54 protein-coding genes (1 of these 54 only partly in view) are annotated in these 47660 nt (G+C 62.7%); 25 read left to right on the top strand and 29 right to left on the bottom strand.

Translation table 11 applies throughout. The features are described 5' to 3' along the window. Positions 1-53 precede the first annotated feature (53 nt). Both arsN2 and CRO48_RS02360 read right to left on the bottom strand, forming a co-directional pair. Entirely contained in the window at positions 54-533 is a 480-nt protein-coding gene (gene arsN2, locus CRO48_RS02365) for an arsenic resistance N-acetyltransferase ArsN2 (RefSeq protein ID WP_097136018.1), read from the bottom strand. Further along, on the bottom strand, positions 530-883 hold the full coding sequence (locus tag CRO48_RS02360; protein ID WP_097136017.1) for an ArsR/SmtB family transcription factor: 354 nt from the start codon (positions 881-883) through the stop codon (positions 530-532). Before CRO48_RS02360 ends, arsN2 begins: the two co-directional genes overlap by 4 nt. Before the next feature lie 290 nt (positions 884-1173). On the opposite strand from CRO48_RS02360, the gene CRO48_RS02355 reads away from it, so the two are divergent. After that, complete coding sequence (locus CRO48_RS02355) at positions 1174-1395, top strand: heavy-metal-associated domain-containing protein (RefSeq protein ID WP_097136016.1); 222 nt, start codon at positions 1174-1176, stop codon at positions 1393-1395. A gap of 114 nt (positions 1396-1509) precedes the next feature. Here the strand turns inward: CRO48_RS02355 and CRO48_RS32785 are convergent, their stop codons facing one another. Next, complete coding sequence (locus tag CRO48_RS32785) at positions 1510-2238, bottom strand: cytochrome c (RefSeq protein WP_245423391.1); 729 nt, start codon at positions 2236-2238, stop codon at positions 1510-1512. Between the two features lie 362 nt (positions 2239-2600). Between CRO48_RS32785 and CRO48_RS02345 the strand changes: the two genes are divergently transcribed. From CRO48_RS02345 to CRO48_RS02325, 5 genes are all read left to right on the top strand, one after another. Next, positions 2601-4073, top strand: coding sequence for a multicopper oxidase family protein (locus CRO48_RS02345; protein WP_097136015.1), 1473 nt, complete (start codon positions 2601-2603; stop codon positions 4071-4073). 13 nt (positions 4074-4086) lie between these two features. Continuing rightward, positions 4087-6324 carry a copper-transporting P-type ATPase gene (locus tag CRO48_RS02340; RefSeq protein ID WP_097136014.1) on the top strand — a complete coding sequence of 746 codons (2238 nt, stop codon included), beginning with the start codon at positions 4087-4089 and terminating at the stop codon, positions 6322-6324. After that, positions 6321-6518, top strand: a complete 198-nt coding sequence (locus CRO48_RS02335) for a DUF2933 domain-containing protein (RefSeq protein ID WP_097136012.1) — start codon at positions 6321-6323, stop codon at positions 6516-6518. The genes CRO48_RS02340 and CRO48_RS02335 overlap by 4 nt, the downstream gene beginning before the upstream one ends. Then, entirely contained in the window at positions 6515-7012 is a 498-nt protein-coding gene (locus CRO48_RS02330) for an SRPBCC family protein (protein WP_097136010.1), read from the top strand. Before CRO48_RS02335 ends, CRO48_RS02330 begins: the two co-directional genes overlap by 4 nt. 109 nt (positions 7013-7121) lie before the next feature. Further along, entirely contained in the window at positions 7122-7460 is a 339-nt protein-coding gene (locus CRO48_RS02325; RefSeq protein WP_407071882.1) for an EF-hand domain-containing protein, read from the top strand. Positions 7461-7540: 80 nt separating this feature from the next. On the opposite strand, the gene CRO48_RS02320 is transcribed toward CRO48_RS02325, so the two are convergent. The 3 genes from CRO48_RS02320 to CRO48_RS02310 all read right to left on the bottom strand — a co-directional run bounded on the left by CRO48_RS02320 (position 7541) and on the right by CRO48_RS02310 (position 9723). Then, positions 7541-7876, bottom strand: coding sequence for a four-helix bundle copper-binding protein (locus tag CRO48_RS02320; protein ID WP_097136006.1), 336 nt, complete (start codon positions 7874-7876; stop codon positions 7541-7543). Positions 7877-7904: 28 nt separating this feature from the next. After that, positions 7905-8324 (bottom strand): CopM family metallochaperone, encoded by a 420-nt coding sequence (copM, locus tag CRO48_RS02315; RefSeq protein WP_097136004.1) that lies wholly within the window; start codon positions 8322-8324, stop codon positions 7905-7907. A gap of 559 nt (positions 8325-8883) precedes the next feature. After that, positions 8884-9723 carry a multicopper oxidase domain-containing protein gene (locus tag CRO48_RS02310; RefSeq protein WP_245423389.1) on the bottom strand — a complete coding sequence of 280 codons (840 nt, stop codon included), beginning with the start codon at positions 9721-9723 and terminating at the stop codon, positions 8884-8886. Between the two features lie 500 nt (positions 9724-10223). Here CRO48_RS02310 and dmeF point away from each other — a divergent pair, with 500 nt between their 5' ends. Both dmeF and CRO48_RS02300 read left to right on the top strand, forming a co-directional pair. After that, positions 10224-11138, top strand: coding sequence for a CDF family Co(II)/Ni(II) efflux transporter DmeF (dmeF, locus tag CRO48_RS02305; protein WP_176526624.1), 915 nt, complete (start codon positions 10224-10226; stop codon positions 11136-11138). Positions 11139-11164: 26 nt separating this feature from the next. Next, the gene (locus CRO48_RS02300) at positions 11165-11440 is read left to right on the top strand and encodes a metal/formaldehyde-sensitive transcriptional repressor (RefSeq protein WP_097136000.1); all 276 of its coding nucleotides are present in this window, start codon (positions 11165-11167) and stop codon (positions 11438-11440) included. A gap of 64 nt (positions 11441-11504) precedes the next feature. On the opposite strand, the gene CRO48_RS02295 is transcribed toward CRO48_RS02300, so the two are convergent. Then, a complete protein-coding gene (locus CRO48_RS02295; protein ID WP_097135998.1) occupies positions 11505-12293 on the bottom strand; it encodes a glutaredoxin family protein in 789 nt (262 codons plus the stop codon). A 53-nt stretch (positions 12294-12346) separates the two neighbouring features. Here CRO48_RS02295 and CRO48_RS02290 point away from each other — a divergent pair, with 53 nt between their 5' ends. Both CRO48_RS02290 and CRO48_RS02285 read left to right on the top strand, forming a co-directional pair. Then, positions 12347-12751, top strand: coding sequence for a MerR family transcriptional regulator (locus CRO48_RS02290; protein WP_176526623.1), 405 nt, complete (start codon positions 12347-12349; stop codon positions 12749-12751). Between the two features lie 62 nt (positions 12752-12813). Beyond that, a complete protein-coding gene (locus CRO48_RS02285; RefSeq protein WP_097135997.1) occupies positions 12814-13281 on the top strand; it encodes a c-type cytochrome in 468 nt (155 codons plus the stop codon). Between the two features lie 41 nt (positions 13282-13322). Here the strand turns inward: CRO48_RS02285 and CRO48_RS02280 are convergent, their stop codons facing one another. Then, entirely contained in the window at positions 13323-13775 is a 453-nt protein-coding gene (locus tag CRO48_RS02280) for a YqaA family protein (protein ID WP_097135994.1), read from the bottom strand. Positions 13776-14007: 232 nt separating this feature from the next. Between CRO48_RS02280 and CRO48_RS02275 the strand changes: the two genes are divergently transcribed. The 7 genes from CRO48_RS02275 (at position 14008) to CRO48_RS02245 (ending at position 19788) form a co-directional block, all read left to right on the top strand. Continuing rightward, positions 14008-14385 carry a hypothetical protein gene (locus CRO48_RS02275; RefSeq protein WP_097135992.1) on the top strand — a complete coding sequence of 126 codons (378 nt, stop codon included), beginning with the start codon at positions 14008-14010 and terminating at the stop codon, positions 14383-14385. Between the two features lie 93 nt (positions 14386-14478). After that, complete coding sequence (locus CRO48_RS32780; RefSeq protein ID WP_097135990.1) at positions 14479-14706, top strand: hypothetical protein; 228 nt, start codon at positions 14479-14481, stop codon at positions 14704-14706. Next, positions 14703-16166 carry a TolC family protein gene (locus CRO48_RS02265; protein WP_097135988.1) on the top strand — a complete coding sequence of 488 codons (1464 nt, stop codon included), beginning with the start codon at positions 14703-14705 and terminating at the stop codon, positions 16164-16166. Before CRO48_RS32780 ends, CRO48_RS02265 begins: the two co-directional genes overlap by 4 nt. Positions 16167-16182: 16 nt before the next feature. Then, entirely contained in the window at positions 16183-17532 is a 1350-nt protein-coding gene (locus CRO48_RS02260) for a multicopper oxidase family protein (protein ID WP_097135986.1), read from the top strand. A gap of 39 nt (positions 17533-17571) precedes the next feature. Continuing rightward, positions 17572-18048: a cupredoxin domain-containing protein gene (locus tag CRO48_RS02255; protein ID WP_097135984.1), complete on the top strand. Its 477-nt coding sequence runs from the start codon at positions 17572-17574 to the stop codon at positions 18046-18048. Between the two features lie 22 nt (positions 18049-18070). Continuing rightward, positions 18071-18355, top strand: a complete 285-nt coding sequence (locus CRO48_RS02250) for a copper-binding protein (protein WP_097135982.1) — start codon at positions 18071-18073, stop codon at positions 18353-18355. 86 nt (positions 18356-18441) lie between these two features. Then, on the top strand, positions 18442-19788 hold the full coding sequence (locus CRO48_RS02245; RefSeq protein WP_097135980.1) for an adenylate/guanylate cyclase domain-containing protein: 1347 nt from the start codon (positions 18442-18444) through the stop codon (positions 19786-19788). On the opposite strand, the gene CRO48_RS02240 is transcribed toward CRO48_RS02245, so the two are convergent. The 3 genes from CRO48_RS02240 to CRO48_RS02230 all read right to left on the bottom strand — a co-directional run bounded on the left by CRO48_RS02240 (position 19704) and on the right by CRO48_RS02230 (position 23418). Continuing rightward, positions 19704-20072: a hypothetical protein gene (locus CRO48_RS02240; protein WP_097135978.1), complete on the bottom strand. Its 369-nt coding sequence runs from the start codon at positions 20070-20072 to the stop codon at positions 19704-19706. The genes CRO48_RS02245 and CRO48_RS02240 overlap by 85 nt on opposite strands. Before the next feature lie 630 nt (positions 20073-20702). Then, a complete protein-coding gene (locus CRO48_RS02235) occupies positions 20703-22637 on the bottom strand; it encodes an AAA family ATPase (RefSeq protein WP_245423388.1) in 1935 nt (644 codons plus the stop codon). A 1-nt stretch (position 22638) separates the two neighbouring features. After that, a complete protein-coding gene (locus tag CRO48_RS02230) occupies positions 22639-23418 on the bottom strand; it encodes a metallophosphoesterase (RefSeq protein ID WP_097135976.1) in 780 nt (259 codons plus the stop codon). A 745-nt stretch (positions 23419-24163) separates the two neighbouring features. Here CRO48_RS02230 and CRO48_RS32775 point away from each other — a divergent pair. Beyond that, positions 24164-24466 carry a helix-turn-helix domain-containing protein gene (locus tag CRO48_RS32775; RefSeq protein ID WP_245423387.1) on the top strand — a complete coding sequence of 101 codons (303 nt, stop codon included), beginning with the start codon at positions 24164-24166 and terminating at the stop codon, positions 24464-24466. 296 nt (positions 24467-24762) lie between these two features. Here CRO48_RS32775 and CRO48_RS02215 read toward each other — a convergent pair whose 3' ends face one another. The 16 genes from CRO48_RS02215 to CRO48_RS02140 form a co-directional block, all read right to left on the bottom strand. After that, positions 24763-25659 (bottom strand): DUF2163 domain-containing protein, encoded by an 897-nt coding sequence (locus CRO48_RS02215; protein WP_097135970.1) that lies wholly within the window; start codon positions 25657-25659, stop codon positions 24763-24765. Further along, complete coding sequence (locus CRO48_RS02210; protein WP_097135968.1) at positions 25656-26294, bottom strand: TIGR02217 family protein; 639 nt, start codon at positions 26292-26294, stop codon at positions 25656-25658. Before CRO48_RS02210 ends, CRO48_RS02215 begins: the two co-directional genes overlap by 4 nt. A gap of 19 nt (positions 26295-26313) precedes the next feature. Beyond that, the gene (locus CRO48_RS02205; protein ID WP_097135967.1) at positions 26314-26862 is read right to left on the bottom strand and encodes a phage tail tape measure family protein; all 549 of its coding nucleotides are present in this window, start codon (positions 26860-26862) and stop codon (positions 26314-26316) included. 121 nt (positions 26863-26983) lie between these two features. Continuing rightward, positions 26984-27232: a rcc01693 family protein gene (locus CRO48_RS02200; RefSeq protein ID WP_102025995.1), complete on the bottom strand. Its 249-nt coding sequence runs from the start codon at positions 27230-27232 to the stop codon at positions 26984-26986. Continuing rightward, complete coding sequence (locus tag CRO48_RS02195; protein ID WP_097135963.1) at positions 27229-27645, bottom strand: gene transfer agent family protein; 417 nt, start codon at positions 27643-27645, stop codon at positions 27229-27231. Before CRO48_RS02195 ends, CRO48_RS02200 begins: the two co-directional genes overlap by 4 nt. Continuing rightward, on the bottom strand, positions 27645-28052 hold the full coding sequence (locus CRO48_RS02190) for a phage major tail protein, TP901-1 family (protein ID WP_097135961.1): 408 nt from the start codon (positions 28050-28052) through the stop codon (positions 27645-27647). The genes CRO48_RS02195 and CRO48_RS02190 overlap by 1 nt, the downstream gene beginning before the upstream one ends. A 75-nt stretch (positions 28053-28127) precedes the next feature. After that, positions 28128-28526 carry a DUF3168 domain-containing protein gene (locus CRO48_RS02185; protein ID WP_097135959.1) on the bottom strand — a complete coding sequence of 133 codons (399 nt, stop codon included), beginning with the start codon at positions 28524-28526 and terminating at the stop codon, positions 28128-28130. After that, complete coding sequence (locus CRO48_RS02180; protein WP_097135958.1) at positions 28523-28858, bottom strand: phage head closure protein; 336 nt, start codon at positions 28856-28858, stop codon at positions 28523-28525. The genes CRO48_RS02185 and CRO48_RS02180 overlap by 4 nt, the downstream gene beginning before the upstream one ends. Beyond that, positions 28858-29427, bottom strand: a complete 570-nt coding sequence (locus tag CRO48_RS02175; RefSeq protein ID WP_097135956.1) for a head-tail connector protein — start codon at positions 29425-29427, stop codon at positions 28858-28860. Before CRO48_RS02175 ends, CRO48_RS02180 begins: the two co-directional genes overlap by 1 nt. Positions 29428-29629: 202 nt before the next feature. Then, positions 29630-30892: a phage major capsid protein gene (locus CRO48_RS02170; RefSeq protein WP_245423395.1), complete on the bottom strand. Its 1263-nt coding sequence runs from the start codon at positions 30890-30892 to the stop codon at positions 29630-29632. A gap of 123 nt (positions 30893-31015) precedes the next feature. Next, a complete protein-coding gene (locus CRO48_RS02165) occupies positions 31016-31573 on the bottom strand; it encodes an HK97 family phage prohead protease (protein ID WP_097135952.1) in 558 nt (185 codons plus the stop codon). 206 nt (positions 31574-31779) lie between these two features. After that, on the bottom strand, positions 31780-32088 hold the full coding sequence (locus CRO48_RS02160; protein ID WP_097135951.1) for a DUF6107 family protein: 309 nt from the start codon (positions 32086-32088) through the stop codon (positions 31780-31782). A gap of 243 nt (positions 32089-32331) precedes the next feature. After that, positions 32332-33510 (bottom strand): phage portal protein, encoded by a 1179-nt coding sequence (locus CRO48_RS02155; RefSeq protein ID WP_097135950.1) that lies wholly within the window; start codon positions 33508-33510, stop codon positions 32332-32334. 73 nt (positions 33511-33583) lie between these two features. Then, complete coding sequence (locus CRO48_RS02150) at positions 33584-34234, bottom strand: hypothetical protein (RefSeq protein ID WP_245423386.1); 651 nt, start codon at positions 34232-34234, stop codon at positions 33584-33586. A gap of 277 nt (positions 34235-34511) precedes the next feature. Then, a complete protein-coding gene (locus CRO48_RS02145) occupies positions 34512-35900 on the bottom strand; it encodes a DNA-packaging protein (RefSeq protein WP_097136079.1) in 1389 nt (462 codons plus the stop codon). A 454-nt stretch (positions 35901-36354) separates the two neighbouring features. Continuing rightward, positions 36355-36921, bottom strand: a complete 567-nt coding sequence (locus CRO48_RS02140; RefSeq protein WP_141402001.1) for a hypothetical protein — start codon at positions 36919-36921, stop codon at positions 36355-36357. Positions 36922-37349: 428 nt separating this feature from the next. Here CRO48_RS02140 and CRO48_RS02135 point away from each other — a divergent pair, with 428 nt between their 5' ends. From CRO48_RS02135 to CRO48_RS02110, 6 genes are all read left to right on the top strand, one after another. Continuing rightward, entirely contained in the window at positions 37350-37715 is a 366-nt protein-coding gene (locus tag CRO48_RS02135) for an MmcQ/YjbR family DNA-binding protein (protein ID WP_097135946.1), read from the top strand. 177 nt (positions 37716-37892) lie between these two features. Beyond that, positions 37893-39209 carry a UDP-glucose dehydrogenase family protein gene (locus CRO48_RS02130; protein WP_097135944.1) on the top strand — a complete coding sequence of 439 codons (1317 nt, stop codon included), beginning with the start codon at positions 37893-37895 and terminating at the stop codon, positions 39207-39209. A gap of 2 nt (positions 39210-39211) precedes the next feature. Next, positions 39212-40255, top strand: coding sequence for an NAD-dependent epimerase/dehydratase family protein (locus CRO48_RS02125; protein ID WP_097135943.1), 1044 nt, complete (start codon positions 39212-39214; stop codon positions 40253-40255). A gap of 281 nt (positions 40256-40536) precedes the next feature. Further along, positions 40537-42273 (top strand): adenylate/guanylate cyclase domain-containing protein, encoded by a 1737-nt coding sequence (locus CRO48_RS02120; RefSeq protein ID WP_245423385.1) that lies wholly within the window; start codon positions 40537-40539, stop codon positions 42271-42273. Between the two features lie 247 nt (positions 42274-42520). After that, positions 42521-43972, top strand: coding sequence for a diguanylate cyclase domain-containing protein (locus CRO48_RS02115; RefSeq protein WP_097135941.1), 1452 nt, complete (start codon positions 42521-42523; stop codon positions 43970-43972). 101 nt (positions 43973-44073) lie between these two features. Beyond that, a complete protein-coding gene (locus CRO48_RS02110; RefSeq protein ID WP_097135939.1) occupies positions 44074-44529 on the top strand; it encodes a hypothetical protein in 456 nt (151 codons plus the stop codon). Between the two features lie 178 nt (positions 44530-44707). Here CRO48_RS02110 and CRO48_RS02105 read toward each other — a convergent pair whose 3' ends face one another. Together CRO48_RS02105 and CRO48_RS02100 are read right to left on the bottom strand one after the other, a co-directional pair. Continuing rightward, positions 44708-45190 carry a class I SAM-dependent methyltransferase gene (locus CRO48_RS02105; protein WP_097135937.1) on the bottom strand — a complete coding sequence of 161 codons (483 nt, stop codon included), beginning with the start codon at positions 45188-45190 and terminating at the stop codon, positions 44708-44710. A gap of 67 nt (positions 45191-45257) precedes the next feature. Next, positions 45258-46568: a nucleotide sugar dehydrogenase gene (locus tag CRO48_RS02100; RefSeq protein WP_097135935.1), complete on the bottom strand. Its 1311-nt coding sequence runs from the start codon at positions 46566-46568 to the stop codon at positions 45258-45260. Between the two features lie 319 nt (positions 46569-46887). Between CRO48_RS02100 and CRO48_RS02095 the strand changes: the two genes are divergently transcribed. Further along, a protein-coding gene (locus CRO48_RS02095; protein WP_097135933.1) for an adenylate/guanylate cyclase domain-containing protein crosses the window boundary here: on the top strand, positions 46888-47660 show its 5' portion. The gene runs 592 nt beyond the window's last position; only the first 773 of its 1365 coding nucleotides appear in the window; its start codon is at positions 46888-46890; the stop codon falls past the right edge of the window.

Raw genomic sequence — 47660 nt, 5'->3', positions numbered from 1 at the left:
TCTCATCTTCGCTTCCTTTGAATGAGCTACGATGAGCCGAAAATCCTCTCTTCTCAATTAAACCAATTCTGTCTCATGGGCGCTGATGTCGGACAGGTCGGAGGTCTGTCGAGTTTCATGATCGTTGCCGATGCCGGGCAGATGCCCGACAGTTGACGGGTTGCCAGAACGGCGGGCGGCACATCGGCCCGCTCGATCACAACAAAGCCAACGCTTTCGAAGAACGGTGCGGCGGAGGTTGTCGCCAGGAAGACTGCCGAGTTCACATTGACGGTCTTCAGGGTTTCCCTGGTCAGCGATTTTCCAAGCGCCTTGCCACGATGCTCGGGCAAGATGACTATCGACCTGAGAAGCACGTCGCCGCCGCACGCCTCGATGCCAGCATAGCCAACCGTGCCGCGATCTGAGGAAACCGCCCTGAAAAACGAGCGCCCAGTGTCTTCGAGGTCTTCGGTTGGAAGACCGGAAACCGACAGCGCCAGTTTCTGTTCGGGATCGCTCCCCGTGACTGGCTCCAGCCTGAGGTCGCTCATGACAGCTTCACCTCGGGAGCACAGCAGGGTGTGAGTTCTGCGATGAGCGGCGCGCAGAGTTCCGCCGAGCCGCCGCAGCAGTCTTTCAGCAGGAAAAGGGTCAGGTCTCGAAGCCCCTGGAGGTCAGCCCGATAGATGATCGTACGGCTCTGCCGTTCGCTTGTCACGAGGCCTGCGCGCGACAGCGTCGCAAGGTGCGCCGACAGGGTGTTCTGCGGCACGTCGAGGAGACGGGCGAGTTCTCCGGCGGGCACGCCATCGGGCTCGTGCCTGACGAGAAGGCGAAACGTCTCGAGCCTGGTCGTCTGGGCGAGTGCGCCAAGCGCCGCTATTGCCGTATTGTTATCCATGTATCCAGAATAACGGATATTATATCGCTGTCAATGCCCGTCTCCGCCACACTTCATCGAGGCATGGAGCGCCAGGTTAGCGTCGAGACCTTGGAAGCCGTATCGGCGAAAACGACAATGATCGCAGGCCGATCATGGTCGAATTACTTCGGAGTACGCGTGGGACATTGCGATCGTCCCAGCAATATTGCGACCCACATAGGCAGCCAAAAAAATCTGCCCTACGCTATTGACCTTCCCATTGTTGGAAGCCCCATCTTAACGCAGAAGAAATCAGTCGGAGACCTCCAATGATCCATCTCAATGTTCCAGATATGACCTGCGGCCACTGTGCGGGCGCGGTCGAAAAAGCAGTAAAGTCAGTCGATCCCGAGGCCAAGATCGCAGTCAATCTCGAGACAAAGACGGCATCCATTGAATCCACGACCGGAGCAGAAGCCTTCATCGCCGCCATTGAAGACGCCGGCTATGGGGCCGCTTTCAAAAAATCGTGCTGCGGCCACGTCGCTTGAATAGGAAGTATTAACACGCGCCGCAGGCTGCGGCGCGTGTTCTCAGCGAGTTTCAGATAGGAGGTCCAGAGGTTACACTAACAGCGGTCTTGTTCAAGGACGCTGTCTTGGGCCTCAATCTCTAAGTCGATATCGGGCATGACATGAGGTGCATGTCTCGAGCATCATATGGAACGTGTGTTCGGCCGACATCGCGGCTCCGTTGGATGGATTCCGGAAGCGCTTCGCGAGTGGCCCGCCACTTACCTGTTCGCCTATCCGCATTCGCATCTCTTCCGGCATGGAGCCCGGACTGTCGGAGGCTGCGACGGCCACTGCCTCGGCATATTTTTGGAGGTCGTTTGATAGTTGCGCGAACCGTTCCCGTTCGGCTGCGATCAGCTCGTTTGCCTCCGAACCCTTAACGGCTGTTACCGTCGCGAAGTCGGCGACGAGTCTCGTACCTGAGTGACGCTTGATCGCCTCCGCAGCATCCCTGAAGGCCGTGGGCGAATAGGTGTCTGGTGACTTGAACATGGTCGCCATTGTTTTCGCGGCCGCCGCCATGGCTTTCATGTCTTGCTGACGCTGCGCCACCACGTCCGGGATTGACTGTCCAGTGGCCTGAAACGCGAATAGGATGATCGCGGCAAAGGCTGAAATGAAGACTCCCGACCGCACTTTACTGCTCCATATCCTGATAAGCGTCGTGGGTTTATATTGATGAAGATCAAGGCGTACATGAGGAAAGCGGCTATCGTGCTGTAAACGGCGACATTGAGCTGAGAAAATGGCAGTTCGCAACGGGATCGCTACATTGTTGAAGTTCTTCTTGGCTGCAGTTTTTGCGAGCCTGCTCCTCAATGCCCATGCGCAGGCAATGCCATTGGATTGCCATACCGCGGAAGTTTCCGTTTCGACCGCTCACGGACCGCTGACTACCTCTGACGTAGACCACCATGACAGGGCGCTGAAGGACAGGCTTTGTTGCGCCCAGTCGTGTGCTGTTTGTGTCGCGAGCGTACCGGCTCCCGCTTCGGTAGCGTGGAGTGATTATACTGACACCTCGTATTTTCCCAACGTTCTCGCCAGCATGACGGGCCAGGGCTCAGCCGCCGTTTTCGAGCCGCCTCGATCCACCCTGTTTTGATGAACCCGGCCCGACTTCTGTTTCGGGCCGACATTTAAGCAGGTCGGAGTTCCGACCCGGATCGAGAGATACCAATATGTACCGCCGACAATTCATGAAGACGCTGGCCATTGGCGCAGCGTCCGCGTCAGTAATTAAAAATGCTTGGGTAAGCAACGCCTTGGCAGCGACCAACGGAACAACCGATCTGTCCATCTCGAAGCGCGTCCTCGAGGTGAACGGCAAAGCCGCAACCGTATTTGGACTTGGTACGGCGGATGGAAAGCCGGGAGTGGTCCTCAACGCGGGAGGCGATTTCAACGTCAACCTGTTGAACCAAACGGAAGAGAACACGCTGATCCATTGGCATGGATTGACGCCCCCATGGGGCATGGATGGGGTGCCGGACAATCCGGCCAAACTTCTGAGCTCGGGCGAAAGCCGTCACTATCTGTTTCCCGTTGGACAAGGGGGGACACACTGGATGCACGCGCATACGCTTCAGGAGCAAACGCTCCTGGCGGCCCCGCTGATCGTACGGACCGCGGGCGACTTAGCGCGTGACGAACAGGAAGTCGTCATCCTGCTCCATGACTTTTCCTTCAAGACCCCGGAGGAGTTGCTGGCCGGACTGAAGGCACCTGGTTCCGGCGGAGCCTCGGCCGGGCATAGGGGGGTCGTCGGCCATATGGGAGCAGTAGTGCAAGGTATGGAGGGAATGCATCAGCAGCACATGTCGGGCATGGCAATGCAAGGCATGCCAGCCATGGACCTGAACGACATCGAATACGACGCCTACCTTGCCAACGACCGCACCTTGGATGATCCCGAAGTCGTCACCGTCGAAAAAGGAGGGCGCGTTCGCCTTCGCATCATCAACGGGGCGACGGCGACCGCCTTCACCATCGACACGGGAACCCTTCCCGGCGATCTGATCGCAGTCGATGGCAACGACGTGGAGCCGATAGCAGGCGGGCGCTTCCCGATTTCGATGGGACAGAGGCTAGACATTCGCCTGCAACTCCCACCCGGTTCCGGAGCATTCCCCATTTTCGCCCTGCGCGAGGGTGCAAAGGAACAGACGGGCGTCATCCTGGCCACTGCGAACGCCAACATTTCAAAGGTGAGCACGGTTGCAGTGGACGGCGGCCCAGTACTCGACCTTGCATTGGAGGAAATGCTGACAGCGGCATCTCCGCTAGACCAACGCGCCCCGGATCGGGCGTATGACCTGACACTGAGCGGAGACATGGCTTCCTATGTCTGGGAAATCGGGAGCGCGGACGGGCCCATGAAGGTAGCGACAGGGAACCGCGTCGAACTGGTGATGCGGAACATGTCGATGATGGCGCACCCAATGCACCTGCATGGACATCATTTTCAGGTCGTGGGCATCAACGGCAAGCGGATCAACGGAGCGGTCCGCGACACGGTGCTTGTGCCTCCAATGGCGGAAGTCTCCGTTCAATTCGACGCATCGAACACAGGGCGTTGGCCCTTCCACTGCCACCACCTCTACCACATGGCGACGGGAATGATGTCGTTCGTAACCTATGACGACGCGATCTAGGCCGGAGACGAGCATGGAACACGAACTTCACAAACATGGACACGATCGGGCCGGAGACAGCCATCACGGCCACAATCACCACGGACAACATCCTGGCTCCGGGCAGCCCAGCCCGCAACCGGCGCAGGACGTGCCCGAAGGTACGGCCTACACCTGCCCCATGCATCCACAGATCAGGCAAATCGGTCCAGGCAACTGCCCCATTTGCGGCATGACGTTGGAGCCGGTGGTCGCCACCGCGGACGCTGGGCCCAGTGAAGAATATCGAGACATGCAACGCCGTTTTTGGGTTGGTCTCGTACTCTCCCTTCCCGTTCTCGCCCTGGAGATGGGTGGCCACCTGACAAACCTGCACATGTTGCTCGGTTCGCAGATGTCGAACTGGCTGCAGATGGTGTTGGCGACCCCGGTCGTTCTTTGGGCGGGATGGCCCTTCTTCGAGAGGGGCTGGCAGTCTCTGGTGACGCGACACCTCAACATGTTCACGCTGATCGCGATGGGCACTGGGGTCGCCTGGATTTACAGCGTTGTCGCCACCGTGCTTCCGGGTGTCTTTCCGGCCACCTTCCGTTCACCCGAAGGCTCCGTCGCCGTCTACTTCGAGGCCGCAGCCGTCATCACGGTTCTCGTCCTGCTGGGACAGGTGCTGGAACTGCGTGCACGCGAACAGACGGGCGGTGCAATCCGCGCCCTGCTCGATCTGGCTCCCAAGATCGCTCGGAGAGTGAACTCGGACGGCTCGGAGGAAGACGTCGGTCTTGATGTGGTGACGGTCGGTGACCGGCTGCGTGTTCGCCCCGGAGAGAAAGTCCCCGTGGACGGCACCCTTCTGGAAGGACGAAGTTCAGTCGACGAGTCGATGATAACCGGGGAATCCATGCCTGTGACGAAGGACGCCGGCTCCAAGCTCATCGGCGGCACCATGAACCAGACCGGAGCTTTCGTCATGGAAGCCGCAAAGGTTGGCCGGGATACGATGCTGTCGCGGATCGTGCAGATGGTCGCCGACGCCCAGCGATCCCGTGCGCCCATCCAGCGCCTCGCGGATGAAGTGTCGGGCTGGTTCGTGCCGGTCGTGATCCTCATTGCGATTGTTTCATTCGTGACCTGGATGCTGTTCGGCCCGGAGCCGCGGTTCGCCCATGGACTGGTAGCGGCCGTCGCCGTGCTCATCATCGCATGCCCCTGCGCATTGGGGCTGGCGACACCGATGTCGATCATGGTCGGCGTGGGACGGGGCGCGCGGCTGGGTGTCCTGATCAAGAACGCTGAAGCGCTGGAGCGATTCGAGAAGGTCGACACCCTTGTCGTCGACAAGACCGGAACGCTCACCGAGGGCCGGCCCAAGGTTACAGCCATCATCCCGAGCGACCAAGTGCCCGAGACCGAGCTGCTCCGCCTTGCCGCGACACTGGAAAACTCCAGCGAACACCCGCTTGCGCTTGCGATCGTCAACGCCGCCAGAGAACGCGACGTTCCGATTGGAAATGCAGAGGATTTCGACAGTCCGGTCGGGAAAGGCGTCACGGGCAAAGTCGATCGCCGCGCCATCATCCTCGGGAGTCACCGGATCATGGAAGAGGAACGGATTGACGTCTCCTCAATGACGCACAAGGCCGAAGAACTGCGCGACGACGGGGCAACCGTCATCTTCATGGCCATGGATGGTCACGTCGCGGGTCTTTTCGCCATTGCCGACCCCATCAAGGCAACGACGCCGGACGCCGTAAAGGCGTTGGTCGACGCCGGAATTCGCGTCGTGATGCTCACCGGCGACAACAAGACGACGGCGCACGCCGTGGCCCGCCGGCTCGGCATTTCCGAAGTCGAGGCGGAGGTTCTTCCAGAGGACAAGAGCAAGATCGTCTCACGACTACGAAGCGAGGGGCGGATCGTCGGCATGGCGGGAGACGGCGTCAACGACGCGCCCGCGCTCGCCGCTGCCGACGTCGGTATCGCGATGGGTACGGGGACGGACGTGGCAATCGAGAGCGCAGGAGTGACACTCCTGAAAGGCGATCTCCAGGGCATCGTGCGAGCACGGCAACTTAGCCACGCGACAATGTCGAACATTCGCCAGAACCTGTTCTTTGCCTTCATCTACAATGCCTTGGGTGTTCCCGTGGCTGCCGGGGTCCTCTATCCGGCCTTAGGCCTCCTTCTGTCCCCCATCATCGCGGCAGCCGCCATGGCACTCTCGTCTGTGAGCGTCATCGGCAACTCGCTGAGATTGAGGAGCGTCAAACTATGACGTCGTCACGGACTTGGATGCTTATGGCCGCATCACTAGCCGCCATCGTCCTGTTCTTCGTCCTGCGGGAGCACTGGGGCCACGCCCTTGGGTTCCTGCCGTATCTCGTTTTGCTGGCTTGCCCAGTCATGCACCTCTTCCACGGACATGGCGGGCATGGACATCACCGAGGTGCTTCGGACGAAGAAAAATGAGCTACCGGTACTCGGCCAACTCCAGGGTTCGCATCCAGGCGTCGGCCGAGGCCCTCTTCGACTATCTTGACGATCATCGCCGCCTCGCCGGACATATGTCAGAGCCCTCGGTGATGATGCTCGGCGGCCGAATGTCGTACGAGTTCGATCGGTCCGAAGGCCGGCAAATCGGCGGGCGGATACGGATGACCGGAACGTTCCTCGGCATGAGGCTCTACCTTGAAGTGACGACCGTCGAGCGGCGGCCACCTGTTCGCAAGGTCTGGGAAACGACGAACAGGCCCCTCCTCCTGGTCATCGGTTCATACCGGATGGGTTTTGAGATCGAGGCGAGGCAGGAGGGTTCCGATCTCAGGGTGTTTATCGACTACGATCTTCCAGCGACACTGATCGGGCGTCTGATCGGCAGTTTTCTTGGACCGATGTATGCACGTTGGTGTGTGGACCGAATAGCATCGGATGCCGCCATCCGTTTCCAGACAGCGGGTCTTTGATCAAACACAAACCAGCACTCGCAGGGGGGGTGGTATCATCGAACCGTAGCATGTCCAGCAGCCATGGGAGCAAAGGAGAACGAAAATGGTCCCGGGAAAACTGACACGCATGACAGTAGTGGCCGCCATTCTTCTTTCAATGGGTCCCGTAACCGCGGCACTGGCTCAATCGGGCACTGACGCAACCCAAGCCCAAGGGACCCAGGCAGAGCACGGCCAGATGCCCGGAATGGCAATGGGCGGCAGAATGCAGGGAATGATAGGCGGAATGCCGATGCGCGGTCACATGATGAAAATCATGTTCGCTGTGGCGGACACGGATGGCGACGGCGGATTGTCCTTTGAAGAGGTCACGGCGGTTCACAAACGGATATTCGACAGCGTGGACGCAAACGACGACGGCAAGGTCACGCTCGAAGAGATGCAGACTTTTATGCAAGGTCAATGAGATTGGCGCGATCGCGATCGCGATCATACCCTAGTCGGAACACGCGCCGCTTTGGCGGCGCGTGTTGGATCGTCGCCTAGCTAGGCCGCCATTTCTTCGCAGCTCTTCGCGCAGCGTCGGCACGCGTCCACGCAACTCTGCATGTCGCCGATACGCTCGCAGTCGTCCGCACATTCAACACAGATTTCTGCGCATTCCCGGCATACATGCTTGTGATGCTCCGAGCCCAGAAGCATGAAATGCGCGGAGGTCCGGCAGATTTCCGCGCATGCCATCATAAGCCGGAAATGGCGCGGTTTCGTATGTTCACCGCCCATCTCCAGGCAGTGATGCATGGCTGCCGATAGACATTCCCGATAGCAGGCCAAACAGTTGTCGATGCAAGCCTTCATCTCGGGTGACTGAGTGTGATGCATAGCGCTTCTCCCGCTTTTTCCTGTACGCCTACTGGGCGTGCTCGTTGATCCAGGTGGTCATCTCGTCGATTTCCTTTTTCTGGGCGTCGATGATCTTCTCAGCCATCGATTTGGCCTCTGCATCGTCGCCGAATTTCAGTTCGACCTCGGACATGGAGATCGCGCCCATGTGGTGGGCGATCATTCCACACACGAAAGCGACATCTGGGTCTTTCGCCATCATTCCTTGCATCATCGCGGGATGCATTTCCCGCATACCCTCCATCATTGCCTTTTGATGTTCGGCCATGTTGCCCATCTGCATTTCCGGCATCTGCATGGCCTGGCCCGTTGCCATGTCTGCTTTGCACTTGTCCGGTAGCGCCATCTGCGCCGAACTGGGGCTGGGAACGGCCAAGACGACCAGGGGAACGGCCGCGGCAACAATCATTTTTGTCCAGGAAGTCATTTGAATCTCCTACGTTTTGTAACGGGCATCAAAGTCAACCGAGACCCGGCTTGGGCGGAGGATAGAGGCTCCTTGTGATTACAAAAGGTCGCTGAATCCCGACGGATTGCGGTCCATGCTCAAAAGCGAAAGTGTTCGGCAGGACGGGAACGACCGAAAAAACCCAAACGCACTGCGTAGAATGACAACAGTTGTCCGCCACCCGTCCCTGTGGGTGGTGCGATGGACCAACTTTGCATTGGTGCGCAGCGTCGGAGAATGCCACGGGTCCCGAGTGGTTCGAGAATGCCACCATGAGGACCAGCAGGATAACCGAGCAGACTTTTGCGAATGCGTTGGGAGGTGACATTTTTAGCAACCACCGTTTTTCGGACAACCGACCGGTGCCATGGAAGTTCCGATCCAACGCATTCAATCAGCGAATTTCGCGGATTGAATGCGTTGGGAGTGATTGTAGAGCGGTTGAAATGGTAAAGAAGGCGCTGCTCCGCGGTAGGTGTCCCATGGCTGCCTTCGTAGACAATCGCCGCGCTGGCCGACACCTCGGTCAGCAGGAGGGTCAATGGGAACTGTGCGTGTTGTGCTCCGATTCCTCGGTTTTGGCTGACGCAGCCTTGAAAAGTGCCGGCTGGTTTTCCCCATCTACAACCAGCTTGCCGACCAGGCCGCGGGCCGCACGCGACAAGGCGTGGTCAACCAGAACGCACTCGCCTGGGACGTCCAGGCTCATGTCAACCACCGCCGCACCGCCCGGCGGCACAGTGATCGTTTGCACGTCTGCCAAGGGCTCCGTCGTCAGGGATGCAAGCTGGTAGGCCTTGTCAAAGATTTCACCGATGACGTGGAAACTCGAGGTCTTGTTAGGCCCCCCGACACCGAAATAGATGCGGATTGTCTCACCGAGCCTAGCCTTCAATGCATTGCTGCCGGTGAGCGCGTTGGCGGCTCCGTTAAACACGTAGTACTCCGGGGCTTCCGCCATCAGCTTCTCGAGGCTCTCGGTCAATTTCCCCTTGGAGCCATATGTTTGCGAAGTGTAGACCTCGCCCTGCATGACGTAGAATTCACGATCGACAGGCGGGAGGCCCTCCTCCGGCTCGACGAGGATCAATCCATACATGCCGTTGGCTATGTGGTGCGCGGCCAGCGGCACCGCACAGTGATAAACGTAAAGTCCTGGCTTCAGCGCCTTGAACGAAAACCCCTTCGTTTCTTCCGGCGCGGCATCCGTCGCGACCGCTCCACCGCCGGGACCGGTCACGGCATGAAAGTCCACACTATGGCGCTCGCTGCTATCAGCGAGATTCGAAAGCTCTACCTGGATCGTGTCCCCTACCCGCGCACGAACGAACGGGCCCGGGACTTTCTTGTTGAACGTCCAGTAGTGATAGGTCGCCATCAGCTGACCTTCCAGTCACCTCGACGGTATCCAGTTTGACCTTGATTGTTTCGGGGCCGCTCCTTGCTAGCGGCGGTGCCAGGTCATTGGCCGCCCGGACAATATCGAGTGGGGCGGCTGTGGTGCCGTTCTCGGGCGGATGATCGTGGGACCTCCGGCGAAGGCAGGCATCGCCGTGATTGACAGAAGCGCCAGTCCCATGCCCAAAGGCGAGTATCTGTGATGGTTGGTCATCGAAAAGTTCCTGAATGTTTGCCCGTACGGTCCCATTCAAGACGTCGCCGACACCGTGATCTTTGAGCTACCGCAAGCAAGGCAAGTACTCGCGATTTCGTGATCCGGTGGCGCAAAACGCAATCCAGAATTCACTGCGATGGCAGCCGAGCAGCCTCTGGCCAAATGCGCTTTCATATGAAGCCATAGTATAGTATACCCACCTATATTATTTTAGAGGTGTATCAATGATCGACGGACATGCTCACGGCCATGGTGGGGGCACCATGAAAGCCGCTCACACCCACTTGTTTCTGGGAGACAACCACCACCGAAACGAACGCCGAACTTGGCTGGTGATTGCAATCACGACGACCATGATGGTCGTGGAGATCGTCGCAGGCAACATGTTCGGCTCCATGGCCCTGGTCGCAGATGGCTGGCACATGTCCACCCATGCCGCCGCCTTGCTGATCGCAGCCCTCGCATATCTCTATGCCCGCAAGCAGGCCAACAACCGACGCTTTTCATTCGGAACTGGCAAGCTGGGAGACCTCGCGGGATTTGCGAGCGCTGTCGTCCTGGCCCTCGTCGCGCTGTTGATCGGCTGGGAGAGTGTGTTGCGGTTCCAATCTCCCATTGCAATCGATTTCGGGGAAGCAATGTTCGTTGCAGTCATCGGCCTGATCGTCAATCTTGTCTGCGCTTGGCTCCTGAAGGATGATCACCATCACGGGCACGACCATGGGCATCATCATGGCGACGGACACGCTGGACACGACCAGAACCTGCGTGCAGCGTATCTCCACGTGCTAGCGGATGCCCTGACCTCCGTTCTGGCAATCGCCGCCCTCGCGCTCGGAAGCGTCTATGGTTGGCTTTGGCTCGATCCGGCAATCGGCATCGTCGGCGGCTTGGTCATCGCACGCTGGTCGTGGGGCCTCATCCGCGACACTGGAAGCGTCCTGCTCGACTACATTCCGGAGGGAGAAGACCTACCCGAAGAAATCGAGGCGATCATCGCCAAAGAAGGCGGCGAGATCGTCGATCTCCACGTGTGGCAGCTCGGGCCGGGCCACCATGGTGCCATCGTCTCGATCGTCACGGATCACCCACGTGCGCCCTCGCATTATCGAGACAAGCTTGCCGTCATTCACGATCTGTCGCATGTGACCGTCGAAGTCGAAGCACGCGCGGCCTGACGAGCACCGGACAGAGGAGAATCCGAATGACCCACACCATCCGGGAAAAGCAAAAGCTGATCAACCGCGTGCGACGCATTCGGGGACAGATGGAAGGCGTCGAGAAGATGCTGGACGAGGAAAAGGGTTGTGCTGAAGTCATGCAGGTGATCGCGGGAGTACGTGGCGCTGTCAACGGCTTGATGGGCGAGGTTATTGAGGATCACATCCGGCACCACCTCGCCGCCGATGGCCTCACTCAAAAGGAACGCGACGAAGGTGCCGCAGAACTCATAGATGTCGTCCGTGCCTATCTGAAATGAACTCCGAACCGCTCGATGCGGGTGGCAAGTTGCTTGCCACCCGCATCGAGCGGTACAGGGCGCTCTACATTGCGTGGCCCACCGCAAGGCCCGCCGATGCCACTGTCATCCAGATGGCCATGCCGATCATCATCAAGTTTTCCGTGAGCGAGATGAAGCCGAGCGGAACGTTGCTCGATCCGCCGACGCACGCGCACTTCAGCTCCCGCCTATCGATGTACACTGCCTTGAAGACCGATGCTGCTCCTACGGTCCCGATGAAGAATGCTACTGGTACAGACAACCAATTCAGCGCGCCCGCGATCATCAGGACCCCGGCCAGTCCCTCGGCATAGGGGTAAATGTAGCTGTAGGGAACCCAACGCTTCGCGAGCAGGTCGTAGTTCAGGAACATCGTCGCGAAGCTCTCGACGTTCTGAAGCTTCAACATGGCGAGCGCGACCATCGAGAAGGCGATGAACCATTCCGCTGCACGCAGCGACAGCGGATTGCCGTCGACCGCGAAGCTGGCCGCCATTGCCATAAGGGCGGTCAGGGCGAACAAGACAATCACCGGGCGATAGGTCGTGGCCTTGGGATCGGTCACGGGTCTGCCAAGGAACCTGCGAAGATCGTCGTAACCGCCGACCCTGTCTTCCCCGATGAAAACCTGCGGTGTCGTCGCCACGCCGTGCTGAGCCTTGAAGGCGTCGGTCTCTTCGCGCGTCGTCAGGTGACGATCGTCCACTTCATAGCCGGTTCGCTTCAGCAGGTCCTTGGCCTTCAATCCGTACGGACAGGTGTGGTCAGGCATCACCATGCGGTAGAGCACCGCGTTCCTCGAAAGATGTACCGGGTTTGTCTTGTCCAACATTTCACTTCTCCTTCATCTTGTGAAACCGTTGGCAAGACCATACGTTCCGTACCATGGTACGGAGTCAAGAGACCATGGAAATGACCATCGGAAAACTCGCAACAGCCGGACACGTCGGCGTCGAGACCATCCGCTACTATCAACGGCGGGGGCTGTTGGACACTCCCCGGCGTGCGCAGGGAGTCCGCCGCTACGGCGAGGAGGACGTGCGGCGTCTGCTGTTTATCAGACAGGCACAGACGGCTGGTTTCACGCTTGAGGAGATCAAGGAGCTTCTCGATCTCGATTCCGGAGTAGACAGGGAGCGAGCGCGGACTCTCGCAAGGAACCGGATAGATGCGTTGGACGGCAGGATCGCCGAGCTGGAGCACGCGCGGCAAGCGCTAAGGCGGCTCGTCGGGGAATGTACCACCGGCAAGCCGGGCCCTTGTCCGATCCTGGCATCTTTTGATTTATAACCCGCCTGGAACAACGGAAGGCATGCCCCGACGTGATCGTATTCGGCACTCGACGACGACAAGTGAACAGGGCGGCAGTGCTGCTTCTGGCCCTCTGGTTTGGTGCGGCGGCAGCGGTCTTCCTATTGGCATGGCTTTCGGAATGGCGGCCGGTCGGCACTGCCTCCACCGTCGCGATCGGAAAGACGCTCTATGCCGAGCGGTGCGCCGCTTGCCACGGCACCAACCTCGAAGGTCAGCGCGACTGGAAAACGCCGCTACCGTCTGGACGCATGCCAGCTCCCCCGCACGACGCATCCGGCCATACCTGGCATCACCCCGACGACATGCTTTTCCGCATTACCAAGGAGGGTCCGGCGGCCGTCGTTCGCGGAGGATACCAGAGCGACATGCAGGGTTTCGATAATATCATGAGCGATGACGAAATCCGCGCTGTGCTCATGTTCATCAAAGGCACCTGGCCGGAGCGGGAGCGGCGATACCAAGAAGAAATGAGCCGACGGGAGCGTGGGGCGACGGTAGGAGGATGATCGTGGCTCTCGCTGCAGAACGCCTCATAGAGCAGCCGGCTTCAAAATCCGAGAATTGCTTGGACTCCGAGTGTCGCAAAGGCCAGCACCACGTAGCGACCCGCTTTTGCAATGCTCACCAGGATCAGAAACGACCAGAACGGTTCGCGCAGAACACCTGAAAGAACGGTCAACGCGTCTCCGAACAGGGGCATCCATGACAGCAGAAGTGACCAGCGTCCAAACCTTCGGTACCAGCCTTCCGCTCTTTGCAGTTGAGGCTCTTTGACGGGAAACCAGCTTTTGTCTCGGTATCGCTCGATGCAGCGCCCCAAGCCCCAGTTCACCGCAGCACCCAAGACGTTACCGACGCTTGCAACCAGGATCAGTCGGACAGGCGAAAACTCGCCGGCAAGCAGAAGGCCCACCAAAACAGGTTCGGATTGAAAAGGCAAAATGGTCGCGGCTCCGAACGCCGCGAGAAAAAGCCCAAGATACGCACTCCATTCCAGCATCTCGTTTTGCCAACGCAAAGTGTTATAACCGATAGCAGCACGTAAATCAGCGGTGGGGGAACGGCAATCCCGTGCGGCACGTGTTGACCTTCCCGTCGTGGCAAGGTGTAGGCTTCGGAAGCTATCCACAGCGACGTGGTCGATGGCCGCGAAGCTGCCACACTGTCGGCGGAATGAAATGTTGTGTGGAGCTGACAATTGACAACTATTGGGGCGATGATAGTCCTCAGGCATGGGTATGTTTCGAATCACATTGTCGAAAATGCTGGTTCTGCTTCGCTTAGTGATCATTGCGTCACTGGCGGGATACTCATTGCCTTCGGCTTCCGCCGCCATGCATGGAACCTGGTCGACCATCGCAGCGGATCAGACCGATGGCCACCACGCGTCATCCGACGCCCACCAGGAACACGGAGACCACCACTCCAATCCTGATGGCGATCAGGAACTCTCCAAACAGGAGTGCTGCAACGCATTCTGCGTCAGCCTGGCCATCGTCGTCGAAGCGGACATGATCGGTGGCCCGCGTCTAGCTGTCCTCCGGGAATTCGTCAACGACGCGCAGATCAAGACCGGCGTCCCTCCGCTTCATCGTCCCCCCAATCTCTGAGTAGGTCTGTCCCGCTCCAGCGGGCTGAGCGTGCGATTGCGAGCGTGACTTCGCTCCAGCCGCCGATGCCATTTCCTATTTGGATTTTACACCATGAGACCATTTTATTTCGTGGTCGCATTGCCGCTCGCCGCGAGCGGATGCGCTACCACCTTGCCTCCCGATGTTATCGCCTCGCACCAATCGGAGTCCGCCCACCTATCCGTACGTCCCGTGGGTTACGCAAGCCCCTTCGCTGGCTACACCCACCGCGTGCCGGTTGATCCCAAACCCTGGCGTCTGCAAAACGAAGCGCAGTCTCCTGAAGGAGATGCGTCATGAGCAAAATGACCTTCAAGATCGCGATAGCGATCGCATTTCCGCTGATTTTGGCTGGTTGCGCGTCTACCACCGAGTATGCCGCGAAGGACGCAGGCTTCTCGACCGTTTCGGCAAGGACCGCCGAAGGCACGGGGAAACAGACGGTCTGGGTGCAGAATCAGCAGCAGGCGCGAGCGGTGTCGGCCCAAGTGAAGACATTGATGGCGAAAAAGACCATCGATGTGGAGACCGCCGTACAGGTAGCCCTTCTTAACAACAAGGGATTGCAGGCTGCCTATGCCGATCTCGGGGACTCGGCCGCCGACGCGTGGCAGTCGACCATGCTGCTCAACCCGACCGTGGGGATCGGCTTCAACGGAATCGGGACCCCGGGCCTGGAGGCGTTCAATTCGATCGAGGGCGTCATCGCCACCAACATCCTCGCCCTGGCGACCCACCAGCGGAACGTCGACATTGCCGACACCAACTATCGACGCGCCCAACTTGCCGCGGCTCAACGGACGCTACAGCTAGCGGCAGACACGCGTCGCGCCTGGATCAATACCGTCGCGGCATGGGAGACGGTCGCCCAGCTGAACCAAGCACAGTCGGCAGCAGACGCAGCCTCGGAGCTTGCCCAGAAACTCGGTGAAACCGGTGCGATGACAAAGGGAAGTCAGGCGCGCGAGCATGTCTTCTATGCCGAACTCGCCGGCCAGACGGCAAGAGCTAGGCTGGATGCGAGGCTTGCCAAGGAAGAACTGACGCGGCTGATGGGCCTCTGGGGTTCAGACATCGACTACCAAGTCGCCAATCGCCTCCCCTCGCTGCCGAAGGGCCTGATGAAGAAGGACACGATCGAGGCCGAGGCGCTTCAACGCCGTGTCGATCTCCAGATGGCAAAGCTCGACCTTGATGCAACCGCAAAGTCGTACAAGCTCACCGAAGCCACACGATACGTCACCGACCTGGAACTGATCGGTGGATTCGAAACCGAACGAGAAAGGGAAGACGGAAACACGAAGCACGAGACAACGGCGATCGCCGAACTTGAATTCGTCATTCCGATCTTCGACAGCGGCAAGGCGCGAATGCGCAAGGCTGAGCTGGCATACATGCGAGCCGCAAATCTCCTTGCCGAGAAGTCCGTCAACGTTCGCTCCGAGGCGCGCTCCGCCTATCAGGCATACCGCGCCAACTATGACATCGCGCGGCACTACCGAAACAATGTCGTGCCACTGCGGACCAAGGTCGAGGAGGAGTCCCTTCTCACTTACAACGGCATGATCACCAACACGTTCGAACTGCTCGCCGACAGTCGGGAGAAGGTCAATTCGATCCTTCTCGCCGTGAATGCAAAGCGCGACTTCTGGCTCTCCGAGGCAAACCTCGCTCCCGCGATCTACGGCGGTGGTGCTGGAGCTTCATCCGGAACGACGGAAGTTGCCGCAGCCGCCGACAGCGGTGGCGGCGGGCACTGAGAAAGGAACCACCACTATGTTCAACAGAAGACAGATACTTGGCGCGGGCGCGGCCCTGGTCTCCTCCACGGCCTGGGCAAAGACATCCAGCATGGGCCTGCCGGAAGCCGCTGTGATGGAAACAGCCGAGACGCAGATCACGGCCCGGCCGACATCCGGCCCTGACTACACTCCCGTCGTCACGCTCAACGGCTGGACGCTGCCGTACCGGATGAACAACGGCGTCAAGGAATTCCATCTTGTCGCCGAACCCGTCGAGCGGGAAATGGCCGAAGGCATGACCGCCTACCTGTGGGGCTACAACGGGCAGTCGCCTGGCCCCACGATCGAAGCCGTCGAAGGCGACCGCGTGCGCATCTTCGTCACCAACAAACTGCCGGAACACACCACCGTCCACTGGCACGGAATGATCCTGCCGTCAGGCATGGACGGCGTCGGCGGCCTGAGCCAACCGCATATTCCGGTCGGCAAAACCTTCGTCTACGAGTTCGACCTCGTGAAGTCCGGCACCTTCATGTACCACCCCCATTCCGACGAAATGGTCCAGATGGCGATGGGGATGATGGGCTTTTTCGTGGTTCACCCCAAGGACCCGAAGTTTATGCCGGTCGACCGCGACTTCGTCTTCCTGCTTAACGCATACGACATCGATCCCGGCTCCTATGTGCCGCGCATCATGGAAATGACCGATTTTAATTTGTGGTGCTGGAACAGCCGCGTGTTTCCGGACATCAGCCCGCTCGTCGTTTCAAAGAACGACCGCGTGCGAGTGCGGGTCGGCAACCTCACCATGACCAACCACCCAATCCACATGCACGGTTACGACTTCGAGGTGACATGCACCGACGGCGGCTGGGTTCGGCCGGAGGCACGATGGCCGGAGGTCAGCATCGACATCCCGGTGGGCGCGATGCGGGCCTACGAGTTCGACGCCAAATATGTCGGCGACTGGGCGATCCATTGCCACAAGTCGCACCACACGATGAACGCGATGGGGCACGACATTCCGACCTTCATCGGCGTCGACAAGAAGCAGGTTGCCGAGAAGATAAAGAAAATCCGCCCGGAGTACATGCCGATGGGGACAGCCGGCATGGCCGACATGGGCGAGATGGAAATGGAGATACCGGAGAACACCGTCCCGATGATGACCGGTTGGGGGCCGCACGGTCCAATTGAGATGGGCGGCATGTTCTCGGTCGTCAAGGTGCGAGAAGGCATCTCTGATGGCGATTACTCCGATCCCGGTTGGTACGAAAATCCCCCCGGCACCCAGGCCTGGGAGTGGACCGGTGAACTGCCCGACACGACCAAAGCCAAAGACGCAAAGACCCAGATCACACCGAAACACTCGAACCACGGGTGATCTCGCATGCCAACGTTCAACTACTCAAAGGAACAAGCAATGAAAGCTGCAGTATTCGGACTTCTTCTCGCCGCCGCCGCCTCCCCGGCGCTGGCTTCAGGCAGCCACGCAGGCGGCCATGGTGAAATGGCGGTCGGCGAACCCGGCACCAAGGCCAAGGCTACCCAGACCATCCGCGTCACGATGAAGGAGACCGACGACGGAAAAATGGTCTTCACTCCGTCGACCTTCAAGGTCCGCAAGGGCCAGACCATCGTCTTCGCGATCAAGAACGCGGGCGAGCTGGATCACGAGTTCGTTCTCGACCAGGAAGACAAGATCATGGAGCACAAGGCCGTGATGGAGAAGTTCCCGGAAATGGAACACGACGATCCCAATGCGATTCGCCTCGCTGCCGGTCAATCGGGCGAAATCATCTGGAAATTCACCAACGACGGCACCTTCAAGATCGCGTGCCTGGTTCCCGGCCATTACGACGCAGGAATGCACGGGGACGTGACTGTCTCCAAAAAGTAAACAATCCGAAGGAGTTGCAGAAATGAAGCTGATCATCAAAGTGGCCCTCGCGTCCGCTCTTTCCCTCGCTACTGCTTATGGGACTCTGGCGGCGGAGTTCACCAAGGGGACGGTGAAGAAGGTCGATACGAAGTCCAAGAAGGTCACCCTGATCCACGAGGAACTAAAGGACCTTGACATGCCGGCGATGACGATGGTTTTCCGGGTCCAGGACGATGCGCTTCTCGAAAAGCTCACGGAAGGCGCGACCGTCGAGTTCGTGGCAGAACGCGTTAACGGCAAGCTCACCGTGACACAGGTGAAATAACCTCAACAGCGAGGCGCGGCCATCGATAGCCGCGCCTCGTGCTACCTTGCACCGCCTCCAATTTCCACCAAACGAAGTACGCAGACATGAAGTCTTCGCTCCACCCCGACTGGGATTCAGATCGGGAGACACGTTCGATCCTGTTGCGGTTCGTGGCGTTTGCGATTCTGGTTGCCAACCTCGTGCTCGGAGGCAACGAGGGAGCCATGACCACACATCACGTGGTCGTTGTCGTCTACCTCGGTATCAGCGTTGCTTCTGTAGCCACCACCCGTTTCCTGGCACGCAATAGCTGGCTGAACACTTTGTTTGTCGTGCTGGACGCCCTGCTGGTCGCGCTGCTGCTGTACGCCCACATTTTGGGCGGCCCAGTCAGCGAAAACCACAACCTGACCACATCCGGTCTCGTCGTTGCCTTCATCCTGCTCGTTCACATCGGCCTGAAGCTGGACCGACGGCTGGTGCTCGTCTTCTCGGGAATCGTACTCACGTCCTGGGTAACGATGTTGGCGATCACAGCTGCCCGCCACCCGGCTGATGACGTCGCCTCCTTGCTCGCCTCGTTCCTGAACCAGGACCTCGGCCTCACTGTCAGCTTCGGCTTTACCGCATTTGCGATCTATCTTTTGGCTAGGGATCACGACCGAACGCGAAGAGAGGCGATAAAGGCGGATCGGCGACGCCTCAATCTCTCCCGCTTCTTCTCGCCATTTGTTGTCGGGGAACTTCAGGAACGCGGCGACGCCCTCGGTTTGCAACGGCGGAATGCTGCGATCATGTTTGTCGACTTGCGCGACTTTACAAGCTTCGCCGAAACCGCCCCCGCTCCTGAGTTGGCATTCGTACTCGGAGAGTATCGACAGCTCGTTTCTCAAACCATTTTCGAGCACGGCGGGACCGTGGACAAATTTATGGGGGACGGCGTCATGGCCGTCTTCGGTCATCCGAAACCAACCGAGGAAGACGCGGACCGCGCACTCGCATGTGCCCTCGAACTCGTAGATGCCTTGACTGACTGGAAGCGCCACAGCAACCGAAACGGCCTTCCGGCGCTGCATGCGGCCATCGGACTCCACTATGGCACCGTCGTTGGGGGCGTTTTGGACAGCGGGTGTCACAGCGAGTTCACCGTCATCGGGGACACGGTCAACGTAGCGCAGCGTCTGGAAACGATGGCGAAATCACTCGCGACGCCCCTGGTCGTCTCGTCCGACGTGATCTCCCACCTGCACTCAACGGTACCGTACGCAGCTTGGGTAAAGCAGCCACTTGCCATGCTTCACGGCAGGCGAGAGCCCATCGATGTCTGGTACATTGGTCGTCGCGATAGCGGGCGAACCGATAATCCCTATGAGACGGAAGGGCGGCAGACAGCGACCCAGAGATCAGACTTCCAGTCGGTCCCACGGGCCAAGGATGTGGACACCGCATAGTCCACCCCTCTGACCGAAACTTTGGCGGGATCGGAACACCTCACAAATGCCCGATGCCGGCCGGGATCGCTGTAGACGTCGCCGCTCTTGAAGTGCTTCTGCGACAGCGAAATCAGCACGTCGTAGTCGTATTCGGCCTGGTTAGACAGGCGATAGCCAATGAGGCCGAGGCTGACGACGGTGTCGCCACCGAAATTCGCGGTATGGAAGATCATGGGCTCCGCGGCAGTAGCGATCGACGCCGAGAGCGCTCCTGCAGAAAGGGTGAGTAAAAGGCTACGCATTCACACCTCCCTCGGTTCAGCAGAGTTGATCATATCATAGCGGCGGAGCCGACGCTCCATTTCTAAAGCGCCGACTTGACGGTCAACCCGAGATTGGCGAGCCGATCGGCAAGAAAGCTTCAGGCGTCGGGACGTCGAACGTTCGTGCCCCTGTCATTCGAGCCGGCAAAGAAAGCGTATGACACGCCTGCTATCTTGAGGTGACCAACAGACGAGGTTTTGAACGGCGAACTCCCAAACAAAACGTCCGCTCGATTATCCGTTACTTGCTCAGCCCCCATCGCCGTAACGCCTCACGGACCTCCTTCTCGATCGCGTCCTTGTCCGCACCCGACAAGGCATGTTCGGCCGCTCTCCGGCCCCACGAAGGATCGCTGGTATCGTAGCCCAGTGGGTCGTCGGCATAGGGCCCGGGGCCGTCGATCGGAGCCGAAGTTTTGGTTTCCCTCTCGGCTTTTGCCCGCTCATCAACGGATCGTGGTTTGGAGACCAGGATACGACGCCCGAGTGGCCGAAACCCGACCTCGTCGAGACCAGACCCGAACGAGCGCTTTTCAGCGCGTCGTTCCGCTCCCCGCTTCGACTCGGCCGAGCGAGAGCCTCGCCCTTTTCGTGATCGACGCTTCTTTTTCATGCCTGTGACCCCAAGCTGCGTGGAAGCTTCGCGAGGCTTACCGTCGGTCGGCGGTGTCTTTCGATGATGTCGCGGACATCATCACCAGATAGCGATTTCGCGTGGATTAAGCGGCCGGCTATCTCGTCCAATGCGGCACGCCGATTTCTGATGATCTCTTTTGCCCGCTCGAACTCGTTGGCGATGACATCGTGCACACGCTTCCGCAGACCAGGGTCGCTGGCGCGGAGTGCCTCGAGGCGGCTCACGGCGTTGTCCGCCACCACCAGCGTGTGCCCCATGCCGAGACCGGCCTCCAAGAGGGTTGCGATTCTGGTCACAGTATTCAGGTCGGCGTTATGGGAACCTGCCGCACCGTCGAAGAACGCATCGAACACTACCGTTTCGGCAGCGATGCCTCCCAACGACACCGCGATATCGTCAAGGTAGGCAGCTCTGGTCCTGCGCATGTGCCGCGGCATCGCGTAGATCGCCCCGCCGACCTGATTGCCGTTGCCCGGGATGGCGTAGCTGGCAATCTTGACGTTCACCAGTTCACCGAACCCGAGCTCAACAGCGACAATGGCATGTCCGGCCTCGTGGACGGCGACGGAACGAAGGTATTCGGCCGGAAGCTCCGGTGCCGGCGGTAATTCCCCGACAATGTGCTCGCCAGCGAAGTCTTGCTTTCTTCGGCGCGCCGATCGCTTGGCAAATCTTACAATTTGCTCGATGTCGGCTCCGGAGTAACGTTCGGTCGCGAGGGTGAACTGCTCTGCCTGATTCGGATCGAGTTCGATGCCGCTGTAATACTTCAGGATTGAAAGCCTGGCATTGTCGTCAGGCAGCGTCACCTCAAAATGCTGACCAAGCCTGCCCGCCCTGCGGATTGCCGGGTCGATCTGTTCCGGGTTGTTGCACGCCGAGACGACGACTACCCCCTTGCGCCGCTTGAAACCGTCCAGCAACTCGAGAAAGGCGGCAATCACGGCCCGCATGTAGCCACGGTTCCGATCCGTCTCACTTCGGTCTCCAAACGTATCGACCTCGTCGACAAACAGGATAGCGGGAGCTTTGGCCTTGGCCTCCTCGAAAGAGGCACGCATTGCCTTCAAATGCTCATCCAGCGCACCCGCCGTCTGCCAGCTGGAAACCGAACCGTAAATGAGGGGAACGCCGCAGGTCCTCGCCAGTGCCCCGACAAACATCGTCTTCCCCGAACCGGGCGGCCCGGAAATTAAGATACCGGCGTCGACTTCCTCCCACGGGATTCGTCCTGCCTTGTACTCCTCGAGGTCGATTGCGAGATCGCGCCCCCAATCGAGAAGCGATCCAAACCCATGCATTTCGTCGAGCGTCGGTCCGCCGGGTTCATTGTTCGTCGCGATAGGTGGGGTGCGCGGATACTGCCGCAGTCGTTCCAGCGCAGCGGCCGGATGACGACGGGTCTGAAAAGCATGATGTAGTCGAGACCAAGACTCCGAAATCAGGATTTCGACGTCCCTCTCGGTCACTGGAATTCCGAAACGCCGCAGCGCGGCCTCTGCCTGCCTTCTGGTCGGGGGCGCGACGCTCACCACGGCATCCGCGAGAAGCCACGCCTCGGTGTCGAGCGGCTGCCCTGGCACCGCAAAGAAAATCGCCTGATCCTTGTTCAGGGCGACGACTTGGTCCCTGTGGCGTTTTTCATCCCAAGCGCTGATGCACGGATTGTAGTCGCGCTCCTGCCAGAGCCCCATCAGAAAGACCTCAGCGGCCTGGGAGTGAACCGGCAAATAGCAATCATGGACTCGGAGGATCGCGATGAACTTCGAGTTCTGTCGGTTCCGAAGTCGAAGCGCCGCCGCGATCCCGCAATAGGCGAGGTAAACCGGCAAGGTTAGGTAGGGATCGTCGTTCGGCTTCGACAGCTTCCACGGGCAGCGAAACCTCTTGTCAGAACGTCTAGCCAACTCAGTGAACTCCCAGGTCGATCACAAGACTTGGATCGAAGTCGGGAACCAGCTCGTCGGGATAACCACGCGGATTGCAGACTACTCGGGTGTCTACGATGCAGTAGTCGCTGCGATTGTGCAGGTGGCCGTGAATCCATGCGAGAGGTTGGTAATTGGCGATGTCCGGTTCGAGATTGGAGACGAAACTCGGCGTCAATGGGTCCCCGACGAATTCGGGAGCAAGGGAAAGAACACTCGGCGCATGGTGCGTCACGACGACAGTTGGACCCGCGTATGGCTCATCAAGAGTGCACCGGATAAAGTGCTTGTCCCTATGATTGAAGGCGCTTGCATGGCCTGCGGTGAACCGCCGAAACGGTTCCTTCGACATCTTGATTTTGCGATAGTCGTTCAGCTGGTTTTGTGCGCTGTAGAGCGCCCAATTCATGTTGCCGTAAAGGTTGAAATCGCCCCACAACGTTGCGCCGACGAAACGAAACCCGCCAACTGTTACGGCGCTGCGGCTCAACACGTGGACCTCAGGGTAGCGCTCGGCAGCCGTTTCCAGCGCTTCTTTCAGTCCTTCGACAATCGAGCTGCGGTAGTACTCGTGATTGCCGGGAACCAGAATTACAGGCATGAACCGCGAGACATGTTCGCCCAAATAGACGACGCTCCTCGCCGGGCCGCCGTCGCAGACGTCTCCCGCGCAAATGCAGACGTCAGCGTCGGGCACCGCGAGCGGGGCGACGTCCGGTTCGAACTCCGTGTGAAGGTCAGAGAAAATCCAGGCCTTCATGACCGGCCCGCCAGGCGCTCAGCCCAGTAGTCTGGCTCGACCCTCGTGCCGAGACGATACCAGCGGGACATTGTTCGTGCGACTCCGCGTTCAGGATCGAAATAGAAGAGTTCGCTCGAGCAAGCCGGTTTGCCATCGGGTATGGCGGGGTGACTGAGCGGACGTCCAACAAGACACGGCACAAATCGCCTCCCCACGGTCCAGCTATTCATTGCAGCTCGTGGTGCCCGCGCCTCCAGGCATCGATCGATGTCTTCGAGGTCATTAGCGAGACGCCGAAGACGGTCAATTAGCAGGGACCTCGACACCCCATTCCAGGCAACAAAAGCCGAATCAGACGCTGTCATCTAAGCTCCAATTTTTTTGATATCGCGCTGTATATCAGACACGTCTATATACCGCGTTTTTGAAGCTATTAAAGACATCATATCCATTTATTGACATTTTTTTCTTAGACCGGCTTGTCGGTTAAATGAGGACTCCCGCTCCTGCCGATAGCCTTCGTGCCGCTCGTGCACTTTTAGACCTCTCGCAGCGGGAAGCAGCTGCGGGTGCTAAGACTACGCAGCGGTCAGTTTCGGCAGCTGAGAACTCGGAAGCCGTACTGCTCGAAACAAATCTGCAGTTGGTGGATTTTTACGTTAGCCGAGGCATCGAATTCTTAGGTGAGACATCGATCGGGAAGCACGTCGTTCGCGCGGGAGCTAGTTTAGCCTCTCCGCTCAGCCCCGACGTGGAAACCGCGGTGAAAAACAAATTTCCTGCCGTCCAGCTTTCGGTTCCGTTCCGTGCCGCACGGGCGTTAATGGCGAAAGAACAGGCGGAGGTTGCGAAGGCCGCGGGGTTAACCGTAGCCGTCATTCAAAACCTGGAGCGCGGAAAGATGTCCCGCCCGTCCTACGAGCAGCTCCGTTCGTGGTATGAAGCCAACAATGTAGAATTTACGGGCTGGGGTGATGTCGCCACGGGAAAATACTATGGGGTAGGTGTGCGGTGGAAGGATTCTAAGGTTCGCGAAGTCACAAACGAGCTGTCGGATCACCGATAACAGTTACACTAACTGCATGATTAAAATGCGCCCGAATCAGCGGGCATACCAATATCTCCGGCCGTCGCAACACCGACGTCGCCAAAGCGGCCAAGTTAGACCGCCAATGCCTTGCAAAATTCTAATCCGCCACGAGATACATCCCTGCTCCCGTGAAGAAAACTTAGCAAAATCATCAACTTGACGCAAGTCGTTTCGTGCATTATTTGTCGTTTAGTCAGGAAAATTGTGCGCTGCGCGCGCTTTTTACGAAGGCCGGGGCTGCCTGCCCCTAACCCCCGGGGATACTAGGCAGCTTAGAATGCCATCACTCTTTGCCCGAAGGATTCCATCAGGGTTCCATACATACGTTTTTCAACGAAATGCCCCAAACCGTGAAAAGGAAAGCCCCTGAAATTGAGGTGGTTCTGGAACTTCGCCCGGCAGGTCGCAAAGCTCTTGTCGCAGCCGGCGACGACCGAAAACCCGTCGCCCGCGGCAATCGGCAGCGCCATCGGCAGCCACAGCGTCAGTTCCACCGCATGGTCTGCCTTCCGATGATCCTCGACGTCGGCGGACAGCCCGGCGTTTTCCCCGCCGGCAAAGGTCAGCACCCCGTAGCGGAAGAAGCGCGTGGCAAAGCCGTCGAGACCCGATACCCGCAATCGCCGCTCGTCGAGGACCTCCGTCACCACGCCGTCCGCCCGCAGTTCGCCCGTCTCGAGAGCGACGCCGCAGCGCGCATCGCCGAGGATAGCGTCGCAGCGATGGCCGTAGATGCGGCCCTTCACCTGGTCGAGGGCATGGGTCATCCGTCTCAGCTCGGCGCGAAAGGCCGCCCCCGCCCGCGTCACCTCGCCGATCTCGCCGGTTCGCAGCAGCATGCGCCGTGCGGGCTCCTGCCAGTCCACGAGGAAGACCTCGACTTGCGCCCCGTCGTAGCGGCCGGCGACGAGATCGGCCTCGCTGATCGCGCTGGAGGAAAAGCCGCCGGCGATCTCGCTCGCCTCCGCGGCAAGGCCCGATCCGGCTTCCGCATCGCTCGCCTGGAAGCCGCTCGCCGCGTGAAACGTCAGGCCGGCAAAGGCAAGGTCGCGGTCGTGCTCGGTGAAACCCAGCACGGCTCCGTCGCGCCGGGTCAAGCGCCAGCACTGGCACAGGGTCGTGGCGTCGTTTAGCAGGTGAACGGCAAGATCGGCCGGGATCTGTCTCATGGCAATACTTCCACCAGCGGGATCGAGGGGATGCGACCGGCGCTGAACTGCGCGAGATCGATGTCGATCCGGTCGGTATCGAAGCGGACAGGCACGTCGAACTCGAAACCGGCCCGCACGACCTGTCCTTCAGCGGGAATGGCACCGGCAGAAAACGTGACCACGCCGCTGTCGTGGTCGACCGCATAGTCGGCTGCCGGCGCTTGCACTCCGTCGACCGACACGCTCACGCTGCCCTGCACGGGCTTGGCAATCACCCGCGTCATTGCCCCGCCCGCGTCGCGATAGACCTTTACGAGCTGGAAGCCCGCTGTTTCGCCGTCGCCGGTGCCGACGTGCTGATCGGTGGGCAAGATCGCCTCGGCCGGCGCGCAGGACTTAAAATCGACGGGATCGCGAAAGCGGAAGCCGTAGAGCTGGCCCGCCCGCGCCTCGAAGAAGGCGAGCACCGCATAGAGATCGTCGATCGAGCGCACGCCGGAACCGGCGTCGTAGTGCCGCCTTGCATTGTGCCAGCGGCGGTTGCGGTTCTCCCGCCCGTTGGAAAGCGAGACGATGTCGGTGCGCCGCACCGGGCCGCCGCTGGTGCCGAGCGCGATCCGCAAGGGAAAGCGGACGTCGTGAAATCCGGTCATGGTGATTCCCCCGCGATCTTCAAAGGCTGCGCCGGCCGCGACCGACCGCGCGCGTCAGCATGGCCGCCACCTGACCCTGCGAGCGCGTGAAGCTCGCCGCGTCGGTCGCGCTCACGTTGAAGACGATGTTCGTCGCCCCGCCGCCGCCTGCGGCAACGCCCAGCACACCGTCCGGCCCGCGCTGCAGCGGCAGGATCGCCTCCGCACCCGCTTCGCCCATCAGGCCAAGGCCGCCGCCCGTCCCGGCAGCCGCGGCAAAATAGGTGGGCGCGGCGACGACCCCGCCCTTGGCAAACGGCGTGACGCTGCCGCCAAGACCCGACAGTGCCGAACCGATGACACCCTCCAGCGGTTTCAACCCTACAGAAAGGCCGATATCGCTGATCCGCAGCGCCAATCCCTTCAGTACGTCCTCGAGCCCGCGCCCGTCCACCGTCGCGCCCTTGAGCGCTGTCGTCAGCGCGGCGCCGAAAGAACGGGAGCGCGTCTCCAGGTCGTCGAACACGTCGCGCAAGGCCTCGGCACTCTCGACGGTGCCGGCCAGCGGCCGATCATCCAATTCCGCCATCGCGATTACTCCCTTCGCTCGTTTTGAGAATTTGGACGGACGCCAGCGGGCAGATCACACACCCCGCGGCGATACAGCGGATTGGCCCTGCGCGCGCCGGCAGGCCAATCAACCGTCTCACTCAACCGCCTCCCCGCGGCCCGCCGCCCGCCGGGTCCGATCCGCGCTCGCGATCGGGATAGCTGCGCATCAGCGCCAGCAGGGCGTTGCGATCTGGTGCGCCACCTGCCGGCGCTTCGCCATGCAGGCCGCACGCGATCGCCAGTTCCAGCGGCGTCATCGCCCAGAACGTCTTCGGATCCAGCCGCATCCGGCAAAGCCCCTCATGCAGCGCCGCCCTCCAGGGAAAGGGCGCTGCCGCCTGGCTCAGCCGTTCCCCGGATGCGGCGGCGGAGGGTTTCGGGTGGCATCGCCCGCCGCCGCCACGCTCGTCCCGCCGGCCTCACGCGATCCGTTTTCGCTTCCCGGCGGGGCGAAGGTCACGGACAGCAGTTCGGCGACGATGCGTGCGAATCCTTGAATTCCGCCCTCCGCCGTCATGGCGGCCACGTCCTCGTCGCTATAAAGGTTGCCACCGCCGCGAAGGCCCGCGCCGACGATGCGGATGATGTCGTGGGCGCCGATGGCCCCGCGCGAAAACCGGGCTGCCAATTCGTTCAGGCTATCGATGGCGAACGCCGTCTCCAGTTCCGCCAGCGCGCCGAGCGTCAGGCAGAGGATGCGGCGCTCGCCGTCCAGCACCGCCTCGATCTCGCCGCGTCGTCGATTGGCCCGCCCCGTCATCACGCTGCTCCGAACGCAAGCGCCCCGGCCGATTCCAGGGCGATTTCGAACAGAACCTCCCCGTCGTGCGACCCGGAATATTCGAGCGCGGTGATCTGGAAGGGCCCCGTCACCGTGCCGAAATCGGGAATCGCCAGCTGCCATGAGAGAACGGTTCCCGCGAAGAACGCCGCGCGCACCAGCGCGTCAGACGCCTGGTCCTTGAAGATCCCGCTCCCTGAGACGGATGCGCGCTGCACGCCCGCGCCGCCCAGAAGCTCGCGCCATCGCCCGGCCGACTGCGCGTCCGTCACATCGACCGCCTGCGCGTTGAAGGACAGGCGCTTGGAGCGCAGCCCCGCGACCGTCACATGGCCTCCGCCGTCCTCGACCTTCATTAGAAGGTCGCGTCCCTTTTGCGCCACCATGCGCCACTCCTTTCAAGTTGGATACACATCCGGTTCGGTCAAAGCGGCGCGCAGCGGCGCCCTCAGCGACAATTCTCACTCCGTCACGGCGCGGAAGCGCAGCTCGGCGCGATGGAACGGCTTACCCCTGTCGCGGCCGAACCGCGTCGCGCGGTGCAGCAGGCTGACGAGGGCGACGCCTGCGACGGGAATTTCGGCGTCATGCAGCAGGGCATGCAGCCTAGCTGCTATGGCCTGCGCCTCCCGGTGCCCGTCCGCCTTCGACCAGGCGGCGAGCGTTATGAAATGCTCCTCGCCCGCCTCCGTCGCGGTCGAATGGTCGCGGCTCTCGATCGCCTCGATGACGACAACCGGCAGGCGCTGCCGGTCCAGAAGCCGGTCGCAGATGCCGCCGGCGCCGATCAGCGCCGTCAGAGCGGCGTCGCCGGCGAGCCTGTCGTGGATCGCCTTCTGCAGGGCGGATGCGGCGCTCATCGTTCCATCTCCTCGCAGTCGCAGACGACATAGCGCCGGCTCTCGTCGGGATCGCGAAACGTCCTGATGTCGAAGAGGCGGGCGCCCTTTCTCAGGCGCACTCCGGTTGTAAGGTCGCCGCGGTGGCGCAGCCAGATCCGGTGCGTCACCCGCATCGGATAGGCATCCGCCGCCGCGCTGCGGCCCGCGGACACCGGCTCGATCCGTGCCCAGGCGGAACCGAACGCGGCATAGGTCCGGCTGACGCCGCCCTGCCCGTCCGGCGTCTCCACCGAGCGCTCCAGCGTCAGCCTTGCGGTGAAGACGCCGGGATCGAAGGCAACGCGCTCCATCACAGCCTCCGGATGCGGAAAGGTGCGACCAGCCGCTCGTAGCCCGGTGGCACCGCGCCCGGCTGGTCGCCGGGCGAGACGACACCGCGCAGCTCGAACATGGCCGCCACATGCGTCAGCAGCGCCCGTTTCAGGGTATCGGGCACATCGGCGCCCGCCTCGCCGAAGCCGGCGGTGAAGTCGATCTCGATGCCGTTCAGCGCCGGTCCGGGCGCCGGCAGGTCGGGCAGCATCAGCCGTGCCGGCCGGGCCGCGCCGTCGAGCACGGCACCGGACAAGGCGAGCTCCAGAGGCAGCCCGGCCTCGTCGTAAACCGTAACGCTGTCAATTGCTTGCACCGGCCCCTTGACGATCTGAATCATCCGGCTCGTGGGCCAGGCGTCGAGATAGAGGCGGAAGCTGCGCGCAATCAGCGCCAGCCCGGTCACCTGCTCCAGATGCTCACGCGCGGTGCGGATGAGGGCTTCCAGCAGGTCGTCCTCGGCGTTGTCGTCGAGGCGCAGGTGCGCCCGCGCCTCGGCAAGCGTTATCGGCTCCGCACCCGGCGGAGAGAGTTCGACAATGGTCATGGAAGGGCTCGCGATTGGGAGGGATGAGCGATGGCTTCGCCCGCAGGGTCACATCAGGCGCGTGACGGCGGAGCGGAGGCGGGTGGATGCGGCGGGAGGTCTTCCGCATCCACCCCTCATACCGGCGGCTTGGGGGATACCCGCCGGTACGATGCATTCGGGAGAAACGCCGATCGGGGCTAATGGTTGCGGGCCGCCCGCCTCAGCTTGCGGCGAATTTCACCAGCTTGATCGCCTCGAAATTCTGCACGCCGCCGCCCACGCGCTTTGTCGTGTAGAAGAGCACGTAGGGCTTGGCGGAATAGGGATCGCGCAGCACGCGCACGCCGGTGCGATCGACGACGAGATAGCCGGCGCGGAAGTCGCCGAAGGCGATCGAGAAGCTGTTTGCGGCGATATCGGGCATGTCTTCCGCCTCCGCAAGCGGGAAGCCCATCAGCGAGGCCTGCTGGCCGGGTCCGGCCGGCGGGCGCCAGAGATAGTTGCCGTCGGCGTCCTTGAACTTGCGGATCTCGGCCTGCACCTTGCGGTTCATCACGAAGGAGGCGTTCTGGCGGTGCCCCGCCTTCAGCGCGTAGATCGTATCTACCAGCGTGTCGGACGGGCCGGCCGCCTTGAACGCGCCGGCATTGCCGGTGGCGATGTAGCCGATACTGCCCCAGGCCCAGTCGTTGTCGGCGACGTTGGTATAGCTCAGAAAGCCCTTTGGCTTGTTGACCCCGTCGCCGGAAACAAAGGCGGTGCCCTCCTGTTCGCCGAAGACGACGTCGACCTCTGAGGTGATCCAGCTTTCGACATCGACGGCCGCGTCGTCGAGCAAGGCCGCCGTCGCCGCCGGCATGGCGTAGAGTTCCATGGTCGGGAAGGCGAGCTCGGCAAGCTGCACCGTTCCGGTCTGTGGACGCGCCGCGGTCTCGGCCACCCAGCCGGCCGCCATGCCGCTCGTCGAGAACGGCTTCTTCAGGACGGCAGAGGAAACCTGCCGGACGGTGGCAAGCGCCCGGATCGGCGATGCCGCCGAAAGTCGGCGGCCGATCTCGGTATCGGTCTCGGCCGGCACCAGGTAGCCGCCATCGGCGGCGGAACCGACCGACATCGCCTTGCCCTCGAGCTCGCGCAGCCCCGCCTCGTCGCCGCGGCGGATATAGGCGGAGAACGCCTGCTTGTGCTCGGCCGCCTCGATGCTGTCGCTGCCGCGCGAAAGCGCCGGCCGCGCCTTCTTCAGCGCCATCTGGTCGAGCGTGCGCTTGTGCTCGTCCATCGCCTTGTTGATGCGCTCCAGCTTGTCGCGGGTGACGACGTCGGCCGTAAGCTTCTGTTCGATCTCGCCGAGCCTGCGGTCATTCGTCTCCTTGAACGCCTCGAAGGCCTCCATGAAGTCGTCGAAGGCCGCCGTCATCGTCTCGGGCGCCGCCTTGGTCTCGGGCGCGGGGGTCATCGCCGGCGCGGTGGTCGTGCTTTCCATCCTCATTGCGTCTTCCTTTTGGCTGGAGCATTTCCAGCCGAAGCGGCATCGCTTCGGCTGGAAATGCGGGGAAAAATAAGGATCTAGAGCAATTCCGGTGAAGCGGATTTCACCGGAATTGCTCTAGCGTTTCATCATCCGCGCCGCCCGCCGCATGGTGCGGACCAGCTCGGTTTCGCGATCGCGGAACCACCGCGCATTCTTGACGTTCGAGACCCGCGCCGAGGGCAGCATCGGAAAGGTCACGATCGAGATCTCCCACAGGTCCGCCTCGAGGATGCGCCGCACCCCGCTTACGCGGTCGGTCCGCGAGCGAACGGTCTGGAAGCCGATCGACAGGCCGTCGAGCGCACCGCTCTTCATCAGCTGATGCACCTCGCGGGCGCGTGCCACGCCGGGCGAAAGGACGCCCTCGACATAGAGCCCGCGCCCGTCCTCGCGGATCGTTCGCCAGCGGCCCAGCGGCTCGTTCGGGTCGTGCTGGAACAGCATGCGCACGCCCGCCGCCCCGCGTTTCTGCAGCGATCTTGAAAAGGCGCCGGGCTGGATCGCATCCTTGCCCAGGTCCACCTCCTCGAACACGCTGGCATACCCCGAAAACACCCCGTCCCCGGTCACGCCGGACAACGTCAGGTCCGCATATTTCTTCGTCCGCCAGACCGGCAGCCCGTCAGTCGTCATGAGAAGTCTCCGATGTTGGAACGAACCCCGCCGAAAGGGGCAGAAGGCAACCGCCGGTCCGCAGAAAGGAACCCAAACGCCGCCGCCCTCCCGGCCTGCGGGGAGACGGTGCCGGCAGGCGGATCAGGGGCAAAGGGAGCCAGCAGGTGGCGGCCGGAAACCAGCGCGACACAAGACCGGAACCGCCGGCGGCCAGCCTCAGCCTTCTAGCCCTTCATCCTTTCTGCCGCCCGCATCAGCACGCCCAGCCCCCACCAGGCCGAAAGGCTGGCGGCAGCGGAGCCTGCAAGCGTCATCTCGTAGCGGGAGATGAAGGCGATGATGTCGAGGCGGGTGGCGATCCACACCCCGGTCGGGCCGCCGAAGATTATCCCGCAGGTGAGGCCGGTGACGAAGCGCGAGGCGGCCTCGCGGCGGCCCTTGGGCAGCATGTAGACGAGCGACACGGCGGCACCCGCCGCCGAGCCGACCCAGCGCGCGCCCCAGAGCGGCGCGTCGTTTCCGAAGTCAGCCATCGTTAAGCCTTTCCGATTAATCTGATCCCGTCCGGTTCCCGCAGGCGAGCGCAATGCCGCCCCGCCCGGCAAGCTGCGGCGTCGCGCCTCCCGGAAATTTCCGAATCTTTTGAATCCCCTGGCGGACGCCGCTGTGAGATCGGTTCAAGCGGCTGAGAAACCGATTCAACCGCCCCTTTGGCGATTTCAGACCTCGACCCGCATCCCATGAATTTCAGACAGAAGACACGCCCCTGATGGACGTCAGTATCCCACCGCCTGCCGCTTCTCCTCGTCGCTGAGGAAGGTCGCCGCGCCGACCCGCGACCACAGTTCGCCGCGCTCGGCCGAAAGCCCCGATACCTGGTCGAGGTCCGGCGCCAGCCGCAGCGCCGTTTCCCGCCCCTCCGACAGCCACCCCGACAGGGCGGAAGCGGTGCGGAAAATCAGTGGCAGCACCGTCAGGCGCCAGAAGGCGCGGTTGGCTTCCTGGTAGTTGGCATAGGTCGCATCACCAGGAATGCCGATCAGCATCGGCGGCACGCCGAAGGCCAGCGCGATGTCGCGCGCCGCCCCGTTCTTCGCCTCGACGAAGTCCATCTCGCGCGGGCTCATGCCCATCGCCTTCCAGTCCAGCCCGCCTTCCAAAAGCATCGGTCGACCGGCACGCGCCGGTCCGGAATAGCCCTCCTCCAGTTCCGCCTTCAGTCGTTCGTACTGGTCGGGGGCGAGATTGCCGCCGTCCTTCGGCTGATACACGAGCGCGCCGGAGGGACGCGCCGAATTGTCGAGCAGCGCCTTGTTCCAGTGCGCTGCCGCGTTGGAGAGGTCGAGCGCGACGGAGGCAGCCTCCAGCGGCGCAAAACCCAGATGATCGTCGAGTGGATGAAACAGCCGCAGATGGAGCACGGCCGCCCCCTCATTGCCGGCCGGGTCCGCAGCAGCGGGATATCGCCGCGCATGGCCGCCCGCGCGATATTCGTAGGCCTCCGGCCAGCCGTCGCGCCCCTCCAGCACCCTCACCCGGTCGGGCCGCAGAAGGTGCAGTTCGCGCAGCGTCCCGCCGATCCGCACGCCCTCGACGAAGGCATTGCCGGAGATCAGCAGGTGGCCATAGAGCGCTTCGAAGAATTCGTTGCCGCCCATACGCGGGTTCGGCCGGGCCAGTAGAGCGACGGCCGCATCGTCCGTCGCCTCCTCATCGCCCTCGTAGACCAGCCAGGGCACCGAAGCCGCCGCCTCGGCGATCATCCGCACGGCGCGGTGGGCGACAGGATTTCGCATGAACCCCTCACGCGCCAGCGCCGCATAGCTGCGGCTCGTCCAGCGGGCACGGCCCTCGGCGGTCAGCGTCACGAAGCCGCCCGCCGTCGCCTTGGTTTCGGGAATGGCAACGCCATCCGCCCCGGCGCGCCGCCAGGGCAAGGAAAACGGAAATCTCATCGGAAATGTCCTCGTCGAAAGGGCAGCAGCCGCGGTTTATGCCGGCCGCCGCCGTGCCGGCACCAGAAGGTCCTCAGCCGGTGGTGTAGCTGATTGCCGAGTAATAGTGCTTCGCATAGCGGGCGATGTCGTCGGCGCGGTCGTAGCCGTTTACGATACGGCGCGCCTCGACCCATTCCTCGCGTGCCCCGTCGAAGAAATCACCCAGAGCCTTGCCCGTGTAGCGCCCCTTGATCATGCCCTCGAACAACATGGTGAGCGCACCATCCGCCTGCAGGGCATCGTCCGGGGACTTGGCGATCCCGAACTTTTCGTAATTCGTCTTTCCGGTGATCTGCACCAGGCCGCGGCCGCGATAGCGCCAGCCGTCACCGCTCGCCTCGTCGCCATTGCCCAGCCTGTCGGCATAGACGCGATTGGCGATCTTTTCCGGCTTTCCGGCATAGCGCGCCGCCTCCGCCGCATCCTTGAAGCGCCGCGGGAAGACCTCGAGCAGGCGCTTGGCCGAGTAGTTCAGGTTCTCTTCGACCGGTTGCATCCTTCCGCCCGTCTCGTGGTAGGCCGTCGCCAGCATGTAGGCGAGCCAGCGGTCGTCGTCTTTCGGGATGTCCTTTTCCCAGCGGTCGAGTATCGCCGAATGCCCGTCCACGGCGTCCTGGTCCAGCCCGTTCTTGTAGAGGTGCGTGCGCACCCGGTCGAAGAAGAACTTTCTGTTGATCGACATCATCCCCTCCGTCGCAGCAATATTTTCCTCAAGCGCGTGGCGGCCTCACCGTGCCCGCCCGGCCAAGGCCCCGCTCAATCCCTTTGCGCAACACGCCGATCCGCGCAGAGCAGCCCGACCGGAACGCGCCCGTTCCCTTGCCGCCGCTTGACTCTGCAGGAATTCAGCTCTTTCGCCCGCCGAGAGTGCATCCCGCGGCCTCCACGCACTCAAGCACAACCGAGAACGGAATGCACCAATAAAATGCATTAGTTTACATATACCCTTTTAACTTGTATCAAATCTCTCTCACCCGCGGCTCGCCGCGCCGTTCCAGTACCAGCGCCGTCAGCGCCCATACCAGCGCGTCGAGGCGGTCGGGAGAACGACCGGAAGACAGTCCGTCAGGGCCGAAGTCGCACATCTGGTCCTCCAGCTCGGGAAAACTGCCGGCGTGCGCCACCCGCCCCTGCTCGTAGAGGGCAGCAACCGGCTCGGCGCGCAGGAACTTGCCGCGCGTCGCCCGCACCATGGTCACCGGCAGGGCCGCGTCTATACTGCGCAGCACCGCCGCCACCATGTCGCCGCCCTGGTTGACCTCGGCCACCACCCGGTCGGCGTCGAAGCGACGGAAGGCGCGGACCACAGCACCCGCCCATCCGGCCGGGCTCGCCCCGACCACGGAGAGGTCGGCGAGAACCACGGCCCGGCCCGCCTCGTCGAGCCCGGCCACGATAATCCCGCAGCAGGAATGTGCCGATGCCGTCGCCGGCGGATCGACTGCCACGACGATGCGCGCCAGCGGCCCAGCCGGCCGCTGGCGGATCGCCTCCAGCCTGTCGCGGCTCCACAGCGCGTCCTCGCGGTCGGCGATCAGCTCGCCGTCCAGCTCCTGCCGCCCAAGACGCGTGCCGCCGTAGCGCTCGTTCAGCGCCTCGATGAACCCTTTCGCCAGGTTTCCGGCATTGTCGGCCGTGCGGATCTTCGCCAGCACGGTGCCCCGGTCAGACGCGAGCGATCGCAGCAGCTCCACCGCACGCGGCGTCGTCGTCACCAGCGTCCGCGGCCGGTCGCCCAGCCGCAGGCCGAATTGCAGCATGTCCCAGGTTTCCTGCGCGTGCCGCCATTTGCCCAGCTCGTCGCACCATGCCAGGTGAAACTGCGGGCCGCGCAGGCTTTCGGGATCTTCCGACGAGAAGATCTGCGCGATCGTCCCGTTCGGCCACACCAGCCGCCGGCGCGAGGCTTCGAATTCCGGCCTGTGCCGCCGCGCGATCCGGCAGATGCCGGAAACACCGTCGATCATCACCTCGCGGGCGTCGCCCAGCGTTTCGGCCACCAGCGCGATCCTGAGCTTGCCCGTGCTGCGTGCGACCTCGTGAACCCATTCCGCTCCCGCCCGCGTCTTGCCAGATCCGCGTCCGCCCATCAGCAGCCAGACGCGCCAGTCGCCTTTGGGCGGCTCCTGTGCGGGGTGGCGTTGCAGCTCCCACAAGCGCAACCCCGCAGCCAGCGGCAGTCCGGCAACGTCCAGCGGCGCATCGAGAACCGACGCTGGATCCGCCCCGGTCTCTCCGGTCTCGATGCCGCCGCAGTCCACCGACTGCCATACGCCAAGTTCCGTATCGCTCAGCCCCGGCGTGGTGCCAGGACCAGAGCCCGTACCGGTTCCGGTGGCACACTGCATGCGGTTCGCATCTTTTTCATCGTTCGCATCTTTTTCCTTGCCCCAGGCCACGCCCCCAACGACAGCAGCAACGGCCGCCGCGGGAGGATGCGAACTGCATCCGCCGTCCGCCGCGCCATCGCCGATTGTCGATGGCCGCATCCGAGCCGCCGCATCCGTCGTTGGCCCCACCTCTGTCTCGGAGACTGTCGAAGGCTTCGCCCGCACCCCGGCGCCTTGCGCTGGCTGCGCCGTCCCGTCCGCCACATGAACGGCCCGCTGCTGCGCGGCTTTGTCGCCCGCAGCGTCTTCCCCAACCGTTTTAGAACCAATCCGCGCTTGCAGCGCCGTCATCGTGGCCAGTGCGTCTGACACGGCCGCATCATGCCGCTTGCCCGCGCGCGCCGCCTCATCCGCCATGCGCCCGCTCGCCTTTGCAATTGCCTTTTCGATCTTCCGGGCGAGCCGGCGCGCCTCACGGGCCGTTCTTGCCGTCGGCGCCACTGCCGGAAACCGCGCCGCCTTCCGTCCGCTCCGCGCAGGTCCCATGTTCCGCCTTCCACATTTCGAGATAAGCGCGCGCCTTCGCCTCGACGCGGCGGTCGAACTCGGCGATCAGCGCGTCGATGTCGGCCACCTCGCCCTGACGCTCCTCGGCATCCCGCCGCTCGCTCATGACCGTCCGCTGCAGGCTGTCGATTTTCTCCAGCGTGCGCACGATCAGCGATACAGCCTCGATCGCCGCCTTCGCGTCGGCCTGCCCGAGCTTGCGCCCGGCTTCGTCGGCCGCCTCGTCCGCCATCTGCTCGGCGGAGCGCTTCTGGCTCTGGAAGCGCTGGAAGCGCTCGCGCAGTTCCTTGGTCATCTGCGAGAGCATCGCCTGCATGTCGGCGAGCGGATCGCCGTCCGCCTCCGACTTGAGGTCGAGAACCGCCGCCGCGCCGCCGTCGCACCACCGGGCGCCCGCGGCGAAACCGTCATAGACCGGCCGTGTCGCCGGCAGGCCGAACAGGGCCGGGTCGACGTCGTCAAAATCGTGCATCGCTTGCTCCGGAAACAAAAAAAGCGCCGCGATCCTCATCGGACGGGCGCTTCAACTCATGTTCGAACGACCAGTTCAATCAGCCGGCTCGATCAGCCGGCCGGCGGGCGGATGTCACCCCGAAAAGGGAGGCGATCCGCGCTCATGTCGCAGCCTTCGGGTAATGGCCATGCGTGGCTTGGCCGGACCTGGGCAGCGTTGCGACCCGAGCGGTCATGCTAGCGTATCCCGGTATCGATCTCGTCTTTTCCCGGGACCACCCGAAGCGTTCCGGTCGCCCGGCGACCTCTCCGCCCGCACTTCTCCGACTGTAACCATACCCTAACAAACGACCGTCACGCTGTCAAGGATTTTTTTCCTATCCCGGCAAGAAAATCGTCGCCGTACCCGCGCCTTCCGGCGCACGCGGATCCGTGCTATTTTTGAACATGAGGTCCGAAGATCTGGTCCAGATGGCGCTGGCAATGCCAGGCGCCGAAGAAAGCGCGCATTTCGGCAAGCGCGATTTTCGCGTGCGCGGACGCATCTTCCTGACCCTTCCCGAAGCCGGCCGAGCCGTCTGCAAGCTGACGCCGGGCCAGCAGGCCATGCTTCTCCAGACAGAACCCGGCCTGTGTGCCGCCGTTCCCGGCGGCTGGGGGCACAAGGGCTGGACCTCGCTCTATTTCGCCGGTGCCGAGCTTGAAACAGTCCGCCACATCGTCGAGACCGCGTGGCGAAATGCCTCGCCCGTCCGCAAGCCGTCGCCCGCCACCGGGCAAGGCGCTGTGGAAGAGCGACCCACCAGCCACTGAATGCGCATCTTGCCTGGCGCAGCACGGGGCAAAGCGTCGGCGTACAACTCCCCACCTTGCCAAAAAATGTCTTTCTTTCTTCCGCCGGATGAATAGAAGTTCGATCCGAACCGCCGCAAAGCCGGCACTTCTATTTGACCGCCGTCTGGCGGAACAGAACAAGACGATGGGTTTCATATGCGGATTGTGATGATTGGCGCCGGCTATGTCGGCCTTGTTTCGGGTGTGTGCTTCGCCGATTTCGGCCACGAGGTCATCTGCGTCGACAATGTCGAGGAAAAGATCGAGGCGCTCCGCAAGGGCGAGATCCCGATCTTCGAACCGGGCCTGCACGAACTCGTCAAGTCCAACAGCGAGTCTGGCCGGCTGAGCTTCACCACCGACCTCGAAAAGGCAGTCGCCTGGGCCGACGTCGTCTTCATCGCGGTCGGCACGCCCTCGCGCCGCGGCGACGGCCATGCGGACCTGACCTATGTCTATGCCGCTGCCCGCCAGATCGCCAAGGCCATGGACGGCTACACCGTCGTCGTCACCAAGTCGACCGTGCCGGTCGGTACCGGCGACGAGGTCGAGCGCATCATCCGCGAGACCAATCCGGACGCGGACTTCTCCGTCGTCTCCAACCCGGAATTCCTGCGCGAAGGCGCGGCCATCGGCGACTTCAAGCGTCCCGACCGCATCGTCGTCGGCACTGACGAGCCGCGCGCGATCGAGGTGATGAGCGAGGTCTACCGCCCGTTGCATCTCAACGAGGGCCCGCTGTTCTTCTGCGAGCGCCGCACCTCGGAGCTGATCAAGTACGCCGCAAACGCCTTCCTCGCCATGAAGATCACCTTCATCAATGAGATCGCCGACCTGTGCGAGCGCCTCGGCGCGGATGTGCAGAAGGTGTCAAAGGGCATCGGCTACGACAAGCGCATCGGCGACAAGTTCCTGCATGCCGGCCCCGGCTACGGCGGCTCGTGCTTCCCGAAGGACACGCTGGCACTGGTCAAGACCGCATCCGATGCCGACAGCCCGATGCGTCTGATCGAGACCACCGTCGCCATCAACGACAACCGCAAGCGCGCCATGGCCCGCAAGGTGATCGCCGCCTGCGGCGGCTCGGTGCGCGGCAAGAAGATTGCCGTCCTCGGCCTCACCTTCAAGCCCAACACCGACGACCTTCGCGATGCCCCCTCGCTGACCATCATCCAGGCCCTGCAGGATAACGGCGCGAAGATCGCCGCCTTCGACCCGGAAGGCATGGACGGCGCCCGCGCCATCCTGTCGAATGTCGAATTCGGCGCCGATCCCTACGCGATCGCGGCCGATGCCGACGCGCTCGTGCTGGTCACGGAATGGGACGAGTTCCGCGCACTGGACTTCCGCAAGCTTCATGCCACGATGAAAGCGCCGAACCTGGTCGACCTGCGCAACGTCTACCCGCCGCAGGAAGTGGCGCGTTACGGCTTCCAGTATGTCGGCATCGGCCGGAGCGGCGACGGGAAATAAGCATGCGCTACTTCATTACCGGCACGGCCGGCTTCATCGGCTTCCATCTCGCCCGGCGCCTGCTGGAGGCCGGACACGAAGTCGTCGGCCTTGACGGAATGACCCCCTACTACGACGTCAGGCTGAAGGAAGCGCGTAATGCCGGGCTGGTGCAGTTCCCGGCCTACCGCTTCCATCAGGTGATGCTCGAGGACCAGGCCGGCGTGCGCCGTGCGCTTGAGGACGCGGCCCCCGATGTCATCGTGCATCTGGCCGCGCAGGCCGGCGTGCGCTACAGCCTGGAAGAGCCGAAATCCTATGTCGAGGCCAACATTCTCGGCACCTGGAACCTTCTGGAAGCGGCACGGGCCGTCGGCGCGCGCCACCTCATGCTCGCCTCCTCGTCCTCGGTCTACGGCGCCACCGACAAGATCCCGTTCCGGGAAGGGGACCGTACCGACGAGCCGCTGACGATCTACGGCGCCAGCAAGAAGGCGATGGAGGTCATGGCGCACAGTTATGCCCACCTCTACAACCTTCCGACCACGGCGTTCCGCTTCTTCACCGTCTACGGCTCCTGGGGCCGGCCGGACATGGCGCTGTTCAAGTTCACCGACGCCATTCTCGAGGACCGCGAGATCGAGCTCTACGGCGAGGGCCGGATGAGCCGCGACTTCACCTTCGTCGGCGATCTCGTCGAGGCCATGCTGAAACTGTCCGTCGTCATTCCAGGCGAGGACAATCGCGTCGCCGCTCCCGCGGGCCTTGATACGCTGTCCCATCAGGCGCCGTTCCGCATCGTCAATATCGGCGGCGGAAATCCGGTCGGGCTGATGGACTTCGTATCGACGCTGGAGGATGCGCTCGGCCGCAAGGCCCGGCACAAGCTGCTGCCGATGCAGCCCGGCGAGGCGCCACGCACCTTCGCAAGCCCGGATCTACTGCAGGCGTTGACGGGCTACAAGCCGGCAACCCCGCTTGCCACCGGCGTCAGGGACTTCGTCGAGTGGTATCGCGACCACTACCGCGTGGGCGAGCTCGCCGCCGTCCAGGCCGCCCGCCCCTGACGTTCAATCAAGGTGCAGAGAGTGGCCGCGCCTCGGCCGGCAGGCGGCGCGGCCCCCTGAATATGTGACGCTGCGTCAACGCTCCGCCGCCTTCCCCCGGCCGCGCTACTGGCATAGTTGTTACGAGCAGGCCTTTCGGGAAGGCATGGGGCCGTTCGCCTTGGCCTTGCCCATAGCGCCTGAGAGTGTCAAAAGCCGCTCAGCCAACGGGCGGGGCGTTCGGAATGGAATCCGCAAATGGCAGTTCCACACGTCGCAGATCAGGATTCGCGGACCGGACCATGAACAAGGCCTTGGCGGCGATCACCTCCGAACGGTTCCTGCAGAAGGTTCGCCTCGGTTCCGGCCTGGTCATGCTCACCTTCGTGGGGATGCACCTCTTCAACCATGCGCTGCTGCTCGTCTCGCTCGACATGGCAGATCGCATCAGCGCCGTCTTCGGCCTCATCTGGCGCAACCCGGTCGGCACAATCCTGCTTTTCGGCGCGCTTCTCACCCATGTGGGCCTGGTGCTCCGGTCGCTCTACCACCGCCGGACGCTGCGCATGCCGATGCGCGAGGCTGCGCAGGTTCTCTTCGGCCTGCTGATCCCCTTCCTTATCATCGAGCACGTCGTGCCCGCGCGCCTTTCGCAACCGCTTTACGGCGTCGTCGTCGACTACCGGATGGTCATCCGCAGCCTGTGGGTGGTCAATCCGCTGTCGGGGCTGCGCCAGGCGGCAGCGCTCCTCATTATCTGGACGCATGGCTGCTTCGGCGTCTATTTCTGGCTGCGGTATCGCAGTTGGTATGCCACGGCCGCCCCCTGGCTCCTTGCCGTCGCGATCCTCGTTCCGGTGCTTGCCCTTCTCGGTTTCGCCGATACCGGGCGCATGCTCGCGCACATGGCCGAGAGCGCGCCGCAGATGGACCCGGCCTATGCGCAGTCGCTGCGCGCGGCCCGCCCGCCGATCGACCAGGCAGCGGTGGCACAGGGACTGGGGCAGATCAAGTTGGCCCTGTACGCGATCTTTTCCGCCGCCATTCTTCTCGTTGCCGCGCTTCGACGCATGCGAACGCTGGCCGAGCGCGCCTCACAGATCACCATCCGCTATTCGAACGGGGCGCTGGTACGCGCGCCGCGCGGCCTCAGCCTGCTCGAGGCCAGCCGCTATGGCGACGTGCCGCACTATGCCGTCTGCGGCGGCAAGGGGCGCTGTTCCACCTGCCGGGTGCGCGTCCTAGACACCCACGCGCCCCTGCCCCCGCCTGGCGCTATCGAAGCCGCCGCGCTTTCGCGCATCCATGCGGATGCCGATGTGCGGCTCGGCTGCCAGCTCCATCCGACCGCCGATCTCAGCGTCGCCTTGCTGATGGCGCCGAACCCGGATGCCGCCCTGCCGGTTGCGACCGAACCGGTGCGGCCGGGGCGCGAGGAGGAGATCGTCGTCCTGTTCTGCGACCTGCGCGCCTTCACCGACCTGTCGGAGACCCGGCTGCCCTACGACGTTGTGTTCCTTCTGAACCGTTACTTCGCCATCGTCGGCCAGGCGGTCGAGGACGCCGGCGGGCGGCTCGACAAGTTCATCGGCGACGGCGCCATGGCGCTGTTCGGTCTTGGCGGCAAGCGCGAGCAAGCGTCCCGGCAGGCACTGGCAGCAGCCGCCGCGATCGTCCGCGACATCGGCCGCCTGAACGAAGAACTCGGCCATGACTTCGCCACCCACCTGCGCGTTGCGATCGGCGTCCATACCGGACCGAGCGTTGTCGGCATGATGGGCTACGGCTCGACCAAGAGCCTGACCGCCGTCGGCGACACCGTCAACGTGGCAAGCCGGCTGGAAAGCGCGGCCAAGCAGCACGACGTCGCCATCGTCGTCTCCGAGAGGGCGCTGCGGCAATCCGGGATCGCGGTCGAGGGGCTGCAGGACGACGTCATCGCCATCCGCGGCCGCAGCGCGCCGCTCCGCGTCTATCTCGTCACCGAGGCAGAAAGCCTGCGGTTTGCGGCAGATGCAGATGCGATGCGGAGCGCGTGACAAGGCCTTGCGTCCCCCCATTCGCACGCAACGCACCTGAGAAGAGCCCCCTTGAAGAGGCGAGGCGTCCGGCGAACACATTGCCACAGGCACGCCGTTGCGGCGTTTGCGACGGTGAGCGGCCGCCGCAACGATCGTCTTCGGCTACCGTATCCGGCATGCCCGCGGTAACGTGATCGTAAACTCTGCCTGCGATCGTTGTGGCATCAGTGCTCACGATGGGCACGACAATCTGCCCGATAAGGCCATGCGCTTCGTTCACTTCAGACTCGTTGGCCCGGCCATCGCCTGCATAACCCTGCTGATTGCCGGACTGGCGACCATCCCCTATCTCGGCGTTGCGCGGATCGACGCGGAGGCGCGCCAGCAGCAAGAAACGCTGGTCGAGAGCAATATCGCGCTCTGGATCTCCGACATCGAATTCTCGCTGACGGCCTGGACGATCTGGGACGAGGCCATCGCCAACCTCGACAACCGCTTCGACCGCGAATGGACCGATCGCAACATCGGGGCATCGCTGATCGGCACGTCGCGGACCCGCTTCACGGCGGTGCTCGACCCCGCCGACGCCATCCTCTACTCGCGCACGGCCGCAACGGTGCAGGACCGCCCCTTCTTCGCACGCGGAGCGACCGCGATCGTCGCCGAATCCGGCCCGCTCGTGGCGGCCGTGCGGGCACGCGAACATGCAACGGTCAGAAACGGCATTCCGCTGCCGGTCGCTGCCAGCCGCATCGAGGTGCTGGGCGACGAGGCGGTCCTGCTTTCGGCAAGCCTGTTCCAGCCGGACTTCGCCACCGCCGTGCCGAAGGGCGACCGTGCGCCGATCCTCGTCACGGCGATGCCGATCGACGGCAGCCTGCAGGACTTCTTCGGCCAACGCTTTCTCCTCGACGACCCACAGGTCGGCCCGCTGTCGGCCGTTGCGGCCAATCGCGCCCGGGCGGAAATCGCTGTCAGCCCGGAAGGCCAGGTCCAGGTCCTCTCCTGGCGGCCGCCAACGCCCGCAGCAGACGTCCTCTACCACTCGCTGCCGCTGGTCGTGGCGGTCAGCCTCGTGCTCCTGGCTGGCGGTTTGCTCATGTTCCGGATGACGCGGGGCACTGCGCAGATGCTGGTCGACCGCGAACGGGAGATGCGACATGCGGCCACGCATGATTTCCTGACCGGCCTTATCAACCGCGCGCTGCTGGAGCCCGAGTTCAAGGCGCTGGCGAACCGGCGGCCGCTGGCCGTGGTCTGCATGGATCTGGACGGCTTCAAGGCGGTCAATGACACCCATGGCCATGCCATCGGTGACGCGCTTTTGCGGGTGGTGGCGGCGCGCCTGCGATCAGGAACGCGGCAGGCCGATCGCATCTTCCGGCTTGGCGGCGACGAATTCGCAATCCTGATGCCGGACCTTTCGGCGACCGAGGCGGAACAGGTCTGCAACACGCTGCTGGCCGCGCTTTCGCAACCCATCGTTCTGCCCGTGGGCGAAACGTCGATCGGGGCGTCGTTCGGTATCAGCCTTGTCGTGGACGCCGGCACCACCTGCGACGCCGCCTTCAACGCCGCCGACGCTGCCCTTTACCGGGCCAAGTCGCTCGGGCGCGGGCGCGTTGCGATGGCCGCCAGCATCGGCGTGCGACCGCCTCAGACCGACCGTCGGGTCCCATGGGCGGATGCCTGTGCGGGACGCGAAAGCACCGCCTGACCTGCACCCCTCGCTTGGCCGTATCTTGCCCGCAGATCGAGCCTGTACCCCGCCACAGTTCTGTGGTCTGTGCCTGCCGAAGGCACTTACGAGGTACTGCGATGATTCGGTCGAAACTGCTTCTTCTTCCCCTCGCCGGGCTGCTCGGCGCAGCACTCGCCGGCTGCGAGACATCGGGCTATTCCGGCGGCGGCTACTACGCCGAGCCGCCACGCTACCGGGTCGTTGAACCGCGCTACGAGCGCGACTACTGGGACGGACGCGGCCACAGGGACGACCGGCGGCCCAGCGCCGACAGGGACAGAGACAGAGACAGGGACAGGGACCGCAATCGCGATCAGGACCGGGATCGTGACAGGAACCCCGACAGAGACCGCGACAGGGATCGCAACAACGACCGCACGCGAAACGACGACCAGCGGCGGGGATACGACGATCGCCAGCAAGACAACAAGCAGCAGGATAGCAAGAGGCCCGAGCGCGACAAGGGCCGCAACGACCGTCCGTCACAGCGCGGTTGCGAACGCGGCGACAGTGACTGCCGGCCACGCAGCTGATCCCCGGCGCAGCCGATCCGGCCCGCTCCGGGCCGTCTCGCCCTGCTGCATCGCGTCTTGTCCCGGCAAGGCCGGGGCGGCCCGCAAACGCAGCGTCGGCGCGTAACGGCCCGGCCCGCATCATCGCTGGATCAGACAGGCAGCGCGGTTTTGCGACCGCGTTCGGCCGGAGACGTCCTCACCCTTTCCGGTAGAGGAAATACCGGTCCTGCGGTACGCTTTCCGGCACCTCAAGCCGCTGCAGAGACGGTTCGTCCAGCGGCAGGCCGCTGACGGCGATGCCGCCCGGCGCCAGCATGCCGACCACCATCTGCGGCAGCCATGTCAGCGTGACGGCATCCTTTTCCGGATATCCGGTGCCGATGTCGGCATGAACCAGGGCCGCCTCGCCCGTTTCGAACTGCTTCCCGGTATCGCAGATCTCGCCCAGCATCAGGCAGCCCGGCTCCGGCACGCTCGAGGCATGCGCGCCACAAGCCCGATCGAAGGCCAGTATCCGCCGATCGGGGAAAAGCTCGCGCAGATGGCTGAAGGTGCGGCCGTTTCCGAGCCCGATCTCCATGACCACGCCGTCGTCGGGCAATGCCAGATGCTCGCTGACATAGTTGAGAATGTCGCGCTGCGCCGTCAGGCGACGGATGAAACTGTCGAGACGGCTCATGCTGGCTCCCGCTCTCCCTTGTTGAAGCACTCCCGGCGCGCGCCGGCGCGCCGTCCGGCCACCACCGCTAGGCCTTGACGATGTTGCCGCCTTCGATACCGCGGCGGGCGAAGGCGTTGCGGGTGTCTACGATCAGCGGCGACCATTGCGCAAGTGCGCCATAGTCGACGATGTCGTGATCGGTCGAGATCAGCACCGCGTCGTAGCCGCGCACCGCCTGTTCATCGAGATCGACCGAACGCCGTCCCTTCAGCGCCATGTATTCGCGCGTCGCGGGCACTTCGGCCACGAAGGGATCGTGGTAGTCGACCGATCCCTTTCGCTCCTCGATCAGTTCGATCAGCTTCAGCGAGGGGCTCTCGCGGATGTCGGGCACGTTCTTCTTGTAGGCAAGGCCGATCAGGAGGATGCGCGAACGGCTGAGCGCCTTGCCGAGGCGGATGTCGAGCGCTTCGGCAAGCTGAGACACGACATGGCGGGGCATGGCCGAGTTGATCTCGCCGGCAAGCTCGATGAAGCGCGTGGGCAGTTCGAACTCGCGCGACTTCCAAGTCAGATAGAACGGATCGATCGGGATGCAGTGCCCGCCAAGGCCGGGTCCCGGATAGAAGGGCATGTAGCCGAAGGGCTTGGTCTTCGCCGCGTCCACCACTTCCCAGATATCGATGCCCATCGCCTCGTACAGCACCTTCAGCTCGTTGACGAGGGCGATGTTGACTGCGCGGAAGACGTTCTCGGTCAGCTTGACGGCCTCGGCGGTCGCGTTGGACGACACCGGCACGGTCGCCTTGACCACCGCGCCGTAGAAGGCCTGCATCAGCGCAGACGCGGCCTCGCCGTCGCCGGCCACGACCTTCGGAATGGTCGCAGTGTCGAAGTCACGGTTGCCGGGATCCTCACGCTCCGGGGAAAAGCCGAGGAAGAAATCGACGCCGGACCGCAGCCCCCCACGCTCGAGGATCGGCCGTACAAGCTCGTCCGTCGTTCCCGGCCATGTCGTCGATTCCAGCACGACCAGTTGCCCCGCCCGCAGCGTCCGCGCGATGGCTTCGGCGGTCTTGACGACATAGGACATGTCCGGTTCGCGCTGTTTGGTCAGCGGCGTGGGCACGCAGATCACCACCACGTCGCACTCGGAAAGCGCCGTGAAATCCGTCGTCGAGCGGAACCGGCCGGCCCGCGTCTCGGCGGCCAGCGCCTCGGCCGGCACCGCCTCGATATAGGACCTGCCGGCGTCGAGCGCCGTGATCTTTTCAGGGTCGATATCGAAGCCGGTCACGGAAAAACCGCTTCGCGCGATCGTGATCGCCAGCGGCAGCCCGACATAGCCAAGCCCGATGATGCCGGCGCGCGCACTTTTTCCGGCAATCGCCGTCATCAGGGTTTCGGCGGAAGAAGGAAGCAAGGTCAATGCGTTGGGCCCTTTCGGTCTGGTGGCAGACAATTGGGCGCAAATCGCCGCCGCGTCAAGCCGAGCGGCGACGGCGTCCCGGCGCGGCAACGACCGGCTGGAAAGATTTCTTGCCCACCGCTTCTGGTTTCGGGATGGTACCTCCCTTATATCTTGTCGCACTGCGTCGGCGGTGGCAGATCGACCGCCACCAGACGCCCCGGACCCAAGCCGGAAGACTTCATATCGACACTTCGCCTCGGCATCGCTGCGACAGCGCCGCATCAGGCATCGACAAGGACAAAAGATGAACACGCGTAATGCCGACGTCTCCAACATCCTCCTTGATCGCGTCTCCTCCTGGCTGAAGACCGCGGCACTGAGCGGCGAAAATCTGGAATACATCGTCTCCGGCTTCTGCGAACGGCTGGCCTCGGCTGGCCTGCCGCTTCTGCGCGTCCATCTCAGCTTTTCGATGCTGCATCCGCTCTATGACGCGCTGGGCTTCACCTGGATGCGCGGCCAGGGCGTCACCGTCGAAGGTTTCCGCGCCTCGGGCGAGGACAGCGAACCGTCGCGCTTCCTGCTCAGCCCGTACTACTACCTGCTCAGCAACAGCCTCGATCACCTGCGCCGGCGCATCGACCACAAGGCGCCCTCCGAGTTTCCGATCTTCGACGACCTCAAGGAGGCCGGCGCAACCGACTATCTCGCCTTCGTCCAGTCTTTCGGTGAATCGCCCGGCCAGGGCATGGTCGGGTCGTGGTCCACCGATGCCCCGGGCGGCTTCAGCGACAACGTCATCGAGGCGCTCCTGAAGATCCAGAACAGCCTGGCGGTCGCAGCCAAGATGGCCGTGCTCGGCAAGCTCGCCGACAACATGCTGATGACCTATCTCGGCGGCAATGCCGGCCGGCGGGTGCTTTCGGGCCAGATCCGCCGTGGCGACGGCGAAACCATCCGCGCCGCCCTCGTCATGGCCGACATGCGCCAGTCGACGGTGCTGGCCGAAAAGGAGGGCCGCCAGGCCTATATCGATACGCTTAACCAGTTCTTCGATGCGATCGCCACGCCGTTCAA

It is taken from the genome of Rhizobium subbaraonis, assembly GCF_900220975.1.
In the GTDB taxonomy this organism is placed as follows: domain Bacteria; phylum Pseudomonadota; class Alphaproteobacteria; order Rhizobiales; family Rhizobiaceae; genus Mycoplana; species Mycoplana subbaraonis.
The sequence above is the reverse complement of the archived record's forward strand: the minus strand, read 5'-3'. Positions and strand labels throughout refer to the sequence as shown.

What these genes read in the sequence shown, in the direction of transcription:
- CRO48_RS02260 (WP_097135986.1), top strand. Translation starts at nt 16,183, where the DNA reads ATGTTCAACAGAAGACAGATACTTGGCGCGGGCGCGGCCCTGGTCTCC.
- CRO48_RS02125 (WP_097135943.1), top strand. Translation starts at nt 39,212, where the DNA reads ATGCGCTACTTCATTACCGGCACGGCCGGCTTCATCGGCTTCCATCTC.
- CRO48_RS02110 (WP_097135939.1), top strand. Translation starts at nt 44,074, where the DNA reads ATGATTCGGTCGAAACTGCTTCTTCTTCCCCTCGCCGGGCTGCTCGGC.
- CRO48_RS02330 (WP_097136010.1), top strand. Translation starts at nt 6,515, where the DNA reads ATGAGCTACCGGTACTCGGCCAACTCCAGGGTTCGCATCCAGGCGTCG.
- CRO48_RS02290 (WP_176526623.1), top strand. Translation starts at nt 12,347, where the DNA reads ATGGTACGGAGTCAAGAGACCATGGAAATGACCATCGGAAAACTCGCA.
- CRO48_RS32780 (WP_097135990.1), top strand. Translation starts at nt 14,479, where the DNA reads ATGAGACCATTTTATTTCGTGGTCGCATTGCCGCTCGCCGCGAGCGGA.
- CRO48_RS02195 (WP_097135963.1), bottom strand. Translation starts at nt 27,645, where the DNA reads ATGACGGGGCGGGCCAATCGACGACGCGGCGAGATCGAGGCGGTGCTG.
- CRO48_RS02100 (WP_097135935.1), bottom strand. Translation starts at nt 46,568, where the DNA reads ATGACGGCGATTGCCGGAAAAAGTGCGCGCGCCGGCATCATCGGGCTT.
- CRO48_RS02140 (WP_141402001.1), bottom strand. Translation starts at nt 36,921, where the DNA reads ATGCACGATTTTGACGACGTCGACCCGGCCCTGTTCGGCCTGCCGGCG.
- CRO48_RS02295 (WP_097135998.1), bottom strand. Translation starts at nt 12,293, where the DNA reads ATGTTGGACAAGACAAACCCGGTACATCTTTCGAGGAACGCGGTGCTC.
- copM (WP_097136004.1), bottom strand. Translation starts at nt 8,324, where the DNA reads ATGACTTCCTGGACAAAAATGATTGTTGCCGCGGCCGTTCCCCTGGTC.
- CRO48_RS02185 (WP_097135959.1), bottom strand. Translation starts at nt 28,526, where the DNA reads ATGAGCGCCGCATCCGCCCTGCAGAAGGCGATCCACGACAGGCTCGCC.
- CRO48_RS02170 (WP_245423395.1), bottom strand. Translation starts at nt 30,892, where the DNA reads ATGGAAAGCACGACCACCGCGCCGGCGATGACCCCCGCGCCCGAGACC.
- CRO48_RS02280 (WP_097135994.1), bottom strand. Translation starts at nt 13,775, where the DNA reads ATGCTGGAATGGAGTGCGTATCTTGGGCTTTTTCTCGCGGCGTTCGGA.
- CRO48_RS02205 (WP_097135967.1), bottom strand. Translation starts at nt 26,862, where the DNA reads ATGGCGGAATTGGATGATCGGCCGCTGGCCGGCACCGTCGAGAGTGCC.
- CRO48_RS02340 (WP_097136014.1), top strand. Translation starts at nt 4,087, where the DNA reads ATGGAACACGAACTTCACAAACATGGACACGATCGGGCCGGAGACAGC.
- arsN2 (WP_097136018.1), bottom strand. Translation starts at nt 533, where the DNA reads ATGAGCGACCTCAGGCTGGAGCCAGTCACGGGGAGCGATCCCGAACAG.
- CRO48_RS02135 (WP_097135946.1), top strand. Translation starts at nt 37,350, where the DNA reads ATGAGGTCCGAAGATCTGGTCCAGATGGCGCTGGCAATGCCAGGCGCC.
- CRO48_RS02160 (WP_097135951.1), bottom strand. Translation starts at nt 32,088, where the DNA reads ATGGCTGACTTCGGAAACGACGCGCCGCTCTGGGGCGCGCGCTGGGTC.
- dmeF (WP_176526624.1), top strand. Translation starts at nt 10,224, where the DNA reads ATGAAAGCCGCTCACACCCACTTGTTTCTGGGAGACAACCACCACCGA.
- CRO48_RS02145 (WP_097136079.1), bottom strand. Translation starts at nt 35,900, where the DNA reads ATGCAGTGTGCCACCGGAACCGGTACGGGCTCTGGTCCTGGCACCACG.
- CRO48_RS02355 (WP_097136016.1), top strand. Translation starts at nt 1,174, where the DNA reads ATGATCCATCTCAATGTTCCAGATATGACCTGCGGCCACTGTGCGGGC.
- CRO48_RS02300 (WP_097136000.1), top strand. Translation starts at nt 11,165, where the DNA reads ATGACCCACACCATCCGGGAAAAGCAAAAGCTGATCAACCGCGTGCGA.
- CRO48_RS02190 (WP_097135961.1), bottom strand. Translation starts at nt 28,052, where the DNA reads ATGGTGGCGCAAAAGGGACGCGACCTTCTAATGAAGGTCGAGGACGGC.
- CRO48_RS02360 (WP_097136017.1), bottom strand. Translation starts at nt 883, where the DNA reads ATGGATAACAATACGGCAATAGCGGCGCTTGGCGCACTCGCCCAGACG.
- CRO48_RS02265 (WP_097135988.1), top strand. Translation starts at nt 14,703, where the DNA reads ATGAGCAAAATGACCTTCAAGATCGCGATAGCGATCGCATTTCCGCTG.
- CRO48_RS02335 (WP_097136012.1), top strand. Translation starts at nt 6,321, where the DNA reads ATGACGTCGTCACGGACTTGGATGCTTATGGCCGCATCACTAGCCGCC.
- CRO48_RS02175 (WP_097135956.1), bottom strand. Translation starts at nt 29,427, where the DNA reads ATGACCATTGTCGAACTCTCTCCGCCGGGTGCGGAGCCGATAACGCTT.
- CRO48_RS02105 (WP_097135937.1), bottom strand. Translation starts at nt 45,190, where the DNA reads ATGAGCCGTCTCGACAGTTTCATCCGTCGCCTGACGGCGCAGCGCGAC.
- CRO48_RS02250 (WP_097135982.1), top strand. Translation starts at nt 18,071, where the DNA reads ATGAAGCTGATCATCAAAGTGGCCCTCGCGTCCGCTCTTTCCCTCGCT.
- CRO48_RS02150 (WP_245423386.1), bottom strand. Translation starts at nt 34,234, where the DNA reads ATGTCGATCAACAGAAAGTTCTTCTTCGACCGGGTGCGCACGCACCTC.
- CRO48_RS02240 (WP_097135978.1), bottom strand. Translation starts at nt 20,072, where the DNA reads ATGCGTAGCCTTTTACTCACCCTTTCTGCAGGAGCGCTCTCGGCGTCG.
- CRO48_RS02210 (WP_097135968.1), bottom strand. Translation starts at nt 26,294, where the DNA reads ATGACCGGATTTCACGACGTCCGCTTTCCCTTGCGGATCGCGCTCGGC.
- CRO48_RS02180 (WP_097135958.1), bottom strand. Translation starts at nt 28,858, where the DNA reads ATGGAGCGCGTTGCCTTCGATCCCGGCGTCTTCACCGCAAGGCTGACG.
- CRO48_RS02310 (WP_245423389.1), bottom strand. Translation starts at nt 9,723, where the DNA reads ATGGCGACCTATCACTACTGGACGTTCAACAAGAAAGTCCCGGGCCCG.
- CRO48_RS02130 (WP_097135944.1), top strand. Translation starts at nt 37,893, where the DNA reads ATGCGGATTGTGATGATTGGCGCCGGCTATGTCGGCCTTGTTTCGGGT.
- CRO48_RS02320 (WP_097136006.1), bottom strand. Translation starts at nt 7,876, where the DNA reads ATGCATCACACTCAGTCACCCGAGATGAAGGCTTGCATCGACAACTGT.
- CRO48_RS02255 (WP_097135984.1), top strand. Translation starts at nt 17,572, where the DNA reads ATGAAAGCTGCAGTATTCGGACTTCTTCTCGCCGCCGCCGCCTCCCCG.
- CRO48_RS02230 (WP_097135976.1), bottom strand. Translation starts at nt 23,418, where the DNA reads ATGAAGGCCTGGATTTTCTCTGACCTTCACACGGAGTTCGAACCGGAC.
- CRO48_RS02120 (WP_245423385.1), top strand. Translation starts at nt 40,537, where the DNA reads ATGAACAAGGCCTTGGCGGCGATCACCTCCGAACGGTTCCTGCAGAAG.
- CRO48_RS02155 (WP_097135950.1), bottom strand. Translation starts at nt 33,510, where the DNA reads ATGAGATTTCCGTTTTCCTTGCCCTGGCGGCGCGCCGGGGCGGATGGC.
- CRO48_RS02115 (WP_097135941.1), top strand. Translation starts at nt 42,521, where the DNA reads ATGCGCTTCGTTCACTTCAGACTCGTTGGCCCGGCCATCGCCTGCATA.
- CRO48_RS02275 (WP_097135992.1), top strand. Translation starts at nt 14,008, where the DNA reads ATGGGTATGTTTCGAATCACATTGTCGAAAATGCTGGTTCTGCTTCGC.
- CRO48_RS02215 (WP_097135970.1), bottom strand. Translation starts at nt 25,659, where the DNA reads ATGAGACAGATCCCGGCCGATCTTGCCGTTCACCTGCTAAACGACGCC.
- CRO48_RS02345 (WP_097136015.1), top strand. Translation starts at nt 2,601, where the DNA reads ATGTACCGCCGACAATTCATGAAGACGCTGGCCATTGGCGCAGCGTCC.
- CRO48_RS02165 (WP_097135952.1), bottom strand. Translation starts at nt 31,573, where the DNA reads ATGACGACTGACGGGCTGCCGGTCTGGCGGACGAAGAAATATGCGGAC.
- CRO48_RS02325 (WP_407071882.1), top strand. Translation starts at nt 7,122, where the DNA reads ATGACAGTAGTGGCCGCCATTCTTCTTTCAATGGGTCCCGTAACCGCG.
- CRO48_RS02245 (WP_097135980.1), top strand. Translation starts at nt 18,442, where the DNA reads ATGAAGTCTTCGCTCCACCCCGACTGGGATTCAGATCGGGAGACACGT.